The organism is Mesorhizobium sp. P2_E6 (assembly GCF_056403835.1).
Window position 1 is genome coordinate 279,760 of sequence record NZ_JBFUEQ010000006.1, and the last position, 57,671, is coordinate 337,430.

At 60.3% G+C, this 57,671-nt stretch carries 45 protein-coding genes and 1 pseudogene; 27 read left to right on the forward strand and 19 right to left on the reverse strand.

Going from position 1 to position 57,671, the window contains the following annotated elements; genetic code table 11:
- Window positions 1-154 precede the first annotated feature (154 nt).
- Both AC1D08_RS17320 and AC1D08_RS17325 read right to left on the reverse strand, forming a co-directional pair.
- Window positions 155-754: a hypothetical protein gene (locus AC1D08_RS17320; protein ID WP_457154953.1), complete on the reverse strand. Its 600-nt coding sequence runs from the start codon at window positions 752-754 to the stop codon at window positions 155-157.
- A gap of 750 nt (window positions 755-1,504) precedes the next feature.
- Window positions 1,505-2,191: a hypothetical protein gene (locus AC1D08_RS17325; protein WP_477228354.1), complete on the reverse strand. Its 687-nt coding sequence runs from the start codon at window positions 2,189-2,191 to the stop codon at window positions 1,505-1,507.
- Between the two features lie 72 nt (window positions 2,192-2,263).
- Here AC1D08_RS17325 and AC1D08_RS17330 point away from each other — a divergent pair, with 72 nt between their 5' ends.
- From AC1D08_RS17330 to AC1D08_RS17355, 6 genes are all read left to right on the forward strand, one after another.
- A complete protein-coding gene (locus AC1D08_RS17330; protein WP_477228355.1) occupies window positions 2,264-3,436 on the forward strand; it encodes an efflux RND transporter periplasmic adaptor subunit in 1,173 nt (390 codons plus the stop codon).
- Window positions 3,433-6,573 (forward strand): efflux RND transporter permease subunit, encoded by a 3,141-nt coding sequence (locus AC1D08_RS17335; protein ID WP_477423626.1) that lies wholly within the window; start codon window positions 3,433-3,435, stop codon window positions 6,571-6,573. Before AC1D08_RS17330 ends, AC1D08_RS17335 begins: the two co-directional genes overlap by 4 nt.
- 707 nt (window positions 6,574-7,280) lie before the next feature.
- A complete protein-coding gene (locus AC1D08_RS17340) occupies window positions 7,281-8,072 on the forward strand; it encodes a hypothetical protein (RefSeq protein WP_477228357.1) in 792 nt (263 codons plus the stop codon).
- Window positions 8,065-8,970, forward strand: coding sequence for a hypothetical protein (locus tag AC1D08_RS17345; RefSeq protein WP_477228358.1), 906 nt, complete (start codon window positions 8,065-8,067; stop codon window positions 8,968-8,970). The genes AC1D08_RS17340 and AC1D08_RS17345 overlap by 8 nt, the downstream gene beginning before the upstream one ends.
- A gap of 245 nt (window positions 8,971-9,215) precedes the next feature.
- On the forward strand, window positions 9,216-9,548 hold the full coding sequence (locus AC1D08_RS17350; RefSeq protein ID WP_457155176.1) for a hypothetical protein: 333 nt from the start codon (window positions 9,216-9,218) through the stop codon (window positions 9,546-9,548).
- 794 nt (window positions 9,549-10,342) lie between these two features.
- Complete coding sequence (locus AC1D08_RS17355) at window positions 10,343-11,401, forward strand: helix-turn-helix domain-containing protein (RefSeq protein WP_477228359.1); 1,059 nt, start codon at window positions 10,343-10,345, stop codon at window positions 11,399-11,401.
- Between the two features lie 302 nt (window positions 11,402-11,703).
- Here AC1D08_RS17355 and AC1D08_RS17360 read toward each other — a convergent pair whose 3' ends face one another.
- The gene (locus AC1D08_RS17360; RefSeq protein ID WP_477423628.1) at window positions 11,704-13,230 is read right to left on the reverse strand and encodes a DegQ family serine endoprotease; all 1,527 of its coding nucleotides are present in this window, start codon (window positions 13,228-13,230) and stop codon (window positions 11,704-11,706) included.
- Window positions 13,231-13,495: 265 nt separating this feature from the next.
- Window positions 13,496-13,792: a hypothetical protein gene (locus AC1D08_RS17365; RefSeq protein WP_457155554.1), complete on the reverse strand. Its 297-nt coding sequence runs from the start codon at window positions 13,790-13,792 to the stop codon at window positions 13,496-13,498.
- Between the two features lie 439 nt (window positions 13,793-14,231).
- Here AC1D08_RS17365 and AC1D08_RS17370 point away from each other — a divergent pair, with 439 nt between their 5' ends.
- The 7 genes from AC1D08_RS17370 to AC1D08_RS17400 all read left to right on the forward strand — a co-directional run bounded on the left by AC1D08_RS17370 (window position 14,232) and on the right by AC1D08_RS17400 (window position 22,864).
- A complete protein-coding gene (locus AC1D08_RS17370; protein WP_477423630.1) occupies window positions 14,232-16,298 on the forward strand; it encodes a PAS domain-containing sensor histidine kinase in 2,067 nt (688 codons plus the stop codon).
- Complete coding sequence (locus AC1D08_RS17375; RefSeq protein WP_477423632.1) at window positions 16,295-16,942, forward strand: response regulator transcription factor; 648 nt, start codon at window positions 16,295-16,297, stop codon at window positions 16,940-16,942. Before AC1D08_RS17370 ends, AC1D08_RS17375 begins: the two co-directional genes overlap by 4 nt.
- Window positions 16,939-17,328, forward strand: a complete 390-nt coding sequence (locus AC1D08_RS17380; RefSeq protein ID WP_477228363.1) for a response regulator — start codon at window positions 16,939-16,941, stop codon at window positions 17,326-17,328. The genes AC1D08_RS17375 and AC1D08_RS17380 overlap by 4 nt, the downstream gene beginning before the upstream one ends.
- Window positions 17,329-17,345: 17 nt before the next feature.
- Window positions 17,346-18,083: a response regulator transcription factor gene (locus AC1D08_RS17385; protein WP_477228364.1), complete on the forward strand. Its 738-nt coding sequence runs from the start codon at window positions 17,346-17,348 to the stop codon at window positions 18,081-18,083.
- Window positions 18,084-18,234: 151 nt separating this feature from the next.
- Window positions 18,235-18,600: a hypothetical protein gene (locus tag AC1D08_RS17390; protein ID WP_457154227.1), complete on the forward strand. Its 366-nt coding sequence runs from the start codon at window positions 18,235-18,237 to the stop codon at window positions 18,598-18,600.
- 225 nt (window positions 18,601-18,825) lie between these two features.
- Window positions 18,826-21,693, forward strand: coding sequence for an ATP-binding protein (locus AC1D08_RS17395; protein WP_457154226.1), 2,868 nt, complete (start codon window positions 18,826-18,828; stop codon window positions 21,691-21,693).
- A 388-nt stretch (window positions 21,694-22,081) separates the two neighbouring features.
- The gene (locus AC1D08_RS17400; protein ID WP_477228365.1) at window positions 22,082-22,864 is read left to right on the forward strand and encodes a sensor histidine kinase; all 783 of its coding nucleotides are present in this window, start codon (window positions 22,082-22,084) and stop codon (window positions 22,862-22,864) included.
- 167 nt (window positions 22,865-23,031) lie between these two features.
- On the opposite strand, the gene AC1D08_RS17405 is transcribed toward AC1D08_RS17400, so the two are convergent.
- From AC1D08_RS17405 to AC1D08_RS17435, 7 genes are all read right to left on the reverse strand, one after another.
- Entirely contained in the window at window positions 23,032-23,265 is a 234-nt protein-coding gene (locus AC1D08_RS17405; protein WP_457155661.1) for a hypothetical protein, read from the reverse strand.
- Window positions 23,266-23,531: 266 nt separating this feature from the next.
- The gene (locus AC1D08_RS17410) at window positions 23,532-24,764 is read right to left on the reverse strand and encodes an efflux RND transporter periplasmic adaptor subunit (RefSeq protein ID WP_477228367.1); all 1,233 of its coding nucleotides are present in this window, start codon (window positions 24,762-24,764) and stop codon (window positions 23,532-23,534) included.
- 14 nt (window positions 24,765-24,778) lie between these two features.
- Window positions 24,779-27,952 carry an efflux RND transporter permease subunit gene (locus AC1D08_RS17415; protein WP_457153529.1) on the reverse strand — a complete coding sequence of 1,058 codons (3,174 nt, stop codon included), beginning with the start codon at window positions 27,950-27,952 and terminating at the stop codon, window positions 24,779-24,781.
- A 346-nt stretch (window positions 27,953-28,298) separates the two neighbouring features.
- Window positions 28,299-29,027, reverse strand: a complete 729-nt coding sequence (locus AC1D08_RS17420; RefSeq protein ID WP_457153531.1) for an alpha/beta fold hydrolase — start codon at window positions 29,025-29,027, stop codon at window positions 28,299-28,301.
- A gap of 369 nt (window positions 29,028-29,396) precedes the next feature.
- The gene (locus AC1D08_RS17425; protein WP_457153528.1) at window positions 29,397-29,984 is read right to left on the reverse strand and encodes a hypothetical protein; all 588 of its coding nucleotides are present in this window, start codon (window positions 29,982-29,984) and stop codon (window positions 29,397-29,399) included.
- Window positions 29,977-32,274, reverse strand: coding sequence for an FdhF/YdeP family oxidoreductase (locus AC1D08_RS17430; protein WP_477423634.1), 2,298 nt, complete (start codon window positions 32,272-32,274; stop codon window positions 29,977-29,979). The genes AC1D08_RS17425 and AC1D08_RS17430 overlap by 8 nt, the downstream gene beginning before the upstream one ends.
- A gap of 99 nt (window positions 32,275-32,373) precedes the next feature.
- A complete protein-coding gene (locus AC1D08_RS17435) occupies window positions 32,374-33,450 on the reverse strand; it encodes a helix-turn-helix transcriptional regulator (RefSeq protein ID WP_457155137.1) in 1,077 nt (358 codons plus the stop codon).
- A gap of 419 nt (window positions 33,451-33,869) precedes the next feature.
- Here AC1D08_RS17435 and AC1D08_RS17440 point away from each other — a divergent pair, with 419 nt between their 5' ends.
- Window positions 33,870-34,259, forward strand: coding sequence for a response regulator transcription factor (locus tag AC1D08_RS17440; RefSeq protein ID WP_477299828.1), 390 nt, complete (start codon window positions 33,870-33,872; stop codon window positions 34,257-34,259).
- Between the two features lie 382 nt (window positions 34,260-34,641).
- Window positions 34,642-35,304: a response regulator transcription factor gene (locus AC1D08_RS17445; RefSeq protein ID WP_477228453.1), complete on the forward strand. Its 663-nt coding sequence runs from the start codon at window positions 34,642-34,644 to the stop codon at window positions 35,302-35,304.
- 171 nt (window positions 35,305-35,475) lie between these two features.
- Here the strand turns inward: AC1D08_RS17445 and AC1D08_RS17450 are convergent, their stop codons facing one another.
- The 3 genes from AC1D08_RS17450 to AC1D08_RS17460 all read right to left on the reverse strand — a co-directional run bounded on the left by AC1D08_RS17450 (window position 35,476) and on the right by AC1D08_RS17460 (window position 38,965).
- Window positions 35,476-36,075, reverse strand: coding sequence for a sigma-70 family RNA polymerase sigma factor (locus AC1D08_RS17450; protein ID WP_477300177.1), 600 nt, complete (start codon window positions 36,073-36,075; stop codon window positions 35,476-35,478).
- 312 nt (window positions 36,076-36,387) lie between these two features.
- Window positions 36,388-37,230: a formate/nitrite transporter family protein gene (locus AC1D08_RS17455; protein ID WP_477423636.1), complete on the reverse strand. Its 843-nt coding sequence runs from the start codon at window positions 37,228-37,230 to the stop codon at window positions 36,388-36,390.
- A gap of 304 nt (window positions 37,231-37,534) precedes the next feature.
- Window positions 37,535-38,965, reverse strand: coding sequence for a basic amino acid/polyamine antiporter (locus tag AC1D08_RS17460; RefSeq protein ID WP_477423638.1), 1,431 nt, complete (start codon window positions 38,963-38,965; stop codon window positions 37,535-37,537).
- A 292-nt stretch (window positions 38,966-39,257) separates the two neighbouring features.
- On the opposite strand from AC1D08_RS17460, the gene AC1D08_RS17465 reads away from it, so the two are divergent.
- From AC1D08_RS17465 to AC1D08_RS17490, 6 genes are read left to right on the forward strand one after another with little or no spacing between them, the layout of a single operon-like run.
- Window positions 39,258-40,691 (forward strand): basic amino acid/polyamine antiporter, encoded by a 1,434-nt coding sequence (locus tag AC1D08_RS17465; protein WP_477423640.1) that lies wholly within the window; start codon window positions 39,258-39,260, stop codon window positions 40,689-40,691.
- A 23-nt stretch (window positions 40,692-40,714) separates the two neighbouring features.
- Entirely contained in the window at window positions 40,715-41,953 is a 1,239-nt protein-coding gene (locus AC1D08_RS17470) for an arginine deiminase (RefSeq protein ID WP_477395862.1), read from the forward strand.
- A gap of 26 nt (window positions 41,954-41,979) precedes the next feature.
- Window positions 41,980-42,594: an HdeD family acid-resistance protein gene (locus AC1D08_RS17475; RefSeq protein WP_477423642.1), complete on the forward strand. Its 615-nt coding sequence runs from the start codon at window positions 41,980-41,982 to the stop codon at window positions 42,592-42,594.
- Entirely contained in the window at window positions 42,591-43,802 is a 1,212-nt protein-coding gene (locus tag AC1D08_RS17480) for an efflux RND transporter periplasmic adaptor subunit (RefSeq protein WP_477423644.1), read from the forward strand. The genes AC1D08_RS17475 and AC1D08_RS17480 overlap by 4 nt, the downstream gene beginning before the upstream one ends.
- On the forward strand, window positions 43,799-46,966 hold the full coding sequence (locus AC1D08_RS17485) for an efflux RND transporter permease subunit (protein ID WP_477423646.1): 3,168 nt from the start codon (window positions 43,799-43,801) through the stop codon (window positions 46,964-46,966). Before AC1D08_RS17480 ends, AC1D08_RS17485 begins: the two co-directional genes overlap by 4 nt.
- Window positions 46,963-47,511: an HdeD family acid-resistance protein gene (locus tag AC1D08_RS17490; protein WP_477423648.1), complete on the forward strand. Its 549-nt coding sequence runs from the start codon at window positions 46,963-46,965 to the stop codon at window positions 47,509-47,511. Before AC1D08_RS17485 ends, AC1D08_RS17490 begins: the two co-directional genes overlap by 4 nt.
- A 147-nt stretch (window positions 47,512-47,658) precedes the next feature.
- On the opposite strand, the gene AC1D08_RS17495 is transcribed toward AC1D08_RS17490, so the two are convergent.
- The 5 genes from AC1D08_RS17495 to AC1D08_RS17515 form a co-directional block, all read right to left on the reverse strand.
- Complete coding sequence (locus AC1D08_RS17495) at window positions 47,659-48,789, reverse strand: helix-turn-helix domain-containing protein (protein ID WP_477423650.1); 1,131 nt, start codon at window positions 48,787-48,789, stop codon at window positions 47,659-47,661.
- A gap of 290 nt (window positions 48,790-49,079) precedes the next feature.
- Window positions 49,080-50,120: an AI-2E family transporter gene (locus AC1D08_RS17500; RefSeq protein ID WP_477423700.1), complete on the reverse strand. Its 1,041-nt coding sequence runs from the start codon at window positions 50,118-50,120 to the stop codon at window positions 49,080-49,082.
- An 897-nt stretch (window positions 50,121-51,017) separates the two neighbouring features.
- Complete coding sequence (locus AC1D08_RS17505; protein WP_095089034.1) at window positions 51,018-51,515, reverse strand: DUF1269 domain-containing protein; 498 nt, start codon at window positions 51,513-51,515, stop codon at window positions 51,018-51,020.
- A 396-nt stretch (window positions 51,516-51,911) separates the two neighbouring features.
- Window positions 51,912-52,169 carry a YMGG-like glycine zipper-containing protein gene (locus AC1D08_RS17510; protein ID WP_095089560.1) on the reverse strand — a complete coding sequence of 86 codons (258 nt, stop codon included), beginning with the start codon at window positions 52,167-52,169 and terminating at the stop codon, window positions 51,912-51,914.
- A 99-nt stretch (window positions 52,170-52,268) separates the two neighbouring features.
- The gene (locus AC1D08_RS17515) at window positions 52,269-52,568 is read right to left on the reverse strand and encodes a hypothetical protein (protein WP_457154022.1); all 300 of its coding nucleotides are present in this window, start codon (window positions 52,566-52,568) and stop codon (window positions 52,269-52,271) included.
- 391 nt (window positions 52,569-52,959) lie between these two features.
- Here AC1D08_RS17515 and napE point away from each other — a divergent pair, with 391 nt between their 5' ends.
- From napE to AC1D08_RS17545, 6 genes and pseudogenes are all read left to right on the forward strand, one after another.
- Complete coding sequence (napE, locus tag AC1D08_RS17520) at window positions 52,960-53,157, forward strand: periplasmic nitrate reductase, NapE protein (protein ID WP_457154023.1); 198 nt, start codon at window positions 52,960-52,962, stop codon at window positions 53,155-53,157.
- Between the two features lie 9 nt (window positions 53,158-53,166).
- A complete protein-coding gene (gene napF / locus AC1D08_RS17525) occupies window positions 53,167-53,667 on the forward strand; it encodes a ferredoxin-type protein NapF (protein ID WP_457154024.1) in 501 nt (166 codons plus the stop codon).
- Window positions 53,660-53,926: a chaperone NapD gene (locus AC1D08_RS17530; protein ID WP_457154025.1), complete on the forward strand. Its 267-nt coding sequence runs from the start codon at window positions 53,660-53,662 to the stop codon at window positions 53,924-53,926. Before napF ends, AC1D08_RS17530 begins: the two co-directional genes overlap by 8 nt.
- Window positions 53,923-56,427 carry a periplasmic nitrate reductase subunit alpha gene (gene napA / locus AC1D08_RS17535; RefSeq protein WP_477423653.1) on the forward strand — a complete coding sequence of 835 codons (2,505 nt, stop codon included), beginning with the start codon at window positions 53,923-53,925 and terminating at the stop codon, window positions 56,425-56,427. Before AC1D08_RS17530 ends, napA begins: the two co-directional genes overlap by 4 nt.
- Window positions 56,397-56,888, forward strand: a complete 492-nt coding sequence (locus tag AC1D08_RS17540) for a nitrate reductase cytochrome c-type subunit (RefSeq protein WP_095089022.1) — start codon at window positions 56,397-56,399, stop codon at window positions 56,886-56,888. Before napA ends, AC1D08_RS17540 begins: the two co-directional genes overlap by 31 nt.
- Before the next feature lie 2 nt (window positions 56,889-56,890).
- Window positions 56,891-57,573 (forward strand): annotated as a pseudogene (locus AC1D08_RS17545) (NapC/NirT family cytochrome c).
- Window positions 57,574-57,671 lie beyond the last annotated feature (98 nt).

Consider the following 57,671-nt stretch of genomic DNA (forward strand, 5'->3'; position numbering starts at 1 on the left):
AATCAAACAAGCGTATCATGCTGAAGAGCATCTCCCGTATCTATATTAATATTGCTTTCAGCAACTAAGAAAGCTTCAACTACAGGAGCGTATTATGAAAAGATCAACATCATTCTTGGCGACGATCGTCATGGGCGCAATGCTGGCGGCTGGCTCAGCGACGGTCTCGATGGCGCACGGCGGTGGTGGCGGCCATGGCGGTGGCGGCGGCTTTGGCGGCGGCGGTCATGGTATGAGCATGGGCGGTGGCGGCCATGCCGAAGGCTTTGGCGGTGGCCACGGCGTAGGCTTTGCCAATGGCGGTCGTGTCGCAATCTTGGGCGGCGGCGGCCATGTCCGTGGTGTCCATGTCGGCGACGGTCATAGGTTCGGAAGGGACCGCGGTTTCGGCAGTGATTTCTATGACGACGGCTACTGCGGTTACCCGTACCCATACAATGAGTATCGCACCCTTTACCCATTTTGTCCGTGAACCACCACGGCCTCTTCGAATCCGGACTCCACAGTGCGAGTGGGGACCGGATTCGAACACTGAAGGTTTTGGCTCGCACGTCTGCAGAACTATGGCCTGACTGGAAATATTTTCAAAGAGTCCATGAATTCTCAATCCGAAGGAGTCTATCGTGAGAAAATCAGCAACAATATTGGCAAAGATTACTTTGGGCGTGATGCTGGCGACCGGCTCGGCGACGGTCTCCATGGCGCGCAGCGGCGGCGGAGATGGTCCTACCGTACACTTCAGCAGCGGTGCCATTGGCAACCGCCAGCACCACAAGGTCCTTTTTGGCGGTCGGGAAGCTGGCGACCGGGAATATGATAACCAGCTCTGGTTGAACGACGACACCGACACTGCTTACTGCTCGTTCGACGCTGTGAACCCGAGTTACTACGGATCCAATGGTATCTGGCACTCTTGCCTGTAACCCAATTCAGCCGGCCGCCCTGGAAAATCGGTCTCGAAATGCTCGGGCCGAGATTGGTTGTGATCGCATTGGCCGTCAGCTGGTTCCCAGCCTTGGGCGTCGAAGGCGGCCGATCCATTCAACTTAATCGATAGAATTCCGCCACCGCCACGCCGATGTCGGCGGTGGCCGCGTGAATATCCGGGCACCGTCGCGCGATATCGGAAGGAATGCTGGCAGGCTCCGGCACCACTTTAGTAGACCTTTCCAACCGCCAATCCATGGTCCGACCCCGCGCCCCGTCGCGGTTAACGCACGTTCATATTGAGCAGCCAGCGCATCGTCGGGTTGATGAAAGGGCGAGGCCCATTCCGACAAGGAGCGCGACCTTGTCCAAATCTCACAAATGCTCGGAGTCGGCGTGCGAATAGGGAAATCCAGCCGCCTTTAGAGAAGAGCGCTTCCCCTCCATCTGGCATCATCTCGATCTGACCGGGCGAAATCCGACCCAAACGACACGAGGAAGTGCTGCCTGCACATATGAAATCCTTGGCCTCAGGCAGTCAGGGCGGTGGGATTAGTACGATGTTCTCCGCCCCTACCTAGACACATGAAACGACGGTAGTTCCAATGCGAAATGAGTATGACGTTGCGATGCCAATCTTGCTGATTACCGTTGCGTTCGCTCTCTTGTTCAGCGGGCCGAGCTTGGCGCAAATCAGCACCACGCCCGCGACAGGACTGACATCGCCGCTTTCTGCAATTGGTTCGCCCCTCAATCCGGTTGCTATTCCCTTGGGCGCGGTCGAGCTCGATCCGGGTGGCTTGACGGGTAGCACCGTGGGCATCGGGGATAGTTCCAACAACTCCGGGTGTACCAATGTCTTGGCGCCAAGTGTTTTGGCATCAAGTTCCGAAGTTGCGGCAGCGACTTCCGCCCTTTCCACTTTCGACGGCGGAGGCATGAACGCAACCACATCCACGAGCGGGACGTCGTTTGTGAACCCGACGGTTTCAACAGCGTCGGGCACCTGCAACTCGACGGCGTCGAGCGCGTCGTCTTTCGGCACCACAGCGACACCATCGATGACCACCGGGACATCGTCCACGAGTCTTGGGGCCGCAGTTGGGATTCCGCTGGGGTCTTCGGAACTCAGCAATTTGGGAGTGAGTTCGCCAATTGGCATTCCAACACCCGCGTTGGCCGATCCGGTAACAAATCCACAGGTAGCGATTCCTATGCTCAATGTATCAGGCACATCATGTGGCAGCACGGGGCTGACGGGCATTAGCGGCACGCCGTCGACATCCGGCTGCTGAAAGAACTGATCCCTTAAGAGCCGCTGTCGTAGGAGCCCTCAATGCGCAAGCGACCCTTCATTGTTGCTGCGCTGCTGATCATGATCGGCGGCGTTGGGCTTGCAGCCAAACACGTCTACGACCATTCCGAACCTGCGGCGGTCTCCGTTCCTGCCTCGGCGGTTCCGGTCATTGCCGGAAAGGTAGCCAGTCACGATGTGCCGATCTACCTTCGCGGTGTAGGAACGGTGATCGCCTACAACAACGTGGTCGTGCACAGCCTGATCTCAGGACCGATTACGAAGATCACATTCACGCAAGGCCAGACCGTGAAAAAAGGCGATCTGCTGGCGCAGATCGACCCAGATCCCTATCAGGCACAAATCGATCAGATAACCGCCACTCGCGATCGCGACCAGGCGCTGCTCGTCAATGCGCAGGCAGACCTGGACCGTTACACGCCACTGCTGGCGAAGGGCTTTGCCACTTCCCAACTGGTAGCCACGCAGAAGGCCGAAGTGATCCAGCTCCAGGCGACAATCAAGGCAGACGAGGCTCTGCTACAGGCCGAGCAGATCAATCTGAGCTACACCCGTCTGACCTCGCCGATCGACGGTGTAACGGGTATCCGGCAGATCGACGAAGGCAATATCATTCACCCGACCGATACTTTTGGTCTGGTCGACGTTGCGCAGGTCCAGCCGATCTCGTTGATCTTTACGCTGCCCGAGGAAACGCTCCCGCAGATCCAGAAGCAGATGGCCAAGGGGCAGCTGACGGTCTTTGCGTACAGCCAGGACGACAAGACCAAGCTCGACGAAGGCAAACTTTTGCTTCTCGACAACCAGATTGTCCAGACGACGGGCACGATCCGCCTCCGAGCCACGTTTCCGAACGCTGGGAACCAACTCTGGCCGGGTGCCCTGGTGAATGTACGTTTGCTTCTTGATACCCGCACTGGGGGGCTGACGGTAGCCGGGTCGGCAGTGCAGCAAGGTCCAAACGGCTCCTATGTCTACGTGATCGCACCTGATGGAACCGCGCGGATACGGCCTGTCACTGTTGCCCAGTTGACCGAGGGACAAGCCCTTATCGATTCGGGTCTCGAGGCGAACGAAACGGTCGTGGTCGACGGGCAATACAAGCTCGTGGAGGGCGTCCCCGTTCAAGTGCTGCGGGGCAAAGCCGCTGATGAAGCCGCCCTGCAAAGCGCAGTGCAGCAGGCAATCCCGTGAATGTCTCGGCCCCTTTTATTCGCCGGCCGATCGCGACAGGCCTGCTGATGGCGGGTCTGCTGCTGTGTGGGCTGGCTACCTACCGGCTTCTGCCAGTCGCATCATTGCCGAACGTCAACTTTCCGACGATCCAGGTGTCAGCGCAGTTGCCCGGCGCCGATCCCGAAACCATGGCGTCGTCGGTAGCCACCCCGCTTGAGCAACAGATAAGCCAACTCCCCGGCGTGACCCAGCTGTCTTCGACCAGCGCGCTAGGCAGCACACAACTCACCGTTCAGTTCGACCTCAGCCGCAGCGTCGACAGCGCCGCGGTTGACGTGCTGTCGGCGATCAATGCCGCAAGCCCAGATCTGCCGCTGGGCATCCCCTATCCGCCGACCATCCGTAAGGTCAATCCGGCGGATACTCCGATCCTGGTGCTCGCGCTGACATCCGACACCCTTCCACTGACGATGGTCGATGCCTACGCGGAAAACATCCTGCTGCCGAAGATCTCGCAAATCTCCGGCGTGGGTCTTGTTGGCATTGGCGGCCAGCAGAAGCCGGCGATCCGTGTGCAGGTCAATCCGCAAGCGGCCGCGGCCCGCGGCATTGGCCTTGAAGATGTTCGCAACGTGCTCGGCGAGGCCAATGTCGATATTGCGAAGGGCACGCTCAATAGCCCGCGTCAAACCTTCACGCTCAACACAAACGACCAACTGCTCAAACCTGACGCCTACAATGATGTTATCGTCGCCTATCGCAATGGCTCCCCTGTACGCATCCGCGACATCGGCACCGCGATAGACGGGCCGGAGAACCACTTTGTCGCCGCCTGGTACGACAAGAAGCCCGCCATCTTGCTGGCTATCCGGCGTCTGCCCGGTGCCAATGTGATCGAGACGGTTGGCCGCATTCAGGCTCTGCTGCCCCAGCTGCAGGCGTCGATCCCGCCCGGCATCAAGGTATCGGTCGTTTCAGACCGCACCCAAACCATCCGTGCCTCGGTCGCGGACGTGCGGTTCACGTTGATGCTGACCGTCGCCCTGGTGGTGATGGTGATATTCCTGTTCCTGCGCAATTTCTGGGCAACGGTCATTCCCGCAATAACCGTGCCCCTCTCGCTCGTCGGTACTTTCGCCGTGCTCTATGTGCTTGGTTACAGCCTCGACAATCTGTCGCTCATGGCCTTGTCGATCGCGGTCGGGTTCGTCGTCGACGATGCAGTCGTCGTGATCGAGAACATCGTCCGTCACATCGAAGATGGCCTCACTCCGATGGAAGCTGCGCTCAAGGGCTCGAGCGAAATCGGCTTCACCATCATTTCGATTACGCTGTCGCTCATCGCAGTGTTCATTCCACTATTTCTGATGGGAGGCTATGTCGGCGAACTCTTCCAGGAATTCGCGGTAACGGTGAGCGTTTCACTGATCCTGTCGCTGGTGGTCTCGCTCACGCTGACGCCAATGATGTGCGCGCGTCTGCTCAAGAATGAGGCCAACGTCAGGCACGGGCGGCTCTATAATATTTGCGAAAGCGGCTTCGACGCGCTGCTTGGATTGTATGAACGGGGCCTAAGGATCGTCCTGCGGCACACTTTCGTGACGCTGCTCGTCATGCTCGGAACGATTGCTGTCACCGGCTATCTCTACGTCATCATCCCGAAGGGTTTCTTCCCGCAACAAGACACCGGCTTGATTATCGGCGTCACCGAGGCCGACCAGGATATTTCGTTCCCGGCCATGTCCGAGCGTCAGCAGGCGGTAACCGACATTGTGCTTAAGGATCCGGCGGTAGCTTCGGTCGGAGCCTCGATAGGAGCAACTGGCGGGAGCACGCTCAATCGCGGGACAATGTACATTGCCTTGAAGCCAAACAACCAACGTGACGTCAGCGCCGATCAGGTGATCAGCCGGCTGTCATCCCAACTCGCCAAGATTCAAGGCATAACGCTTTACATGCAAGCGGCACAGGACATCACTGTCGGCGGTCGGGTCTCGAAGACGCAGTATCAATATACTCTGACCGATGCCGATTCCAACGAGCTCAACCATTGGGCACCGATATTCCTCGACAAGCTTAGAGCCATGCCGGGAATCGTTGACGTGGCCACCGATCAGGAGAATGCAGGACCACTGCTCGATGTGACCGTCAATCGCGAAGTCGCGTCGAGTTTCGGAATCCTCCCGTCGACGATCGACAACACGCTCGACGATGCTTTCGGCCAGCGCATCGTCTCCACAATGTTCACACAGCTCAATCAGTATCACGTTGTTCTCGAGGTCAGCCCGGAATTCCAGTACGGTCCCGAGGCGCTCAAGGATATCTATCTGAATTCTTCGACAGGGCAGCAGGTGCCATTAAGCGCCCTGGTGACCAGCATGACGAAGGCTGCGCCGATCGTGATCAATCATCAAGGCATGTTTCCGGCGGTCACGATCTCCTTCAATCTAAAACCCGGGGCGGCGCTTGGAGATGCGGTCGCAGCTATCCAGCAGTTCGAACGCGATGCCGGAAAGCCTGCTTCGCTTGCAACCAGCCTCCAGGGCAACGCGCAAGCCTTTCAATCGGCGCTGTCAGGCACACCAATCCTGATCGGAGTGGCGCTGGTGGTGATCTACATCATCCTTGGGGTGCTCTATGAGAGCCTGATCCATCCGATCACCATTCTATCGACGCTGCCTTCAGCCGCTATCGGCGCCTTGTTCTTGCTCATGGCGGTCCATATGGATTTCAGCGTCATCGCCATGATCGGCGTTATCCTGCTGATTGGCATCGTCAAGAAGAACGGCATCATGCTTGTCGACTTTGCGCTCGAGGTCGAGAGGACCGAAGGTCTCAGCCCACAGGAGGCAATCTACCGCGCTTGCACCATACGTTTCAGGCCGATCCTGATGACCACCATGGCGGCGATGCTCGGCGGCGTGCCGATGATGCTGGGCACCGGCGCCGGATCGGAAATCCGCCAGCCGCTCGGCTACACGATCGTGGGTGGCTTGGCGCTGTCGCAGATTCTCACACTCTACACGACACCGGTGGTCTACTTGTATCTTGAGCGGCTCGGCAAATTCCTGGGTGGCTTGCGAGGCGCAAAAACACCGCCTGTGGAACCCGAGCAGGGCGACCTCTTCTCCGAAACGAGGCACCCAGCCGGCTAGGCGAGAGGTTCAGGTCCCGTTGTCAGGGGGTATGAAGCAGTAGACGCTGTTCCCAGCCGCGCAAATGTGGGCCGTTTCGTTCCATGAGTACGGGTGTTCAGGCACCCTTTTGGATGGCTCGATCGGCGTCCATACTCCGTTGAGTTTGCCCCACCACTTTCCCTCCTCGAACTTGGCAACCGTTGGCCGACAGTCGCCGCCGTTGCAGCATGAGCCACCCAGCGTGTTATGCATCCCCATGTAGATGCTGTGCCACTTCTCGTGCCCCTGGCCGTAATTGCCCTCGGGAGGGCCAATGGGGACGTGGGAACTGTGGTCCTGGGCCAGTGCGGGGCTGGCCACCAGCAGGAAAACCAGTAGGCGGAAGGCCATCGCTCAACATCCTCCAATTGGTGTTACGGGTTGTCTCTCCGAAACATTCCTGGGAGCAGAAGTAGTACTGGTGAGGTATTTTCACCGCACCTGCGCAGTTCAAACATTTCATTCTTTTGCTCCTTCGCGGTCGGGGAAGCATGCATAGATTTTGCCGTTGGCATGAATAATCCATTGGCATGGCTGCATAACCCAAATGGCAAAGAAGTTACTTTGGATTGTCTGTCGGGAGGCGTCCGACGGACACCGTTTCTCACGAGAACGACGAACACAGTTGGGGTCGCTGCGCGATCCGCGATTGGGCACGCTTGCCCCCGGCTTCGCCTGGAAACCAATTGAAGAAGCCAATCGGTGCAACGGGCGAAGTTCGAATTGGGGCGGCATTTGCAAAAGACATTTCTTTGCTTGGACGCAACATTCGGCGCTCAATCCGAGGATTTGAACGCATGGCATCCTGGAAATCGATGCGGCCTCACAAGTCCGCCGCTGGAGGCGGGCGCGCGCTGCTGGCGACCGGAACAGCCCTCACGGAGCAGGGCATCGCCATTGGCGGCTCGACGACGCACGTGAATCTCACGCCACCCTGGAAGGGGATTGCGGTTCGACCAGTTAGACCCGCAGCTCGCGAGGCGACGGCCTGGAAGCCGAGAGCAATGGGCACAGTCCAACTCGGATGCTTCTTCCCTCTGGGCCGCCGTTGGCATGCTTCGGTGCCTGGCCCCGCGATCTCTGCCGGCACCGACCCACTCGACTCGGCGATCATCGAAGCGTTGTCGTGGCGCGACCGTATCGGCAAGACGCACTGGTTCGAGTTCCTCGCCATGACGGGACCGCTGTGCCTTTTCGCCGTGCTCGCGGCCTCAACCGCGGACGTGGTCGCCAGATCGTTTCTGATTTTCTTCGCCATCTATTCAGACCTGGTGATCGCCTTGCTTTGGTTTGCGGAGAAAGACGATGCCCGGACTGAACCGACCCAGTCTCATCCACGCCCCAAGCGCATCGTTCCTTGCGTGAAGGGCCAAAGGGATGATCATCCCCAGTTCCTACAGCCAGTGGATGCAAGCGAAGCCCATAGTCGACGATGCGACCGGCGTCGGGCGCGTCAAGCAGGAGAGTGGGATGGCTAACCGGGCGTGGTACCTTGTGGTGCCCAGCTTCCTGGTGCCTCTCGTTGCATGTTCGGAAGCATCGGCGTCCTACGTTGGGGACCGTTTCTTCCCCTCAACGCTTGCGACCGTGGTTCCCACCCCGGCTGACTTCGTCAATTTTCCCCAATTGATGCAGTTGCCCGACACCGGCTCGCGCGAGATCGACTTTCCTTTCTCCTACAGCAAGCTCATCACCCCGGATTGGTCGGTGTCGTTCACCGCAAACTACCGCATGGTCGATCGGGGGAGCACGCGCTCGGGCTTCGACGATTTGGTGCTCGGCACCCAATATGAACTCTATTCCAGTGCCGAGGACGAGTTCGTGTTCTCGGCAGGCGGTACGCTGGCGCTGGGCGGCACCGGATCGTCCGACGTCGGTGCCAAGTCGTTCTCGACGCTGACACCGACCCTCTACGTCGGCAAGGGCTTCGGCGATCTGTCGGATTCGCTGGCATGGCTGCGTCCGGTCAACGTCACCGCGACCCTAGGAGTCGCACTGCCAACCGAATCCACCACGGTGACCGGCGCCACCACGGTCGACAACCCAGACATCTTGCAATGGGGCTTTGCCCTGGAATACAGCCTGCTGACCAATGTGCATTCCGCTGACAAGGGTAATGCTCATCGCTTCGCCGAGGGTTTGGTGCCGCTGGTGGAATTCGCGATGCAGACGCCGCTGAACGGGCCGTCGGCTGGACAGACCACCGGCACGATCAATCCTGGCGTCATCTGGGTGGGCGAGTACGCTCAACTCGGGGTGGAGGCGATCGTTCCGATCAATGCGAGTTCGGGCCGCGACATCGGCGTGCGTGCACAACTCCACTTCTATCTCGGCAACATTTTTTCGAACGGAATCGGAAAGCCGATCTTCGACTGATCGCGCGCCGCGCCGTGCATGGGTCTGTCCAGGCCCCGCGGCCAGGGACGAAGCCGCCACGCGAGGACCGCGGGCCAATCGGCGAAAGCTGGCGGCAGGAATAACTGCTGGCCTTATGCGCCAGATAATTTCTTATGTGTGGAATGATACTTGAAGATTAAGTAACTAAACAATTGCAGCCATGCCTAATGTGTTTTGTATAGCGGTTCATAGCGTATTTCGAAACCTATATAAGGATTGCGGGCATGAGCGATATCTCTATCGCCAATTCGAATTTTGCCGCGCTGTGCAACAGAACGACACAACAGGTGAATCGCATGGGTTCTCTTTCAATAGGGGCTGCAATCGCGGCAGTCCTTCTGTCAACCGCTTGGGCCGCTGCCGCAGCCTCGCCTCCAGGACGCATGCAGGCAAAGTTCGATCGTGTCGAACGAAAAACGAACGGCAACCACACTTCGTTGCCGAGGCACGGTGAAGTACCGACAACCGGATCGGCCAAGAAGCCGGCATCGCAGCTCGATAACGACGGGGACAAGTATCCCCCGACCGATCTTTTTTCAGGCATGAACCGGTTTTGATGGGAGGTGTTGCGCCCCTCACGACGCGGTGATTGCGGTTGAGGCTGACTTGACCGCCCCGTCGACTTGAGTTGGCCCCACCTGCGACAGACGAGCGTCAGTTGCGACGTCGGATCTTGTCTCCGAAACCGCGCGATGCATCGCGCCGCAAGCAAGTCGCATCGCCGAAGGTCCCGACGCCGGCAACGCTCCGGCGATCGACCGTGAATCGGTGCCTGCTCGGAAGGCAGGAGGGAAAAATGGGCCGATGACGACATGTCATCGGCCCAAGAACTCGAGCGGCGAGAAACGCTCCCGGGGGGAGGAGCGCCTTCACAATCGATCGGCGGGCGTGGGAGGGGCCCGGAGAACCAATCTGGCACGAGTTGGAGCGCTGCCACGATGGTGACGAAAACGGATCGAAACCACCGATCGCAACGCCCACCCACAACCTAGTGGCTTTTGCTGCCGGTGCTTCGTCGTTCTTGCCGGCTTTGCATCCAGCTTGCGGATTTCGCGCGGAACGTCAAAAAGCCCAGGCCAAGCAGGGGACCCCGCTCAAGGTCATCAAGACCTGACGCACAGCCGCGCCAAATCGACCAATCACCTGGGATCGGCCGCAATTGAAGAACCGGCCCATTGGTCCGCTCGGTACATGCACCATTACAATCGATCGCGACGTCCAATCACAAACCAAAGTATGAGCAGTTCAGACCAATACTCTAAGTCCACCTACGGATGTAGAATGGAGTAAATCATCACCGGCGCTCTACGCTGACATCAGATGGGATAACCCGAAGGATGTGCGCCAAGCCATGTTGATGAATCCTGCCTCCCGCGACATCGATTTACCCGCGATTGCTGCCTTCGCGGCCAATGCTCGGCGACCGGAGCAAACGGACCCATTCTTGTCGGCGGATTGGCGCGCTCCGTTCAACGGCGGAAAGGCACAGCGTACCAACTCCGTGGCGCATGCGCAGTTCGGGCGCCGGAGCGCCGATGGGGCCGATTGCCGTGTCGAGATATCTTCAGGCGACGCGGTGAGCAGTCGCACGGTGATTTCGGATGGGATAGTTGCCGAGGTGGTCCAAGCCGCCGGTCATGACAAATTCGAATTCCGGTTTCGCGCGCCCATGCACTTGCTGGTGGTCTACGAGCAGGGCACGCGCCGAGACGGTGACACCTTCGTCGAAGGTTTGCCCCGGTCGAAACTGCGGGATTTTGGTCGCCGGCTTACCTTGGTGCCCGCCGGTCGCGAATATCTCGAATGGCATGCGCCGCGGACGGCTGCGCGTCTCATGTTTGTCTATCTTGATCCTGCCAAGCTGCAAGTTCCGTCCAACGCTGGCATGACCGATGTGACGTTCGTTGCGAAGCTCTTCTTTGAGGACGCAACGCTTTTGGGCACCGCCCTCAAACTGATGAGGTCGCTCGAAAGTCCAAACCTGGAGAATTGGCGTTACCTGGAAGCACTGGGCATCGTCCTGGCTCATGAGTTGGTCCGTTTCCACGAGAGAACGCCGAGAGCCGAACCTCAGCTTCGAGGGGGACTTGCGGCTTGGCAGGAGCGGGTAGTAAAGGCCCATATCGAGGCCCATTTGGGCGAACCGGTACCGCTCGCCACTCTCGCGGAGCTTTCCCGGTTGAGCCCATGTTATTTTTGCCGCGCCTTCAAGCTTTCTTTTGGGATGCCTCCGCATCGGTATCATATCAACCGTCGAATCGAGCATGCCAAAGGTCTCCTTGCGACGCGGGCTCATTCGGTGACGGACATCGGATTGACTGTCGGATACAGCGAAACCAGCTCATTCACGGCCGCTTTTCGCAAGGCGACCGGCCTGACGCCGAGTGCTTACCAGCGGAGCCTTGGATAGGCCCTGGACGGCCCGGCTGGCTGGGACCCGGCCTGGCTGGGAATTGCGCAGTTCTTGAAATTCGACCCTGAAGTCGGCGCTCTTCGATCGAGACTTCGTCCTGGCTGTCACCTTCCCCGGCCTTGATCGGAGATGTGGGTTCTTGGCGCAATTGACGGGCGAGTTTTCTCCGCCCGATCCGCCACTTCCGTTTGATCGCTCTCGCCGAGCAACTCGGTGACCGCATTTCGTCCCCTCAGGAGACTGAAATCGTTTCGCGTCAATATGACGTACCATTCCGGCGGTTTTGGCATCCTCACATTTCAACCATTGCCGCATGGCACAGCGATGAACGTCTGCTGGTCGCCGCGCTTGACCAGCAGCAGCGCCGACTTCTTGCTGGATTTTGCTGCGACACTAATGGCTTGGCTGGTGTCCTTCGCCGTCTTCACCGGCACGCCATTGACCGAGATGATGATGTCGCCCAATTCGATGCCGGAGGTGGCTGCCGGCTGGTCCGGATCGACACCCTCGACCACGGCACCATAAACCTGTGAAGGCACATTCAAGGCCTGGCGAACGGTTCGATCGAGGTCACCAAGCGCTAGACCAAGTGTTGGAAAACTGGAATGCAGCGGCTGTGCAGAGTTGATTGTGGCCACCGGTTTGACGCTGGCGTCATTGCCGCCGATGACCACCGACAACGCAACTGTCTTCCCATTGCGCCAAACGGACAGTACTTCCCTTTTTCCCGGCACGAGATCCGCCACGGCTCGAGACAGGGTCTTGGGCTCGTTGATGGTTTGACCGGCAAATCCGGTGATGACGTCGCCGGTCTCGATGCCGGCATGAGCGGCGGGCGATCCGTCGCCGACATCCGCGACCAAAGCACCTTCAGGCGTCGGCAGGCCGAGGGCGTTGGCGAGGTCCGTTGTGACCGGCTGCATCTCGATGCCGAGCAGCCCATGTTCGATCGAACCGTTCTTCACCAGCTTGGCGACGATCTTTTCGGCCTCATTGGAAGGGATCGCAAATCCGACGCCGACACTGCCGCCATTGGGCGAGTAGATCGCGGTGTTGATACCGACGACAGTGCCGTTGGTGTCGACGAGAGGTCCACCCGAATTGCCGTGGTTGATCGGCGCGTCGATCTGAAGGAAATCGTCGTAGGGACCACTGTTGAGGTCGCGCCCGCGGGCGGAAACGATTCCCGCAGTGACTGTCGTTCCGATGCCGAACGGATTGCCAATCGCCAGAATCGGGTCGCCTGCCCTGAGTCTGTCGGAATCGCCCCAGGCAACAGTGGGAAGAGGCTTCCCAGCCCTTATTTTCAGGACCGCAAGGTCTGATTTTGCGTCGCGGCCGACAAGGGTTGCCGGCAGCTCGGTTCCATCGTCCAGCGTCACCATGATATCCGAAGCTCCGTCGATGACATGGTTGTTGGTGACGATGGTGCCGTCTGAACTGATGATGAAGCCGGAGCCGAGGGCCTCTGCCAGTTGCGTCGCTCCCTGCGGTGGTGCCTTGGGCGCCGGAATCCCTCGATTGCCGAAGAATCGAGGCAGCCGTTCATCGGACGACAGACCGCTGTCCGAGGGCTGGGCTTGGCCATCGGGCGCCGATGAAGTTTTCATGATCGACGTGATCGTCACCACTGCCGGTTTGTCGGCCGCAACGATCGGAGCATAGGAGGTGGCCGGAGCGCGATTGGCGGAGGCATCCGGGGAGGAGGCCATTTTCGTATCGGCCAAACTCGCGTTCAGAGCGACCCCAGCGACGAGCGGCGCTACGAGGACGGCGGAGAAAAGCAGCACGGCGCGGTGCCTGCGGAGGATGTTGAAAGTTGACATGGTCGCGACCCGTGCGAGGCTTTGGTCCTGGCGCCGTGGCGTGTTCCTCGTGCGGAACCGTCTATCCGGCGTACGGCCGATCGGATGCGCTAGCCTCGCTGATTAGCTTCCGATCAAGCCGATTTACTAGGCTGGTACTTGTTGCTTCCGGTTTGTGCCTTTGTCGGCAAGACTGCGAAGGCTACTAGCGGCGCGACGCAGTGTCTTTCGAGATCGACCACGTCGATTGTCGACATGTCACCTCGCGGGAGGCCCGCGTAAGGCTTCAGTCAACTCTGGCCACTTCAGCTGCCTGATCTGGAATCAAGAGCACCCGGTAGGTTGTCCCTTCGCATCGGAGCAGGTAGGCGGTCTGATTTGGTACGGACTCGGCCGCAATGCGCTTGGCAGAACTTGGATTTCTGCAAGGGAAGCCTTGGCTTCGCACCTGGTCGGCAACCACGCTTGCCACGGTGTCCTGGTCTTTGGCTGCAGCGGTCGCTACGGTGCCGGCGAGACAGATCGACAAGAAAACGCCGGCGCCAATGGATGAAATCTGCACCAGCGCTCGATTGCAGCCCATTTGTGTAGTCTCCTCTTCGTATTCCGCCGGCAACCGCTACCGCAGAAAATTGGTGGCTTCGATCTTGGAAGACGTCAGTCGTAGACGTTCACATCGTGACCGACTCCGACAGGTCGCCGCCAGCCCGACATTCATCTATGTGCCATTCTTGGGCCGCCTTCCATCGCGTTCGACAGCAGCATACCCGCTGGTTTGTGGACGGCTTTGTCTGCTTTGCGGCGGCTGGCCCTTCCTTGCGGTTATCACCCCTGGTGTTACGGCAGCGGCGGGCGACCGGCCGTCTATCACATCTTTCCATTATGCCTGGGTGGCATGCTGTTCTGATATAGTGTGGTAGAAGTCCGATATCTCGGGGGACCGATCGTGTCGTCTTCTGGCAGGGCGAGGTCCTGATGCCGATTTACGCGGCAGCAGTAGCTGCGTCCGGAGGTGTCCAAAAATGAAAGCAAAGCCGCCGCTGCGGAAGTATGGCTCGACAATAGCCATTTCCGGCGCCGGCTTGTCGGTATTCTGGCTGTCCAGCGAATTGGTTGAGACCGCCGGAGCCAATATTTACGTGAGTTTGACCCTCCTCGCCGCGACTGCGATCTTGACCGGCTTTCTCATTCAAGGGCCGCAAGGGCAGGGTGCGTCGGATCGCACTGGGTATGACGCGCATGAGTTCTTGGAGAGCATTCCCGGACCGGCATGGATCGTCGACCCGGAAGGCCGGTTAACCGAGGTGAGCACGAGCCTTCGGGCCTATCTCGGCACCGTCGACACCAGCAATCTCCCTTGCCGGCAGGTTATTCATCCGAAGGACTTCGACCGAACTGCAGGCCTCATGTCGCAATGCCTGGAGAATGGCCAGGAATTCCATGGCGCATGCCGGCTTCGTCGCCACGATGGGACTTATCGCTGGTTCCGTGTCGCGGCTCGGCCCCGGTTCGATCGGAACGGCAAGTTCATCGGGTGGTATGGTGTCCTGCTCGATATCGATGACTTGAAGAAAGTGGAACAGGCTTTGGAGGCCAGAGAGTTCCAGCTCCAGCGGCTGATCGACACCCTTCCGACACTGGTCTGGTCCGCCCGCCCAGACGGTTCCACCGAATTCCTGAGCCGGAGATGGCACGAATACACGGCGCTGTCTCAGGAGCAGGCAGCCGGCTGGGGTTGGACTGCCGCCATACACTCGGACGATCGAGACCGGCTTGTCGAATACTGGCGATCTCTCCTGGCAGCTGGTGCGGCGGGCGAGATCGAGGCCCGGCTACGCCGCTTCGATGGCCAGTACCGCTGGTTCCTTTTCCAAGGCGAACCAGTGCGCGATGGCTCCGGCACTGTGGTCCAGTGGTTCGGGAGCAACACCGACATCGACGATCGCAAGCGGACCGAGGAGGCATTGCGAGCCAGACAGTATGAACTCCAGCAACTTATCGACACCATACCGACACTCGTCTGGTCCGTCACTCCCGAGGGCGAACCAGCCTACATCAACAAGCAGTTGGAAACCTACTACGGCCGCAAGATCGACCCCACTCAGCCCAAGGAGGGTTCCAGGCTGGATGGGGCACTTGGCCGCCTTATGCATCCCGATGACTTGGAGGCTGTGAAGAGGAACCTGATGCACTCATTGAAGACCGGGGAGCCTTTCGCCATGCGGTACCGCAACCGCCGGGGCGACAGCGTCTATCGCTGGGTTGACAATCGCGCCCTGCCACTTCGGGACGACGATGGCCGCATCGTGAAATGGTACGGCGTCATCATCGACATCGATGACGAGATGAGAGCACATGACGCCGTTCGTGCGACCCAGGAAAAGCTTTCGCGCGCTTCGCAGCTTGCGAGCCTCGCCGAGCTGTCGGCCTCGATCGCGCATGAGGTCAATCAGCCCTTGGCGGCTGTCATCACCGACAGTCATGCCTGCCAACGCTGGCTGTCGGCGGATCCTCCAAACCTGCAGCGGGCACGCATTACCGCGGAGCGAATCGTTCGCGATTCCATGGCCGCGGCCGAGGTCGTCAGCCGAATACGAGCACTCTTCACACAGACCGCCTCGTCCAGAACTTCAATCAATCTCAACGAGGTGATCGGCGAGGTGCGTCAGCTTTTGTTCGACGAAATAGTCTCGCAGGACATCTTCGTTGGGACGGATCTCGATCCGGCGCTGCCGTTGGTGCTCGCCGACCGCGTGCAGATGCAGCAGGTGCTGGTCAATCTGGTCCGCAACGGGATCGAGGCAATGAAGTCGACAACCGACGTGTCGAAATCACTGAAGTTTGGATCACGTCGCTATGGGGAGAACGCGATCCTGGTCGACGTCCGCGACAACGGCGACGGAATTGCCGAACCAGAACGAATTTTCGAACCGTTCTTCACCACGAAGGCGGAGGGGATGGGCATGGGCCTGGCAATCTGTCGCTCGATACTGGAATCACACGACGGCCGGCTTTGGGCAGAGAGCATCGAGCCAAGGGGAACGGTGTTCTCGTTTACGCTGCCGATCCAATCGGGCGATGCGGCATGACCCAGGACGACTGTATCATTTTCATCGTTGATGACGACAAGCGCATATGCGCGGCGCTGTGCGACCTTCTGGCGGCAAGAGGCCTGGCTTCCGTTGCCTTCAACTCGATTGCCGAATATCTAGCTTTTCCTCGGCCGGACCTGCCCGGTTGCCTGATCCTCGATGTCGAACTGCCGGACATCAACGGGCTGGAATTCCAGAAACAGACCGGCCACGAGCAACATCCGCCTATCGTCTTCATCACCGGACACGGCGACATTCCATCTTCTGTACGCGCCATCCAGCGCGGCGCCGTGGACTTCCTCACCAAACCGTTCAGCGAAACCGAGTTGATGAAGTCCATCCACACGGCGATCGATCGGGATTGCGGCGTCCGCCTGGAGCGGGCCGAGCTTGTGGCGCTACAGCGCCGCCTTTCCTCCTTGACCTCCCGCGAACGCCAGGTTCTGCCGCTGGTCGTCAGCGGTCTGCTCAACAAGCAGGCGGCTGCCGAACTTGGGATCAGTGAGGTGACGCTGCAAATCCACCGCGGCAAGATCATGCACAAGATGCAGGCAGCATCGCTGGCCGATCTCGTGAGGATCGCCCAAAGGCTGCAAGTACCAGTAACTCATTCTCGGCGCGCAGGAATATCTTCGAAATGAAAACTGTACGGAAATCAACGATCGCGGTTGTCGATGACGACGTTCGGGTCCTCGAGTCGATCGAGGATCTCCTGGAGTCGGCGGGGCACTCGGTGCGTCTGTTCTCATCCCCTCAGTCTTTCCTCGAACGCGACGAGTTGCGCAGGATAGATTGCCTGATTGCCGATATCGGCATGCCAGTTGTCGACGGCTTCGAGCTTCGCCGGCGTGCGCGAATTGTGCGCCCCGACTTGCCCGTCATTTTCATAACGGCGCGCCATGAAGCCGCAGACCAAAGGCGCGCGGCTGCTGAAGGTCATCATGGGTTCTTTCGAAAGCCCTTCGATGCTTCAGCATTGCTTGCGGCGGTCGCCCTGGCCGTTTTGGCCTCATCGCAAGGGGAGTAATGATGACAAGTGATCTAATGACCAGAGATTATGAACGCCTGCTGCTGGAACCGACGCAGTCATATGCCCGTCCGGTGGCTGCCCCCATCTATGCTGGGACTACCCAAAATGCATTCGTCTTCATCGTCGAAGACGATGTTGCGATGCGCGAAGGGCTGGTCGACTTGTTGGAATCCGTCGGTTTGCAGAGCCAGGCCTTCTCGTCTCCGACCGAGCTGTTGAACATGGAACTGCCCGACCTTGCGAGCTGCTTCGTGCTGGACATTCGTATGCCCGGCATCAGCGGTCTCGACTTTCAGGCTCGCCTTGTCGCAGCCGGCGTCCGTATACCAATCATATTCATGACCGGCCACGCCGACGTGCCGATGGCGGTGAGAGCCATGAAGGCTGGTGCAGTCGACTTTCTGACGAAGCCGTTTCGCGAACAGGAAATGCTGGATGCCGTCACAAGGGCCATCGAGCTGGACGGCATGCGCCTCGATAGCAATCGGCGGGCGATCGAGACGTTCACCCGATTTCAGACGCTGAGCGAGCGCGAACGCGAGGTGATGGATCTGGTGACAGCAGGATTGATGAACAAGCAGGTTGCTGGAAGGATTGGCGTGGTAGAATCCACGGTTAAGATTTATCGTGCTCAAGTCATGAGAAGGATGGGCGCGCAATCCCTGGCCGATTTGGTCAGAATGGCCGAGTTGCTGCGCTCGGCACCTGCTCGCACAACTAGCCTCAGGGCTATTTTGGATAGACCTAAGTAGTGGTCCAACCCGCCGAACGAATACGAAACTGTACCAAGCCAGAATGGAGGCTCGGACACGCTTCCTTTATCCTTGCGCTTCTCTCCGCGGCAGCGCGCAGAAAGACATTCTGCCCGATCGCAATAGAGGGGGGCTGGGAGCGGTATCATCGGTGTCGATGTTGCAGGACATTCTCGACTGGAGCGTGGCCGAAGGAGATTTGCCCTTCGTTTTCGGCTTGGTGGGCGACCGAAACGGCGTTCGCTGCTCCGGCTCAGCCAGTGAAGCGTCTCCGCTGGGCAGGGCCACGGAGGACGCGCTTTTCCGTATTTTCTCGATATCGACATCGATTTTCGCGACCGCTGCCATGATCCTTGTCGATCGCGGCAAGCTCAATGCCTATACTTCCGCCGAAGACATCGTCAGAAAGTGGACCTGCCAGCGACAGGATCGGTCCAATGCAGACGTGCCGGAGCAAGATCCCTTGCCGCCGGTCGCGCCTTTCAGCCTCGAATGGAGTCCATCAACAAGGAACTAGGCACAATGACATTGCACATGCTGCCGCCGAGAGAATTGCGGTTTCTTCGCTTCGCGCAGAGCACGGCACCAAGATGCGCTGGCGCCTCCGTTTCGCCACGTCTTTCGGACACGGCCCAATATGATCCCGGAGCGCCGGTCCCGGCGAGTTAAAGGTCGCAAAAAGATGCAAAGAAGATCGCCCGGATCTTCGAGCATGAGGCTGGCAGCGCCCAGGACGACTGTCATGGCAAGTGGCGGTGAATTAGGGATCGGCGAAATCCTGTCTTTCGGCTCGTACCGCTTGATCGGGGCTGAGCGATTGCTGGTCAAGGATGGCACACCGGTCGCTATTGGCGGCCGCGCGCTTGACGTTCTGATTGCGTTGACCGACCGAGCGGGGGAGATCGTGAGCGGGCGAGAACTGATCGATCTCGTTTGGCCGGGCGTCTTCGTCGAGGAAGCCAATCTTCGTGTGCACATCGCCGCCATTCGCAGAGTGCTGGCAGACGGCAAAGACGGGTCTCGATACATCGTCAATGTTCCCGGCCGGGGCTACACTTTCGTTGCACCGGTTCGGCGCTCAAACGCGGACGGCACCGACCTGATTGTCGCTCCTGCCGGTCCCGTGCTGCCTCCGAGTCTCCCGGCGCCCTTGCAACTGCTGGTCGGACGGGACGAGACCGTCGCCACCCTTTCCTCGCTGCTGTTGTCGCGACGCTTCGTCAGTGTGGTCGGGCCAGGCGGAATAGGAAAGACGACCGTCGCCGTCGCGGTCGGCCACGCGCTGCGTCGGGAATTAGGCGACGATGCGGTTTGCTTCGTTGATCTCGGTTCGCTCACCGCTCCAGCAGACGTTCCCGCTGCCGTCGCGTCGGCACTCGGCTGCTTTGTCCAGGGGCCCGACCCCGAGCTGTACATAAGCGCCTTCCTGGCCGATAAGCGGACCCTTGTCGTTCTTGACAATTGCGAACATGTGATCGAGACGGCTGCGCCGCTGTGCGAACGGCTCTTTCGCGCAGTGCCGTCGCTGCACTTGTTGACGACCAGTCGCGAGTCGTTGCGCGTTGAGGGCGAGTATGTGCATTTGCTGATGCATCTCGACAGTCCGCCTAACGACACGCCATCTGCCGTTCAGGCGCTGGCTTCGCCCGCCGTCCAGCTTTTCATGGAGCGGGCGGGATCGAGCGGGCACCGTGCCGAGCTCAGCGACACCGAAGCTCCAATCGTTGCGAATATCTGCCGCCGGCTTGATGGAATTGCTCTGGCGATCGAGCTGGTTGCCAGTCGTGTGGGCACCAACGGTATTCAAGGAACCGCCGATCTCCTGGACAGCGGCGCCGGGCTGTTCCTGCAGGGCCGGCGATGCGCGTCGCCCCGGCATCAGACGCTGCAGGCCATGCTCGACTGGAGCTTCAGGCTCCTGTCAGCGGATGAGCAGAGAACCCTCTGCAGGCTGTCCGTATTCGTTGGCCAATTCACGCTGGCGGCGGCGCATGCAGTCGCCGGGGGCGATGGCGAGACGCAAATGGTCACCAACACGATCGCCAGCCTGATCGACAAGTCTCTCATGGGGGTATTGTCGACAAGCGGGCCTGCTTACTACAGGCTCCTGGACACAACACGCGCCTATGCCGCGGCCAAGCTCGCGGAAGGCGGGGAGGCGGATGCGGCCGAAAGACGTCACGCTTGCCACTTCGTCGACTTGCTGGAGCATGGCTTGGCCAAAGGGTCGGCTTTTGATGCCCACAACGTAGCCGCCTACGCTCCGCACATTGGCAACGTCCGCAAAGCGCTCGCGTGGAGTTTTTCAAGCTCGGGCGACCGTTCCATCGCCATTAAGCTGGCTGCGCATGGGGCTGCGTTATTCCTGGGGCTTTCACTGCTGGATGAGTGTCAACAATGGTGCCGGCGAGCACTGGGCTCGCTGCACGAGACGGATCACGGGATGCAACTGGAACTGGAGCTCCAGGGAGCTCTGGCGATGTCAGCCATGTACGCCCGCGGCAACAGCTTGGAAGTCAGGGCCGGCATCGAGCGCGGCCTGGACCTCTCCGAGACTTTGCGGGATGGAGGACGTCAACTCCAGTTGCTTTCTGGACTCTACATTTTTCTCACGCGCCAGGGCGACTTCAGCGGCGCCTTGGCGGCGGCCAAACGAAGCGACACCGTTGCCAAGGCGAGCGGCGGCCCGACCGAAAACGCAATGACCGAATGGATCTTGGGTGGATCGTATCATCTAACCGGCAATCAGGCGGCTGCGCTGCGTCACTGCAAACAAGGCATGAGGCTTGCGTCAGATTTCAAGCTGGGGAGGGTGAGCTTCTTTGGCCACGACCACCGTGCATCAGGGCTCGCAACGCTCGCCAGGTCTTTGTGGCTGTGCGGCTTCGCGGATCAGGGTTGCAAAATTGCACGTCAGGGGATCAAGACTGCGCAAGGCTACGATCACCCGGTCTCATCTTGCATTGCTCTCATCTATCTCATCCCTGTTCTCCACTGGAGTGGCGATCTTAAAGCAGCGGAAGAGCATACCGAAATCGTAATCGAGCAGGCTATCAAATACTCCCTTGCCCCCTATCACGCCGTTGGCCTCGCGCTGAAAGGTGAATTCATGGTCGCGCGCGGCGATGCGGCATCGGGCGTCGAAATCCTGCGGGCAGGACTGAAAGCGATGGATGCCAATCGGTACCGCATCGTGACGTTGCCGGCATCGCGTGCCTTGGCCGAGGGCCTGGCCCTTTCCGGTCGGCCGGAGGAAGCGCTGGCCACCATAGACGAGGCTGTGGCGCATGCGGAGCAAGTCGGAGAGATACTCTGGTTGCCCGACCTGCTGCGAGCCCGAGGCGAAATCCTGCTGGCGCGGCCGAGACCGGACCTTCCTGCAGCAGAGGGTTCGCTGCTCCGCTCGATCGATCGTGCCCGCAAGCAATCCGCCCTGGGCTGGGAGTTGAGAGCTGCAATTCCTCTGGCACGCGTGTGGCGGGAACACGGCCGGAGCGGGGACGCCCGCTCCATGCTCGACCACATCTACCAACGGTTCAAAGAGGGATTTGGAACCCAAGATCTGGTTGCCGCGCGCCGACTTCTCGACGAACTGAGCTCGACCAACTGAGTTCTGCAAACCAGTCGCGGTCCGCCTTCAACCCCCGTGGCTCTTTCGTGCTCGCGCCAGGCGCCTGGAGCGATGCCCCACGCATGTACCTATTCACAGCCTGTCTTGGGCGCGAATATTTACAGCTATTTGCAACGCTGAACTCGCCTCACAGCTCATAGAGCGGATAGTTCCATGGCATGGAGTACCAGGCAATCGGCACGCTGGAGGGAGTCAGAATTGGGACATTCGCGTGGCTTCCTCACACCGAACGCTCCGGAACATTTCCTCCCCGGCAGCGGAATAGTCTTGGCGCGCGCGTTTGCAAGGTCAGGCGGATCGATCGCCCGCAGCCCTAGGTACCGCCCACGACCAAATCGAACCCTCTTGGCGCAGGAGTCCGCAGCTTATGTTTAGCACCCAATCGACAACGATAGGCGAGCGCGCGGTGTGCATTGCGCATGAAGTGAATCAGCCACTTACAGCAATACTGACAAACGCGGAAACCGCCTTGCGGTGGTTGACGAGAGACCCAGCGAACCTCGATGAGGTGAAACGGGCCATTGAACGGATCATCGGCAACAGCCTTCGCGCCGCCGATGTCGTCAGAGGCGTTCGGGATCTTGCTCGAAAATCCCCGCCCATACCGAACAACCTCGACATCAACGACTTGATCAGAGGTCTCCTCAATCTCGTGAGCCTCGATCTGCGCCATCATCGCATCGCGGTCGAGGTGGACCTCGCTGAGAACCTGGAGCCCATCAGGGGCGATCGCTGTCAACTGGAGCGGGTCGTCGCCAACCTCGTCGCGAACGGCATCGAGGCGATGAGCATGGTGCAGGACCGGCAGCGAAAGCTGCGCATCGTCACCCAACTCGACAAGAATGGCGATGTGCTGGTTGCAGTCGGGGACTCGGGCACAGGGCTCGATCCAGCACTTATCGATCGCATCTTCGATCCCCTGTTTACGACCAAGCGCGAGGGCATGGGATTGGGGCTGTGGATATGCCGCTCTATCGTCGCAGCCCACGGCGGTCGGCTCTGGGCCACACCCGATGTTCCGCATGGCAGCATTTTCCAATTCGTCATCCCAAAGACAGTTGAGCCAAACTCAGTCGGATCGAGTCGATGCCGGCGGACGATGCGAACGAACCGCCAGGTCGAAGGGCTTTATCGCGGCGCTCCATTTTGATGATCTCGTTCGGCGGCGTGGGAAGTCGGAAAACATGCCTGTCTTGAGCAACATGGCCTGCCTTGATCGACAGGCGGCGCGCCTGTGACATGTTCATGAGGCTTCACGCTGCAGACCCGCGCCGCTCCTGAGAGACGGCGGGGCTGCGGCGAGACGGTGGAACCTTCTCATTCACCCTTGAGCTGGTGGAGGAAGTTCTTGCCTTCAGCCGGATGGGCCTTGAACGAATTGATGCCGTCAAACCACCCATTCTGGGAGAAGTCGCTGTAATTGCTGCTGTGATCGCCACGGTCGCGACCGCCATCGCGGTCTCCCCCGTGCGACGAGGCGGCAAAGGCGCCGGTGAGCGGAACGGTGACGATCATCGCGGCAAGCACCGCCTTCAGAGGGATAGAACGCATGATTAGATATCCTTTTCGATGAGGATGGCGGCGATTTGTTCACCGCGCATTCCGAGCCACAGGCACTCGGGAACTTTCGGGTTGCGAAGTTGATCTCGCCGCTTCCGTTCTCGTCCTGCATTACTTAACTAGCAATTGGTGGAAGTAATATGTAGTATATCAAAGTATCATCGATGTATGACATAGTATGGATCGCCAACTGGCGATGCGTATACGGCACCAAGGGGGAAATGGGCTTCATTGCACCCCGGGCGTCCGGACCTGAACTAAGATGGTCCGACGGCTGCCGGGCTGATCTGCACCTTGCTGCCCTCGGCAAGTTCGACCGGCGGATTCAGGATCACAAGGTCGCCCTGTTTGACGCCGTCACGGACCTCGACCTCCGTTCCGAGATCGCGCGCCACCGATATTTTCCGGATATGCGCAATGCCGTTCTCGACCACGGCAACCTGCAAACCATCCGCGTTGAAGATGATCGCATCTGCGGACACGGAAAAGCTGGGTGTCTTGCGCGGGATCTGGAGCTCGACAGTACAATAGGTGCCGGGCGTGAGAACACCGTCAGGGTTCGGAATGTCGATTTCGGTCAGCAAGGTCCGTGTGCCCGGTGCCAGCGCATCGGCAATCCGCGTCACCGTGCCGGGGAAGGTACGGCCGGGGATTTCGGGGACCTGGAGCACGGCCTTGACCCCCGGGGTCAGTCCAAAGGCCTGGTCCTGGGGGACGTAGACCTGGGCACGGATCACATCCCCCTGCATGATGGCGAACAGGAAAGTGCTGTTGGTCGTGTCGGCCTGCACTAGGCTGCCGATGTCGACGTTGCGTTGAGTGATGACGCCGTCGAACGGGGCGACCACCTGCTGGTAGGCCTGTTGCTGGTCGAGAACGCGCAACTGGTCCTGCTGCGCATTCACGTTGGCCTGCGCAACGCCGACAGCCGCCTCCTGTGCCTTGAGGGTTTGGACGTCGATCGTACCCTGTTCCTTGGTGATCCAGCCCTGGTCCACCAGGGGTTTGTCTCGTTGCCACGTCACCTTGGCGAGATCGAGATTGGCTTGTGCTTGTTGCAGCGCCGCCTTGAACTGTCCCAAGGTTGCCTGGGCCTGCAAAATCTGGTCATCGAGTTCCGGCACGGCAATCTTGGCTAGCAACTGTCCCTTCTTGACCTTGTCCCCGATATCGGCCTCGCGCGTCTCGATATAGCCGCTGGCTCGCGCGAAGATGTCCGCGACGTCGAAGGCAGTTGTGGTGGCGGGCAGACTGACTTTCACGATGTCGTCGCTCGGCCTTACCGCCGCAACTCGCACCAGCGGAATGAAGTCACGCGCCTGTTTGGCCGAAGCCGCGAGTTCCTGGTTGCGCGAATAGTACCCTTGGGCGCCATAGGCCAGTCCCGTCATCAGCAGAGCGAGCGCGCCCAATGCAAGCAGCCGGCCTCCGCCTCGGCGCGGCGGCCGCTTCATTGCATCATCCATCACCGTGTCGTCGTCCTGATCCAAACGGTGCCTCGGTTTCATGCGATTTCCTCTTCGAAGACGCCGTGAGCCGTCTTGCCGTCCTGTCCGCTACGCAGCATCGCGAACAGGTACGGCACGACGAGGAGCGTCGTGGGCGTTGCAAACAAAAGTCCCCCGATGACCGCGCGCGCCAGTGCGGCATTCTGCTCTTCTCCCGCTCCGCCGATCGCCATGGGAACCATGCCGACGATCATCGCGGCCGCGGTCATAAGCACAGGTCTGATCCGGGTGTGGCCGGCGTCGATCGCGGCGTCGAACGCGGACTTGCCTGCCAACTGCTGGTCCCGGGCGAAGGTCACGAGCAGGATGGAATTGGCCGAAGCAACCCCGACCGCCATGATCGCACCCATCAGTGAGGGCACGTTGAGCGTCGTGCCCGTGATGAACAACATCGTCACGATGCCGCAAAAGGTCGCCGGCAAGGCAAGGATGACGACGAAGGGGTCGCCGAAGTTCTGATAGTTCACGACCATCAGCAGATAGACGAACACGGCGGCGAACAGGATGCCGATGCCGAGATCCCAGAAGGCATCGTTCATGCTCTGGATCTGCCCTATAACCTGGATGGTGTTTCCGGGCGAAAGCTGCTTCTGCAGGTCGGCGACGATCGTGCTGATCTGGCTGGAGACACCTCCCAGATCGCGACCCTGGACGCTTGCATAGACTTCGTAGACTGGCTGGACGTTCGCCTGGTTGGCGTTTGTCGGGAGACTGTCGCGCTTGAACGTCGCGACGTTGCTGAGTTGCCCGGGAACCTGTGCGCCGGCGGTGTTGATGGTTGAGGACACAGGCGTGTTGCCGAGATCGTTCAATGACGCGATCTTGTTTTCCGGTGTCTGAACGGCGAGGTAGTAGGGAATGCCCGTGGTCGGGTCGGTCCAGAAGTTAGGCGACACCTGCTCGGAGGAACTCAGGCTCACATTGATGTTGTTGGCGATCGTGCTGGCATTGAGGCCGAGCTGCGCCGCCCGCGTGCGATCGATGTCGGCATAGAACGCCGGCGCGTCGACTTCCTGCTGCAGGTGTGCGTCGACCACGCCGGGAATGGCGGCGATGCGGCGCCGCAACTCCGATGCAACCCGCAGATTGGTGACGCGGTCATAGCCGACCGTACGGACATCGATCTGCGCCGGCAGTCCAAAATTGAGGATCTGCGTGACGATGTCGGCCGACTGGAAGTAGAACAGAACGTCTGGAAAGGCGCTTGGCAGCGCCGTGCGCAGCTTGCGCACATAGTCGGCAGTCGGCGCGTGGCCGTCTTTCAATGCGACCTGGATCACACCGTCATTCACGCCGATGGTCGATCCATCCGTGAACGCCAAATTGTAGGAACGCGCCGGCAGGCCGATGTTGTCGACGACAAGCTGGAGGTCGCGATCAGGAACGATCTCGCGGATCTTGTCCTCGACAGCCTGGAAGATCTTTTCCGTCTCCTCGATCCGGGTTCCCGCGGGAGCCCGAACATGGAGTTGGATCTGGCCGCCGTCGATCGCGGGAAAGAAATCGCGACCGACGAGCATCGTCAGCACAGCGCCCAATGCGAGCACCAGGGCTGCAATGAGGGGAACGATGAACCGGCGCCTGAGGAGTACGGCCAGCAACTCGGCATAGTGCAGGCGCATGGCCTCGAAACCACGTTCGAACCTGGCGTGAAACCTGCCGAACCAGCCCGTCGAGGCGCCATGGCGTTCGCTTTTGAGCAGCAATCCGATGGTGATCGGAGTGAGCGTCCTCGAAAGTCCATAGGATGCGAGCATCGCGAACACGACGGCAAGACCGAGCGGCGTGAACAGATATTTTGCCGGACCTTCCAGAAAGACCACCGATGTGAACACGCAGCTTATGGCCAGCGTCGACACCAGGGTCGGCACGGCGATACCGGCGGCTCCATGCAGCGTCGCCTGCGGCAGCGTCTGTCTTTCCTCGGTGAGCAGGCGATGGGTGTTCTCGAGCGTCACCGTCGAATCGTCGACGAGGATGCCAATCGCGAGCGCCAGGCCTCCCAGCGTCATCGTATTGAGCGTTTCGCCCAGGAAATACAGCGCCACGACCGACGACAGGATCGCCAGCGGGATCGAGATCATGACGACCAGCGTCGATCGCCACGATCCGAGAAACAGCAGGATCATCAGAGCGGTGAGTGCGGCCGCGATCACGCCCTCCCGCAGCACGCCGGCGATCGATTGCTTGACGAACACCGACTGGTCGAAGAGCTCTCTGATTTCCATGCCGGGAGGCGCCGCGGCGCGTGCCGTCTTCAAGGCATCCCGAACGGCATTGACCACCTCCAGCGTCGAGGCATTGCCGTTCTTGATGATGCTGAGCAGAACCGAATGCCGGCCGTTCTCGCGAACGATGTTCTGCTGGACGAGCCATCCGTCATGGACTTGGCCGACATCCTTGACGAACACCGTAGCGCCATTCACGACCTTGATCGGAATATCGTTGAGCTCATCGATGGTTGCTGGCGTGGCGTTGGTGCGCACGACATACTGTGTGTTGCCGATCTTGGCCGTGCCCGACGGCAAAGTCAGGTTCTGGGCGTTGACCGCGTTGACGACGTCGAGCGGTGTCAGACCCTTGGCCAGGAGCTTCGACGGGTCGAGGTCGACCATGATCTGGCGATATTTTCCGCCCGCCGGAGTCGGCAGTGTGACGCCCGGGATCGGGGCCAGCTGCTGGCGGATCCGATAGATGCCGTAGTCGTAGAGCTGCTGTTCGTTGAGTGTGTCCGAGCTCAGGCTGATCTGCAGGACCGGCACGCTGGAGGCATTGAACTGCACCACGAGCGGTGCCTGGATACCCGGCGGCAGGAGGGCACGAATGGCGTTTGTGGCCGAAACGATCTGCGCGATCGCGAGATCGAGATTCACATCCTGTTGAAAATAGATCTTCTGGACCGACAGCCCCCCTAAGGTCTGCGCCTCGATGTTCTTGATGCCATTGACGTTGGAGCTGATCGCATACTGGCTGTACGTGGTGACACGCTGTTCCATCTCCGGCGTGCTGAGGCCGCCATAGCTCCAGATTACAGTCACCACCGGAATGTTGATTTCCGGAAAGACGTCCAACCGCATCTCGCGACTTGCGACGCCGCCGAGAAAGAGAATCAAGGCAGCCAGCACATAGAACGTGTGCGGAAATCGCAACGCGAACCGAACGATACCCATGCCTCAGCCGATGACCTTCCTGGCAACGTTAGTCGGAACGGCTCGAGCGATGAACGTCGCCGTATTGCCGGATTTTCTTTCAGTGTCTCCGAAATGACTTTGCGCCCATTGCCTCGAATGTCCGGTCCTTGCGCCCAAAAGGCGTCGGCGCCGAGCGTTGCCCGGTGACGTCGCCAAGCTCATCGCCGGGCGCCCGATGGCAGGCTGGTTTGGGCAACATCAGTGCAGTGGGCGAGACCATTGCGACCAGCATGTGGATGCTGCGCGCGGCGGGCGGGCCGTCGCCGGGACAGCCCGCCCAGGCCGTCAGGCCCGTCCGCATAGCTTCGCCGGGGCAAATCCAATGTCATCGGCCCGCCGCAGCCAGAATGAGGTCGGCGACCTCCTTGGGATGGGAAACCAGCGACAGGTGGCCCGCATCGATCTCCACCGTCGTCGCGTGCATGCGTTTGGCGAGGAACCGTTCGAGATCAGGGTTGATCGTCTTGTCCTGCTTCGACACCGCGTAGAACGATGGCTTGGAATGCCATGCAGCCTCTGTGGTTCGTCCGCCGAAGATGGTCGCAGCGGTGGGCTCCTGGACCGCATACAGGATCTTGGCTTGCCTGGGCGCGACACCGTTTGCGAAGTATTTCAGGAATGACTCTTCGGACAATCTGGTGAAGCCATCATTCACCTGGATGCCGGCTCGAACGGGTCCTGCGGGAAAGGTTGCGGAAAGAGCGACGAAGTCCTCACCGGCATCCGGTGCTCGTGCAGCCACATAGACCAGCGATGTAACCTTGGGATCAGTCCCCGCTTCGCTGATGACGGTGCCGGCCCAGGAATGCGCTACGAGCACGGTTGGCCCATCCTGCAGCGCCAGCGCCCGTCGCGTCTCCGCGACCGAGTCTGCCAGCGACGTCAGCGGATTCTGCACCGCGGTTACTCTGAGGCCGGCTGCCTGAAGGAGCGGGATCACCTCGGCCCAGCTCGATCCGTCGGCCCACGCTCCGTGCACGAGCACGACGTTGCGCGCCACGGTATGTGCGGGCTTGGGCGTGGGATTGTCGGCTGCCACGGCGACTCCCGACAGGCCAAGAGTGAGGGCAATTGCGATGGCATTGACGATCTCGCGCACGGGTCTCTTCCTTCCCTTTTTTCAAACAATCGAATGCGCCGATGACCAAGATGAGGGCCAGCGATGCGGTAGCAAATCCTGCGGGCCGGCTCCGTGGCCAAGGCGTTTGCGGAGGCAGCTCGTTGCGACAATCCCGATTTCGCGGTTCGGCGTCTTTCGGAAACGCCCCTGCCTTTCTCGTCGCGCACGAACGGGCAGGTCCGATGGCGATGTGATGGGCGCGCCCGCCGTCGGCAACGACCGAAGGTCACCAAAAAAGGGCGGCGGATCGCTGATGCGACCCACCGCCAGTTCAGGCGCCCGCGGGAGGAGGGGACGGGCGCCTCAGGAGTTCGGCAGAATGGCGCGTGCGCGGAGTGCGTGGGAGCTTCGCCTCCAACGCAACGCTTCGCCACGTGGAAGAGGCTGGGCGGCAAACATTGAGTGAGGGGCAAAGAGCAGGGCCACGAGAAGTCGCGTGGCAGAAAGCGAGTCGCCGGCCGTCGGCAGCGCCAGCATCGCACACTGCCAGATCCGTCCATCGAGCGCCCAGGTCGCCTGTCTTGCTTGCGGCAACTGCTCCGCAGCTGCCCGCACACACAGCCGGCGCAGCTGTCCGCGGCTGGGTTGGGGGAGCGCAGACAGCCTGTGACCACCACGGTCCCCGCCACAAAGCGCGTCCAGCGCCGCGCCCCATCTCGCAAACATGAAGTCTGCTCCCCGCTCAAGCACGATTGCTTCGGCAAGATAGGGTTCCAGAACCCCAAACTGCGCCAGTTCGACACTGCCGCTCGCGCCTTCGGTGGCGCGACCGAACCCGTCCGACCACTTGCCGGCGACCCAGCGCGACGCCGCCCGAAGATCGCCGCGGTCTAGCCGCCAGGGATAGGATCGGCATTGGTCATGAAGGCGCGCGAGTTCGACCTCACCCATGATCAACCGCCTCGGTACACGAGCGCGAAATGCGAATCGGAATTGCTTTGAAGGAGGGCGTGAAACTCATCGGATCGTGCGCATAGAGCGGCACGAGGGGGTTTGCCTCGGGATAGTAGGCCGCACAGCTGCCATTCGGGAAGGCATACGGGACGATCCGAAAATTGGACAGGCGGCGTTCAACGCCGTCGGTGGACAGAGTGATCAAGTCGACGCGGTCGTCGGCCTGGAGGCCACGCCTTTCCATCTCCTGTTCGTTGAGGAAGATCACGTCGCGCTGACCGAAGACACCGCGATAGCGGTCGGACATCGAATATATCGTGGTGTTGTACTGATCATGGCTGCGCACCGTCGTCAGCCATAGAGCGTCTAGACTGTCCAGGGGCGGATCCTCGCCGAGGCCGTCGAAGACGAGGAAATTCGCCTTGCCGGAAACTGTCGCCCAGATGCGTTCGCGCGCGTTCGATGTCAGATGGAAGCCGCCCGGGATGCGAATGCGGGCATTGAAACCCTGGAAGATCGGGAACACGTCTTCGATCGCGTCGCGGATAAGGTCGTAGTCGGCGGTGAAGCTTTCCCAGTCGACGACGGAACCTGCACCCAGCGTCGCCCGTGCAATGCCGGCGACGATTGCAGGTTCGCTCATCAGGTGCTCCGACGCCGGAACATTGCGGCCCGCCGACGCGTGCACCATCGACATCGAATCCTCGACCGTGATCGACTGCGGCCCCGTTGCCTGGACGTCTATTTCGGTGCGCCCGAGGCAAGGCAGGATCAGCGCGTCGCGCCCGTGTACCAGATGGCTGCGATTGAGCTTGGTTGACACTTGGACCGTCAGGTCGAGCTTGCGCAAGGCAGCGCGGGTCACCTCCCAGTCCGGGATGGCTGACACGAAGTTGCCGCCGACGGCGAAGAACACTTTCACCTTGCCGTCTTTCATGGCCTCCAGCGCGGTCACGACGTTGTGGCCATGTTCGGACGGTGGCTTGAAGCCGAAGCGGTGCTCAAGCCGATCGAGAAATTCCTTTGTCGGCGTTTCGGTGATGCCGACCGTGCGATCGCCCTGGACGTTGGAATGACCGCGTACCGGGCAAAGTCCGGCGCCCTCGCGGCCGATATGACCGCGCAGCAGCGCGAGATTGGCCAGCTGCTGCACGTTTTGTGCTCCCCGACGGTGCTGCGTGATGCCCATGCCATAGACAATGATCGCTCGTTCGACCTTCATATAGGCGCGAGCGGCGTATTCGATGTCCTCGCGAGCGAGCCCTGACTGAGACACGATGTCGTCCCATCGCGTCGCCCGCAGGTCGGCGGCGAGAGCCTCGATACCCGTCGTATGGCCCTTGATGAAATCCCAGTCGAGGATCGCCGGCAATTCGCCCGCCCGCGCCGCATCGTCTGCTTCCATGAGAACTTTCATGAGCCCCTTGACGACCGCGACGTCGCCGCCGACACGCACCTGATAGAGCTTGGCGCTGATCGGTGTCGACGTAAGCGTTGCCATTTCGACCGGGCTTTGGGGCGACTGGAAGCGCTCCAGGGCGCGCTCGCGGAACGGATTGAAGGACATGATGGTTGCGCCGCGCCGCGAGGCGTTGCGCAGGCTCGTCATCATGCGAGGGCTGTTGGTGCCCGGATTTTGTCCGAAGATGAAGATGCAGTCCGTCTTGTCAAAATCGGAAAGCAGGCAGGTACCCTTGCCGACGCCGAGCGAGTGCGGCAGGCCGACGCTGGTAGCCTCGTGGCACATGTTCGAGCAATCGGGGAAATTGTTGGTGCCGAACTCTCGCACGAAGAGCTGGTAGAGGAACGCTGCCTCGTTCGAGGTGCGGCCGGATGTGTAGAACTCGGCCATGTTGGGATCCGGCAATCCGTTGAGGTGGCGGGCAATGGTTGCAAAGGCCTCGTCCCAACCGACCCGCACGTAATGGTCGGATGCGCCGTCGTAGGCCATCGGATGGGTCAGGCGTCCGACCATCTCGAGATCGAAATCGCTCCAGCTTGAAAGCTCGGCAACGGTATGGGCGGCGAAAAACTCCGGCGTGCAGCGTTTCGCCGTGGCTTCCCAGGCAACCGCCTTGCCCCCGTTCTCGCAAAACTCAAAGGATGAAGTGTGCTTGGGGTCCGGCCAGGCGCAGCCGGGGCAATCAAATCCCTCCGGCTGGTTCATGCGCCCCAGAGTGGCCGCCCCCTTGATCGGGATTCCCTGCTCGACAAGGTGTTCGCCTAGCGACTTGAGCGCTCCCCATCCGCCGGCCGGGGCATTGTAAGGACGAATGTCATTGGCCATTAGAGACGCCTCTACGAAGAGCTGAAGAATCCTGTGTGGGCAAGAAGCCTTCCGGCAAGCAACATCTTTCCATCGCAGTGCCGCCGCCAGCGCTGTCGGCTATGTTGCACCGGCAGCGCTGCGGGGCGGCAACTCTCCCGGAGCTGCCAGCTGAATGGGCCGCGTGTCCGACCCACGTGGGGGGTGGCGCCAACGGGCGAGATCGCTGTCGAAAGGGCGGTCTGCGACATCCCTGCGATTGCCGCAACGCCAGCGATAGGGTGTCTCGCCAACGAAACGTCCGAAGACCGTGGTGAAATGGGCTTGGTTCTGAAAGCCGACGCTCAGCGCCACGTCGACCAGGGTCATCTCGGTCTCGATGAGCATCTGCTTGGCACGGTCAATCCGCCGCCGCAGCAGGAATTCATGCGGGCGAATGCCGGTGGCCGCCCGGAACTGTGCGGCGAAATACATTCGGCTGAGCCCCGCCACTGCTGCCATGTCCGCGAGCGTAATCGTCTCATCGAGATGTGAATCGACGTATTCGACGACGCGCTTCCATCGCCATTTGGACAGGGCGGCCGTAGAGCGTGCCGCCGGCTCATCCGGGTCTGGCTGCGGATCTGAGCGCAGCGTGAGCAAGCGGGTTACGATGGCAAGGCGGACTGCATCGGCATAGAGGTTGCCAAATCCATCATGGCTGTCTTCTGCCGCCTCGAGCGCCCTGGAAAGACGCTGGACGACCGGATCAGAGGAGTGCCGTTCTGGGACCAGTTCGGCCAGGCCTAGGTCCCGAGGCGCGTGGAAAGCATTCAGACCGTCGATCGCGCTTTGGCCTGCTTGGGCAAATTGCGCCATGGCCCCACAGGGCGCCGCCGTAGGATCAGGGTCTGCCGCTGCATTTGCATGCATCGTTAGACCGCCGCGACGGGGTTGCGGCATCGCTGCAGCGGACACCGAGAGAACCACATTCATATGAGTGAGGGGGATCGAAATCATGCGGCAGTCTGGCGCCACCGGGTAGGCGCCGTTGCCTGCGTCGAATGGGTCGAACAATGACGAGCCGACTTCAGGCGTTCGAGGCGGGCCGGCGACATGCATCGCTCGGACCATGCCGTCGCGTCGAGGAAGGACGGGCAGATCCTCTGCCGGTTGCCGATCGTAATATTCGGATGCAGACAATGAGTGGAACTGCATTGGGCCCGTGCTCCTCTAGCCTCAGAATTTTCTTCTGCTTGCTGGTCAAGGTACACGGGTGGGAAATCTGCTCCATTGAATGGCCGTCTGAATGAATCATATCATCAGCTATGCTGCGTATACGATGGTATCTACTGTTGGCGGCGGCGCCTTGGGCGCGTCTGGCGATGTCGGCAACCTTGTGCAGGGAGGTCGCCGGTGCCGTGCGACAATGATCCCACCGTGCGGTTGAACGTTGACGCCGCTGTGTAGCCGTACGGTTCTCCGACCGGTCGCCAGGTCGCGGCATCGCTGCCTGCGAACCTCAGGCTAGTCAAACCTCTGTATGATTTCGGTCTTGGCTCTACGTTCGTATGCTGGCGCCGAGATGAGATCGCGCCGGGCGACGCCGGGCGACACAGTCTCCGGGGGACACCGATGTGTCGAAAATTCCGATGGTTGCCATAGTTGACGACGACGAGGCGGTCCGCACGTCCACCGCGAATCTGATACGTTCCTGCGGCTTTGCCGCGAACCTGTTTGCTTCTGGCGAGGAACTCTTGCGTTCGCCACGGCTCGCCGACGCCTGCTGTGTCATTACCGATGTGCAGATGCCGGAAATGAACGGGTTGGAACTGCAGACGTTGCTCCTGGCACGTGGCCACACCGTTCCGGTGATTCTTATCACGGCCTATCCTGACGAACGGACCCGGCAAAATGCCCTCGCTGCAGGGGCGGCAGGCTTCTTCTACAAGCCTTTTGACGCCGCCGCCATGATCCGGTGCATCGAAGATGCGCTGAACTGGCCACGCGAAATCAAGCCGGAATGACGTCTTCGTGGTGAGCCGAGCGCTGCCACCGCCATTGCTTTCGGAACGAAGTCGCGTGCGTTCCAAATCGGAATTTTGCGTTCGTTCCGGGAAGATTGCCGCCAGCCTGTGCGGTTGAATTCCAGGCAGGTTTCGGCGATCGCCTGCCTAGCCCCGCTGCACAAGAGGGCGCGACTGCAGAAACATCAGCGCACATGCGCCGATGGGTGGATTGGTGATATTGATGGTGTAGCGCGCGGAAGCCATCCCAGCCCCCTCGGCATTACCGACAGTCGCGACCACGTCTCGCCTAGTGGCGGGGCTCGTTGCCAAATTAATATGCTAAGATGGCGTTGTGCCATTCCTGGGCCGTGCGGAGCAGGAATCGTGAGAGCGGATTGCTATCGTGACAGCAGGTTCCAATCCAGGCCAAACCGCGTCGACCGCTTTTGCGCCGACAGTCTATGTCATCGATGATGACGACGCTGTGCGCGATGCCCTGAGTGGGCTGTTCAGATCCGTGGGGCTGCATGTCGAACTGTTCGCCTCCGCCAGCCAATTCCTGCAGGGCAAGCTGCCGGAAACGCCAAGCTGCCTCGTGCTCGATATCCGGTTGCCCGGCGTGAGCGGCCTCGATTTCCAGGCTCACCTTGCAAAGTCGAACATTCAAATGCCCGTCGTCTTCATGACTGGACACGGGGATGTCCCGATGTCGGTGCGCGCGATGAAAGCCGGAGCGATCGATTTTCTGACCAAACCGTTCCGGGACCAGGACATGCTTGATGCGGTCTTCGGCGCGCTCGAAAACGACCGCATAAGGTGGGAATCCGACCAGGAAGCGGCGACGATATCAGCCCTGTACGAAACTTTGACCTCTCGTGAAAAGGAAGTCATGTTCTTCGTGACCAAGGGCCTGATGAACAAGCAGATCGCGGGCGAGATGGGCCTTAGCGAAATTACAGTCAAGATCCATCGCGGGCATCTCATGCGGAAGATGGCGGTGCGGACCTTGCCCGACCTGGTACGGATTGCAGAACGGTTGGGCCTTCGAAGCGCAAATCAATAGCTATGGCAAAGTCGTCATCCGGTATCGCGCGAAAATCTATCGATTCCGCCCGCTCGCTCCAGCGGTTCTCGACCCTCCGCCGTTCGGCGGATATGACCCCGTGACGCAGCGCCGGTGTGGACGGCAGGGGCCTTGGTTCATCATTGAAAACGGTGACGGTTCATTCTTTGCTCACCCTGGTTGGCCTGGCTGCGAGACACCTTCGAGGATCGATCGCAGCTCCTCTCTGCCCCTGGCGATCCGCGACGTCAGTGTCCCCACGGGAATGCCCAGCGCCTTCCTGGCATCGGCATAGGAGAGGCCTTCGACCGCGACTAGCACGAGTGCTGCGCGTCGTTCGGGATTGATCTGCTGAAGCGCCGAGAATACGTCCACGAATACGAGCCTGTCGGCCTGTGGCGACGTCGCGATCGCATCTATCGTTTCTGAGATCGTGATCACTGCCTGGGCATGGCGTTTGGCGCGCCGCAACTGGTCGACGAACAGATTGTGCATGATCGTGAGCAGCCAGCGGCGTGGCGTATCGCCGGCCGTCCAGTTCGCCATCCTCGACAGCGCCCGTTCGAGGCTGTCCTGCACAAGGTCGTCGGCGGCATCGCGGTCCCGCAACAGCGCGCGCGCATAACCACGCAGCCGTGGGATCTCCGCGACGATCGCTCGCCTGCGTTCGTCAGTGATCTCGGCCGCCGCGCCGCTTTCTGAAGAAGAAGCGTCAGCCGAACGAAAACTCGGCTGCGGCGAAACATCAGGCGGAAGGTCGAGTTGCGTCATGTTCGTGGTCATCAGGCGATGCGCAATGGCGGCGATTGCAATTTGTGATCCGGACTGAACTCGGTCGGCCGCGAACCTGACGGCCACAGCCATCCTCTGGTTCGGGACTGCACATCTGGTCTGTCAGGCATGTGCCGGCGCCTTTCCTGGCTCTAGCTGTGTCCAATCGAAGCTGTTCGGCTGGGGGCTGTCGGCGCCACCATGGCGGACCCGACTGAGGCCTTCTTTTCGAAACGACTACATTCTTTCGCGAAGCAATTGTGGGCGACCCAATGCTGAGGAAGAAGATGTGTTCGCCGGAATGCTGGCCCATCACTCGGCCGGGCCGAGTGACATCCTCGCCGCAGGGGCAGGCACGTCTTCTGCACCACCCTTCAGGTAGGTCCAATAGAGAGGAAGTCCGGTGAAGAGGAAACCGCCAGCAATGTTGCCCAAGGTCACGGGTATCTGGTTCCAGTACCACCAGTCTGCGAAGCTGATCTTGGCCCCGAGCATCATCCCCATGGGAATGACGAACATGTTGACGACGCAGTGCTCGAATCCGAGCGCGAAGAAGGCGAATATGGGCAACCAGCATCCGACGATCCTGCCGAGGGTGGACTTCGAACTCATCCCCATGACGACGCCGAGGCAGACCATCCAGTTGCAGAGCATGGCCTTGACGAAGGCGGTCACCAGTCCGTCGTATCCATACGGCTCATAGGCGATCGTCTTCGCTTCGGCGAGCGCACGCAGATGATCTCCGAGCGCACTCGCCCCAACATTGCCGACATCGGTCAGGACGACATAGAACAGCCCGGCAAAGATGAGCGAACCGAGCATGTTGCCGACGAAAACCCAGAACCAATTGGCCAACATCCGGCCGACTGTCGTACGGTGAGCGATGACGGCCAGGGGTACCAGGCCAAAATTCCCGGTCACGAGCTCGAGGCCAAGGATGATGATGATGGCAAATCCCACCGGGAAGGTGAGAGCGCCGACGAGCGCGACATTTGTCTGAAGCGCACCCTCCAGGGCCATGCTCGTCGCGAAGGCAAGCAGCGCCCCGGAAAGCATGCCGCGGATCAAAAGATCAGGAACGCTGTGAGCGGCCTTAGCGGCGCCGAGATCCACCATTGCCCGCACGATTTCGCGCGGCGAGAGGCTGTCGTTCATGATCGCTATCCTTCTGCGCCGAGCAGGCTGGTTCCGCATTTCAGAGCCGCAAGGAGCGGCAACTGCGGTCTGGCTGAAGGGATCGCAACTGTCGTCGTGGCCAGAAAGCGCGTTGCGATACCCATGACGTCTCCCATGCGTTGCCAACCAGGACCGATTGGCACGCTGATTGTCACTTCAGGGATGAATAGCCGACAGCACTTCGCGGCGACATTCTACGGAGGGTAACCGGATTACGCACTTGATTTAGGCCAGACATTCCTTGGTATGTCTTGTCGGCCAAGGAACTGAAGCGATCGCTCAGCTAGATAATGATGTCGCCGCTGGCAATTCCGTAAATGCCAACGAGGCAACCAAGTGCCGCAGCCGCCAACACTATCCATTCTACACCGACCAACACTTGCTTGTTCTGTTCCCGTCTGACCTGAACATAGAGCAGCGTACCGGGTGCGTAGAGAATAGATGACAGCAACAGAAATTTCAGGCCACCTGCGTAGATCATGAACGCAACATACAATGTGGCAATGCCAGCCACGATCAAGTCGCGGGATCGCTGTGCGGGTTGGGTTCCATAAGTCTCTCGGCGTAAGGCGAGAAGGAAGCCGTATCCAGCCACGAGCAGGTAAGGAATTAACACCATGGCACTGCTCAGCTTCACCATGAGCGCGAACGCATCTTGCGAGAAAAGCGTGCTTATGACGAAGACTTGAATGACGATATTGGTCAGCCACAGCGCGGCGGCCGGGACTTTGTTGGCATTTTCACGCGCAAAAATCCTTGGCATGTCGCCGCTCTTTGCGGCCGCGAACAGCACCTCGACACAGATCAACGACCAGGCGAGATAAGCGCCTAGCACAGAAACAATCAGCCCTACGCTGACGAAAACCGCGCCCCAAGTACCGACAACGGCCTCGAGAACGGAAGCCATGGATGGCTGCCTCATTCCCGCGATTTCCGCCTGTGTAAGTACGGCATACGGCAGAAGCGTCACCAGCACCAGCAGGAACAAAACGGCGACGAAACCGACGATCGTCGCCCTGCCGACATCGGAGCGTTCCTTGGCATAGCGAGAATAGACGCTTGCTCCCTCAATCCCAATGAACACAAAGATTGTGACCAGCATGGTCGCTCGGATTTGCTCAAAGAGACCGCTTCGTGATGCCAGCTCTCCGCCCCATAGGTTGCTGACGAAGATGTTCGCCTTGAACGTTCCGGCCAGAATGAAAATGAAGGTAAGGATGGGAATGATTTTTGCGACCGTAACAACGGTGTTGATGACGGCAGCTTCCTTGATCCCGCGCAGGATCGTGAAGTGGAACAGCCAGAGTGCGATCGACGAGACCACCACTGCAGGGACCGTGTCACCATTGCCAAAAACCGGGAAGAACGCGCCGAGTGTCGACTTGATCAGAACCCAATATGAGACGTCGGCAATGCAGGCAACCAACCAATAGCCAAACGCAGAAAGGAAACCAGCGTAGTCACCGAAGCCGGCTTTTGCGTAGGCAAAGATGCCGGCATCGAGTTCTGGCTTGCGCTCCGCGAGCGCCTGAAAGACGCGGGCCAACGTATACATCCCGGTCCCGGCGATACACCAGGCGATGATTGCGCCGACTGGTCCGGTTGCGTTGCCGAAGGTACGAGGCAGCGAAAATATGCCGGCGCCGATCATCGATCCGACCACCATCGCCGTTAGCGCCGCGAGCGAAAGCTTCTGCGAGGTCTGGGATGCCATGGCCGCGTCTCGAGCCGGTCGTCAATTGTACAAGCGAAATCCGTCCGAATTGCTAAACCGGTCCAGGTCGCTCACCCGATGCTGCATCGGAGAAAGTCACAAGTCCAGCCGATGTAACTCCACTGCGGCGGTGTATTGCGTCGAGGCTTCGAAATAGAGACGCGATGCACAGGAATGAGACTCTCAGCTAATTTCACGACCACGCCAAAAGCATAGGGTTCGGTTTGTACTGAAATTCCAGCCCGCTCGTTGGCTCACGCACAGATGATTTCCGATCACTCGGGAGAGGCACGTGGCAAGTAAGTCCGAGCAGAAGCTGTCCTTGTTCGCCCTGATCGCAATGGTTGTCGGATCGATGATCGGGGCCGGTATCTTCAATCTGCCCGGCAGGTTCGCCACCGCGACGGGCCCGTTCGGCGCCATCATCGCCTGGATGATAGCCGGAACCGGCATGTACATGCTGGCCCGGGTGTTCCAGGCGCTGGCCGAGAAGAAACCGGATATCGATTCCGGCGTCTTCGCCTATGCCAAGGCCGGCTTCGGCGACTATATGGGCTTCCTCTCGGCGTTCGGCTATTGGCTCGGAAGCTGCCTCGGAAACGTCTTCTACTGGGTGCTGATCGGATCGACGCTCGGGCGCTTTTTCCCGGAGATTTTCGGGGATGGCAGCACCGCGACCGCGATCATCGTCTCGCTGGTTGGCATCTGGGCCTTCCATTTCATGATCCTGCGCGGCGTCGAGCAGGCCACCTTCATCAATAGCGTCGTGACGGTCGCCAAGATCGTACCGATCATCGTGGCGATCCTCGCCATGGCATTCGCGTTCAACTACACGCAATTCTCCGAGAATTTTCTCGGCGGCGTGGGCATGCCGGAAAAGACCCTGCTGGCGCAGGTGCGCGACACCATGCTGATCACCGTTTTCGTCTTCCTCGGCATCGAGGGGGCTAGCGTGTATTCGCGCTTCGCTCAGAAGCGTTCTGATGTCGGCACCGCGACCATCCTGGGTTTCGTCGGCGTCACCGGCCTGATGGTGGCCATCACCCTTCTGCCCTACGCCACGGCTACGCGTGCGGCCATCGCCGGAGTCCAGCAGCCCTCGCTCGCCGGCGCGCTCGAACTGGTCGTGGGACATTGGGGCGCGGTGTTCATTTCCATCGGCGTGCTGGTGTCAGTGCTCGGCGCCTATCTCGCCTGGTCGCTGATCTGCGCCGAGGTGCTGTTCGCCGCGGCGAAGTCGCAGGACATGCCCAAGCTTTTCGCGGCGCAGAACGGCAACCGGGTTCCCGCCAACGCGCTTTGGCTGACCAATATCGTCGTCTCGCTATTCGTCATCTCAACCTATTGGTCGCGTGACGCCTTCAACTTCATGCTCGACATGACAAGCGTGACGGCGCTGCTGCCCTACCTGTTGGTCGCGGGCTATGGCGTGCTGATCGCCCGCCGCGGCGAGGGGTACGAGACCTCGCCTGGTCAGCGCGGGCGCGACCAGTTATTCGCCTGGATCGCCGTCGTCTACACGCTTGTCATGTTTCTGGCCGCCGGCTTGAAATACGTCCTGCTGGTGGCGGTGCTCTTCGTGCCGGGAACCGTCCTGTACCTCTGGGCGCGGCGCGAACAGAACGCGCGGATCTTCACATCGGTCGAACTCATCATCTTCGCCGCCACACTGGTCGCTGGACTCGCCGGTTTCGTCGGCCTGTTGACCGGCGCCATTACACCTTGACGAGAAAGGCACAAGTCATGGCGATGGAAACGAAATTCGGGGTGCATTCCGAAGTCGGGCAGCTTCGCAAGGTCATGGTCTGCGCGCCCGGCCGCGCCCATCAGCGCCTGACGCCCACCAACTGCGACGAACTGCTGTTCGATGACGTGCTGTGGGTCGACAACGCCAAGCGCGACCATTTCGACTTCATGACCAAGATGCGCGATCGCGGCGTCGAGGTGGTGGAGATGCATAACCTCCTCGCCGAAACTGTCGCCGTCCCCGAGGCGAAGAAATGGATCCTCGACAATCAGGTGGTGCCGAATCAGATCGGCCTCGGCCTCGTCGACGAGGTGCGCTCCTATTTGGAGGGGCTCTCCAACCGCGATCTGGCGGAGACGCTGATCGGCGGCCTCTCGACCCATGAATTCCCCGAATCCATCGGCGGCGAACAGCTCGAGCTGATCCGCGACGCGGCCGGGGTGAACGAGTATCTACTGCCGCCGCTGCCGAACACGCTCTACACCCGCGACACCACCTGCTGGATCTATGGCGGCGTCACGCAGAACCCGCTCTATTGGCCGGCGCGGCATGAGGAAACCATCCTCACCACCTCGATCTACAAGTTCCATCCCGACTTCGCCGGCAAGGTCAACGTGTGGTGGGGCGACCCGACCAAGGATTGGGGCCTCGCCACGCTCGAGGGCGGCGACGTCATGCCGATCGGCAAGGGCAATGTGCTGATCGGCATGAGCGAGCGCACCTCGCGTCAGGCCATCAGCCAGCTCGCTGCAACGCTGTTCGAGAAGGGCGCGGCCGAGCGCGTCATCGTCGCTGCGATGCCGAAGCTGCGCGCGGCGATGCATCTCGACACGGTGTTCACCTTTGCCGACCGCGACTGCGTGCTGCTCTACCCAGATATCGTCAATGGCATCGAGGCGTTCTCCTACCGGCCGGACGGCAAGGGCGGCGTCGAGCTGCACAAGGACAAAGGCACCTTCGTCGAGACGGTGCGCGACTCGCTCGGCCTCAAGAAGATGCGTGTTGTTGAGACCGGCGGAAATGCCTACGTCCGCGAGCGCACCCAATGGGATAGTGGCGCAAATCTGGTCTGTGCATCGCCGGGCGTCGTGTACGCCTATGACCGCAACACCTATACAAACACGCTGCTGCGAAAGGAGGGCATCGAGGTCATTACCATCATCGGCGCGGAACTAGGCCGCGGTCGTGGCGGTGGCCACTGCATGACCTGTCCGATAATCCGTGATCCGGTGGATTACTGACAAGAGAGCGTTCCCGGAGATCAAAGATGGGCGCCGCTCGTGCAGCAATTCTGGTTAGGCAATCGACGATGAGCGGCGCATCCACGAGCGGAACCGATCACCAGCATCAAGCGGACTCCCTGCGTTCCAAATGGGGTTGGTTTTTGGTGCTGGGCATTGGCCTTGCGTCGGCTGGAGTGCTGGCCGTCGCGCTGCCGGTGGTTTCCACATTCGCGGCAAGCGTTGTCCTTGGAATCGTCCTTTCGCTCGCGGGCATTGTGAAGATGGTTCAATCCCTGCGAGTCAAGGAGTGGAGCGGATTCATCTGGCAAGAGCTCACGGGCGCGGTCGAGCTGGTCGGCGGCATCCTTATATACTTCAATCCCTTCAAGGGCGCTCTGGCGATCACGCTTCTGATCGCCTTGGTATTTCTGGTGCAGGGCATCCTGCAAGTCGCCCTCGCGTTCCGGGTGCGCGATCAAGATGGTTGGCAGTGGTTCGGAGTATCGGGCCTGGTCGCCCTTGCCGCTAGTGCGACGCTCGCATTGAAGTTGCCCTATACCAGCATTTACACACCAGGTACTGTCGCTGGCATTTCCCTCCTTGTCGCCGGTGGCGCCTACATTGCCATTGCCCTGACGATGCGCAGAGCCCGGTCATGAAGGCGCCGTGCGAAGCATCCGAGCGACATCGTCCGGTCGCGAGGCGGCGATGGATCAGCCGCGCTTTTTGGGCATGCTTGGTGGCTGCTGGCTTGGGGGGCGCCGGACCACCTTTCATCAGTTCGATTTCATTCGCCCAGCAACCTGGCGGAACGCAGGCGCCGCCGCCCGCTGTCGTCGTCGAGAAGATCGAGGTTCAGCGGGTCAGCACTCCCGTGCAGTTTACCGGTCGCGTGGAAGCGATAGAGGCAGTCGACATCCGGGCGCGTGTCACCGGCTTTCTGCACTCCGTCGATTTCAAGGGTGGACAAGCGGTAAAGGCTGGGGAAACGCTGTTCGAGATCGAGCCGGATCAACTCAATGCCCTGGTTGCGTCGGCACGGGCGCAGGTGGCGCGTGCCGAGGCAACACGAATATCGGCCGAACGGAGCCTGGCGCGCAACCAGGATCTGTTCGCCCGAAGAACGATCTCACAGGCCGCTCTAGACGAGGTCCAGGCGGCATTCGATGTCGCTGCCGCGGACGTGCAGGTTGCCCAGGCGTCCCTGACTACCGCCGAACTCAACCTGTCCTATGCTCGTATCACTGCCCCGATCTCCGGCAACATCGGCCGCGCGACGTTCACGACCGGCAATCTGGTCGGATCGGATTCCGGTGCGCTGGCACGCATAGTCGGCCTGGACACCGTCCGCGTGGCTTTCGCTGTGACCGAAGGGTTGCTTGTGACGATCCGGCAGCAGGAGGCGACGAGCGGCAGTAACGTCGATCCGAGCACATTGAAACTTTCGCTTCGTCTTGCGAACGGGACGGACTACGACACGCCCGGTCGAATCGAATTTATCGAGAACGAGATCGACCCGCAGACTGGGACGGTCGCGGCCCGCGCAGTTTTCCCCAATCCTCGCCATATCCTTCTGCCGGGACAGTTCGTCACCCTCTACGTGCGGGAGAAAGACGCGCCCCGCTTGCCGATAGTACCTCAGGCAGCGGTGCTGCAGGATCGCGAGGGGCGCTTCGTCTATCTGCTCGGCAAGAGCAACACCGTCTCGCAACGGCGCATCGACACGGGCGCACGGGTCGACAATGGCTGGGCGGTCACCATTGGCCTCAGCGGCGGCGAGCAGGTCGTCGTCCAGGGAATCCAGCGTCTTGTCGAAGGCATGACGGTTCAGCCGAGCCAAGGCCAGCCCATTGGCGATGGCCAATGATCTCCGATCTCTTCATCACGCGGACCCGGCTGGCGATTGTCTTGTCGATCGTCATTTCGATTGCAGGCGCGATCGCCATTTTTTCGCTGCCGGTGCAGCAATATCCAGAGATCACGCCGCCCACCGTCAGCGTCTCGGCGATCTATCCCGGCGCGAGCGCGGAAGTAATAGCCGATGTCGTCGGCGGGCCTCTGGAGACGGCCATCAATGGCGTCCCCAACATGATGTACATGTCGTCGACAAGTTCGAATGCCGGGCAATATTCGCTGTCCGTGACGTTTGAAGTCGGCACGGATCCAGACATTGCGCAGGTCAATGTGCAGAACAGGGCGCAATTGGCGATTTCTCAATTGCCGGCCGCGGTCACCCAGCAAGGCGTGTCGGTGCGGTCGAGATCGCCCGATTTCGTACTCGGCATCGCCTTCTATTCTCCGGACAGCAAGCTCGACGTGCTGCAGATCACCAATTTCACCTCGACAACGATCGCCGATGCGCTCTCGCGTGTCACCGGAGTCGGCGAGGCTTCCGTCGTCGGCGCGTCCGAATACTCGATGCGCATATGGATGGATCCGGCACGCATGGATGCGCTCGGCATAACGGCCGATGACGTGGCCACAGCCATTCAGCGGCAGAACATCCAGGCCTCGCTTGGCCAGGCCGGGGCTCCACCGGCGCGGGAAGGCACCGAGCTGCAATATACGCTCGTGGCCCGCGGCCGCCTCATGAGCACGGATGAATTCGGGGCCATCGTCGTGCGCACCGGCGAGGCCGGAGCGATCGTACGGTTGCACGACATCGCCCGCATCGAACTCGGCGCGCGCAATTATTCATCGAGCGCGAGCTTCGCCGGGCATGACACGGCGATGCTTCAGATAAACCAGGCGCCGGGAGCCAACGCGATCCAGACCGCCAACGCTGTGCTCGCCGAGCTAAAGCGTCTTGCACCCACGTTTCCGCCCGGCCTCCAGTACCAGGTCGTCTACGACGCGACACGGTTTGTCCGTACGAGCCTCTCGCTCATCGTGCGGATCCTCGGCGAGGCTTTCCTGATCGTGCTCGTCGTCACCTATCTGTTCTTGCAGGACTGGCGAGCCACCCTGGTCTCGGCGCTGGCCATGCCCGTCGCAATGCTGGGCGCCATCGCCATCCTGCTGGCGTTCGGATATTCGATAAACTCGATCTCGCTGCTAGCCCTGGTGCTGGCGATCGGACTGGTCGCCGACGATGCCATCCTTGTCGTCGAGAACGTCAAGCATGTCATGGAGGACGACCCCGCGGTCGAAACGGCGGCGGCCGCCCGCAAGGCGATGGGGCAGATCACGGGTCCGATCATTTCCACCACGCTCGTCCTCCTCGCCGTGGTGATCCCGACAGCTTTCCTGTCCGGCATAAGCGGGCAGCTTTACCGTCAGTTCGCGGTCACCTTGTCGGCGGCGCTGGTCATCTCGTCCGTTGTCGGCCTCACGCTCAGCCCGGCACTCAGCGCGATCCTGCTGAGGCGCGGACAGAGCGGATACCGGCGCGGTCCACTTGGCTGGTTCGCGCGCTTCATGAACGCGACGCGTGTCGGCTATGGTCGGCTGGTCGGTTTCCTGGTGCGCCTGTGGATCATACCTCTCGCCGCGCTTGCCGCCTGCTTCCTGGGTGCCTTCCTGCTGTTCAGCGGTCTTCCCGCTACCTTCCTCCCGGACGAGGACCAGGGCGCCCTGTTTGTCGATATCCAGCTTCCGAATGCCGCCTCGCTCGATCGCACGAGAGCGATTGTCGGCGAGGTTCAACGGACTCTGTCGGCAACGAAAGGCGTCGAAAACGTCATTTCGGTCGCAGGCTTCAGCATCGTGCAGGGGACACAATCTCCCAACGGAGCGATGGTGGTTGCGGCGCTGGATCCTTGGGATCAGCGCAACACGCCGGATCTGCGGCTGGACGCCATCCTCGCAAGATTGCGTGCGCAATTCTCAACCATTCCGGGCGCCAATGTTGCAGTCTTTTCGCCACCGGCCATTTCCGGCATCGGGGCGGTCGGTGGGCTCGATCTGCGCCTCCAGGCTTTGCAGGGCCAGCCGCCGGAGGAGATCGCGGCGGTGGTCCGTGCATTCGTTTCGGAGATCAACCAGGCGCCGGAGATCGGCGGTGTGGCGACTACCTTCAGCGCCGATGTGCCGCAGATTTATGTCGATGTCGACCGGACCCGCGCCGAAGCGCTTGGAGTGAGCGTGTCCGACATCTATTCGACGATCGGCGCCAGCTTCGGGTCTCGTTACGTGAACGATTTCACGCTGCAGGGGCGAGTTTTCCAAGTCAACCTGCAGGCTGACGCCGAGCATCGCGGGGACGCCGAGGATATCCTCAATCTCCATGTTCGCAGCCGGACGGGTGCGATGGTGCCGCTCAGGGCGGTGGTGTCGACCAGCACTGTGCTCGCGCCCTTCGTCATCTCCCGCTACAACCTCTCGGTAGCGGCACAGATCAACGGCCAAGTCGCGCCAGGCGGCAGTTCCGGGGCAGCGATGGATGCCATCGAACGCGTCGCGGCCCAGGCGTTGCCGGCCGGCTATGGCTACGAGTGGTCCGGCCTGTCGTTCCAGGAACGGCGCAGCGCCGGACAGGAGACCATGATCTTCGGACTGGCCTTCCTGTTCGCCTATCTGTTCTTGGTAGCGCAGTACGAAAGCTGGATGCTTCCAATCGCCGTAATTCTGTCCCTTGGAGCCGCCTTGTTCGGCGCCACTGGGGCGCTCATGCTTTTCGGACTGCAAAACAGTCTTTATGTGCAGATCGCCATCGTGCTGCTCATCGGGCTGGCGTCGAAGAACGCCATCCTGATCGTCGAATTCGCCAAGGAACGCCGCGAGGAGGGGCAACCGATCGACGAAGCGGCAAGACTTGGCGCCGAGCAACGTTTCCGTGCTGTGATGATGACGGCTCTGTCTTTCATTCTGGGCATTATTCCACTGGCGGTGTCCACCGGCGCAGGAGCCGGCGCGCGCCAGGCGGTGGGTGTCACAATCTTTGGCGGCATGCTGGCCGCAACGACGATCGGCCTTTTCATCATCCCGGCCCTATTCGCGGCGATCCAGCATATTGCGGAGTGGGCCACTGTCCGGCCGAAGGCAGGGATCGACACCAATGAGGGAGTCCAGCAATCGGGGAGGAAGCCATGACTGCCTATGAGAATGGAACCGCATCGACTTTGCCACCCACATCGGTTCGACTTCTCCTTGGCCTCGTGCTCATTGTCGGGGGCATATTCGTCTTGGGTGACGTGGCGCTGGCTACCGTGATCAGCGCCATTGTCATTGGTGTTACGGCCATTGTCGTGGGTGCGTTCGAGATGATGCACGCCTTCTGGATGAAGGGATGGGGCGGCTTCATATGGCAATTCCTCCTCGGCATCCTGTATATCGTTTTTGGTGCCATGGTGGTGAGGCAGCCTGTGTCAGGCGCCCTTGTCCTGACCTACATCCTCGGACTGCTGCTTGTGGCCTCGGGCATTGTGCGCCTCTTTGTCGGCGTCAGGCACTGGAGCGACGTCGGCTGGGCGATGGTTCTGTCCGGAGCATTAGGTTTTCTGGCCGGACTTGTTGTCCTGACTGGATGGCCCACGACCGGCCTTTGGGTGCTTGGATTCTTGCTGGGTATCGACCTTATTTCGCATGGCATTGCCTGGCTGACAAACGGCTGGGTATCTGCGGCCAAGACAGCGTGAATTCTCGACGCGGCCGGGCTCGCGGATTTGATCGCTGGGCGGTGCTGCGTTGCGGGCCGCGGATCGGCCCGTCAATGCAGATGGTGCTCGCATTGTTCGATGGGGTTGGATCGGGTTACCCGATTTGAGCGATATCGACCACGCCGGTCATTGCGCCTGGAGCCGAAGAAGCAAACGGCTCAGACGCTCGGACGGGGCAGCGGTCTGCACCTCGTTCATATGCCAGTTCGATGGTCCGTTTTTGACACCAGCTCTCACTTCGCTCGGGCAGTATCCGAACTCGCGTCTAAAAGCCCGGCTGAATTCAGCGCCATCACCGAAGCCGTGTTCGTCAGCAATGTCGAGAATTCGACGCCGGTCATTCGGATCAGCGAGCGCTGCATGGGCCGCCAGGAGCCGCCGATGCTGGATGTAGTGCACGATCCCTCCGGAAGCCTCGAACAGTCGGTAGAGACGTGAACGCGATATCCCGAGTCCGCGTGTCAGACGCTCGGTGCCGAGATCCGGTTCAAACAGATGAAGTTGCACGAATCGACGGGCGCGCTCGAGCAAGGTGGCGGAAATCGGATCATGGGCTTGGGCGAGATGGTCAGAGCATGGCGCGATGCAACCCTGTAGCATCGCCCTGGTCGCCCCGAGCAAGCCAGGAAGATCGCCAACATTAATCGTAGGAAGCCTCTGGGCGAGGCTGGCCAGATAGTCGGCAAGCAGCGTCCCCATGCCTCCATCAAGCACGGTGAACTCGGCCATGTCGAGACCCCACCCCATGTCGCGGCAGAAGTCGCGGGGTACGAAGAGCAACAGCATTTCGCTGTCTGTAACGCTTCCCTCGAAGACCCGGCCAAGCGAATGCACCTGCACCGATCCGGCCTCTCCGTCAAAAGACCTGGATGGAGTGGTCGTCTGCGATCTGCCGTCCCGGATAAGGGTCACCAACCAGTGATCGATGGGGTCCCGGCGAATGCGACCCGCCAGGCTGGTAAAATCCAAGCCATTGGTGCTGATCTGAGCCAGGGCAAGATCGCCTAGGTCCCAGAGAAGTTGTGTGCCGGCGAAACCCGCCGCAGTATCGCTCGGCTCGACAAAGTCGAGCATAGTCGCGAAGTTCTGGCGCCATGCCGCAAACTGGTCCCTCGGAGGCAGCTCCCGAGTCGAGAATTCAAAGCAGGGAACCGGAACGCGTTCCGGACGCGGGTCATTCTTGGGAGCGACCGCTGCTGCTTGAGGCAACGGCTCGGCGAAGTCGACAGAAAGCGCCCTCGCTGCGTTAGCGGTCACAATCGGACCTCCTAACGGGCGCAAGCCCTGACCGGGCCAGATTTCCCGCTCAGGGTCTTCAACAACCAGTCCACAACGTCAGCACGCCGAAAGCAAAGATACATTAGAGACGCGTCACATGCACCCGTCTTCGCGCAGCCGGCGACTGTTAGTAAGAGCACTCTCATCAGAGATATCTTTCAAAGACAAGAATATCTCCCCGCAAGTGCCAATTTAAGCCGATTTTTCCGGTTGTACAAGGTAGTTGGATTTCGACGCCCCCGCCTGGCCGTGAAGCGTAGTTAATACAGCTAAGAAGCACCAGATATTTCGACAGGACCTCCGGACAGCAGCGCAGCAATCCAGCGTGTCGAGTGATGGTGCATGCAATATGTGACTACAACAATCAGAATTGGGACGCCGATGAAAGCCCCGGGCAGACCCCATAAAAAGCTCCAGAAAAAGATAGCAAACATCACGGCAAAAGGCGAGATCGCCAGCGATGCGCCGGTCAGGAATGGCTCCAGATAACTGCCGATAACGAACTGAATAGCGTTAAGGCCGAGGAACACAATCAGGGCCAGCTGCCACGACCCGGACTGCGCGACGGCGAACAAGGTCGGAAAGATCGTAGCCACCAGCGGTCCAACGAACGGAATATAGTTCAGCGCAAAAGCGATCGCCGCCCAAGCGCTTGCGAGTTCGAGCCCGGCAGCCAAGGCAAACCCCCACACGACCAAGCCCGTCAGCACGCATGCAATGCTGCGGACCACCATGAAACGGCGAACCTTGGCGCCAATTTCGCGGCCGATTTGCAAGAGCATCTCGCCTTGAGGTTGAGCAGAACTCAGGCGAAGACGACGCTGGAAATCGTCGGCTTCGAGCAGGCCAAGCATGACAAAGATGAAGGTCAATATGGCAAAGCCGGCCATGCTGTTCAGCCGATTGAGAAGGCCTTGTGTCAAGCCGATCAGCCAGGTCAGATTGAAATGCTCTTCAAGCGGACCAACGATTGCGATGCCATGGCTCTCCAGCCAGTCCGCCCAGTGCGTGTATATCTCCTGAAGCCGGCCGGTATTGTAGAACAGCCATTGCGACAGTTCGCCGAGTCCCCAGACGACGGCGGATCCAACGATTACGATCACTGCAAGCGTGAGCAACAGTGTGATCAGCATCGCCGCCAGCTTCGCAATCCGCCTTTGCAAAGCCATTTGAACGGGCAAGACCAGCGCGAGAACGAACAATGAGAATGCAACTGGCATAAAGATTGATTTGGCGAAATACAACAATGCGAGGACGAGGATGCCGGTTGCAACAGGATGAACCGCCCCGCGACCGCTCGTTTCTGTCATTTCTGGCTTGTCGTCTGTCGAGCGCAACGGTCGCAATCTCCGGAACGGAAGTGGCCACAGCCGAGAAGAAGCCAAGCTCAAATTCCGGCCGGAAGCCTCAACGGCAGCGGCCGGCATGAACTGGCCGAAAACCATCCGCACGGGCCAGGCAAGCGTTGGAGAAGGTGCGCAGGCGCCCACTCCGGCTCGCACAAACCGGAGCAAACTCTCGAGTACAGGCTATCGGCTGGGGCGGCCGCGACATGCGACACTGGCCATTGCTCACCACCTGGAATCCTTGGGCGCGAGCCATGCACGCGTTGCCAAATGTCTGCAACCTTTCACCTCGTCGACCGCAAACAGGTGCATGCTGGAAGGTGCAGGCCTGGGGTCGCGGGGGAACAGGACGAGGATGATCGACGGCGACAGTGCATGCCGACAACAATGCAGCGACAAGCAAGCACGTGCTCGGGCGGGCAAACAGGCGTTGCACCTGCTTCATCTCACTTCTCTTTCGGACCGCCCTCGACGCCTGGCTCCGCCTACGGCAAATGCAATGCACGCGGTAAGGACGAGGCCGCCTAACAATCCTGCGATGCCAACCCCGACAAGGATTGCCGGGGTAAGGACGCCAACGCCTTGCGCCGTGGCGTCCACCGCGCCTTCCACCTTTCCGACAATACGGGCGACGCCTGGCAGCTGTCCGGCCAGCCAGGTCAGAACCAGTCCGCCGATCGCGCCCGTCAAGGCATCGGCTTTTGCGCCCAGACGAAGACCCGTCCATCGCCCCAGAGCGAGGCCGGCCGCTGCACCACAGATGACCTCTATTGCGAGTACGACAGCAGTCTCGAATGCGCCCATCGTTCTGTCCACGTTGCTAGGCGATCGGCTCACGCGATTCCTGAGCGGCGTTGAACCTTATGCGGCTTTGGACGCCTGACTAAGCGCCTCACGAAGGATCTGCTCCTTCGTCTCGTCCAGCGATGTCTTGAGTACGACGCCACCAAATCCCTTGATTGCGCTCAGCACCTTGTCGGCGGTCATTCCGTGGACGAGCACGAACAGTGCGGCATTTCCCGGCTGCAAGGTGGCCGACAGATCCTTCATGAAAGCATCGTTTATTCCGACGTCGGTCAGTGCGCCGCCAAGCGCGCCGGAAGCGGCGCCAATCGCCACACCGATGACTGGATTGAGGAAAATGACACCGATGAGCAGCCCCCAGAAGCTACCGGACACAGCACCAGTGACGGTGGTGTTCATGATCTGGTTGAGCTTTACGTTGCCAGCTTCCGTCTTGGTCGCGATCACGGCGTCGCCGATGTTGATGAGATATTCCTTCTGCAATGCAAACAGGCGCTGGCGCACCTCTTCAGCCTTGGCTTCGGAGGGGTAGACTATGACGACAAGGTCGGACATGGGGCCTCCACTGCGAAAATCGATGGGATCGAGATGCGCTCACAAGATTGCGGGATGCCATTTTAGGTCTCTACCAAAGCGAAGAAATTAGCCGGGAATCCCACGCCTTTGCGGTCCGTCCCTTTTTGACCGCAGCCTAAGACGTCAGAACGGCTTCGACTGGCGCCGGATCGCCGCAGGCAGTTACTTCATCTCAATGGTACGCAGCCGTCATCCGGAGGTCTGCATGAAGCGGCATTGTCTGATCGGGCTTCCGCGAAGGGGGAGAGCGCATTGGGAATTCGAACAGGGAACAGAGCACCGCCGAGTGACATCAGAAGATGGAAGTGGGGCACAACGGGTCATGCGTCGTTCGCGCCCCGCGAGCGTTACGGCGGAGCAAGATACGAAACACGATCATCGGCATGGCGCCTCGAAGATTCGGCCGTGCCGATCCCGGTATCGACAATATCCGCGACGGTCGGCCGCCGCTCCGATCAAGGTACCCGCGACGGCCCCGATTGCACCGCCAACGACCGCATTTCGCACGTCGTTACCGCCAGCTGCTGTTCCGAGCGCGGCGCCGCCAACGCCCCCGATCACAGCGCCTTTTTCCGCGTTGGTGCAGCCTGTCAAACCTGAGGCGACTGCAAGCGCAAGAGCCAATTTCCTCATAATGGTCTCCTCGTAGCTGCCTGGCAATCTTCAGCGATGGCGCACCCGGATGGGGCGGAAAGCGTAGTGCGTTAGGGCCATCGTCTTCATTCGCAGCTGTCAGCCTTTCATGAGTGCCCCAACGAACCCGGCCAACACAATCAGGACAAGACCTCCCAGCAGCCCTGCTATTGCGGCTCCGATCAACATGGTCGGCGTCAGGCCATCGGCGTGGTGGCCGATGAGGGGCCCAACACCTGGTATCCGGGCGGAGGGCCATACAAAAAGCAGACCGCCAATGCCGCCGATTATGCCGTCGGCTGTCCTACCAAGGCTGAAACTTGGCACCCGGCGGCCGAGCGCAATTCCGCTTGCAGCGCCGCAGACGAACTCTATGACCATGGTTGCGACGGCCGGCATGGCTACGCGTCCAGGAATTTAGAGAGCTCCACCATAGAACCCCACAATGCCGATTCTAGCGGACGAGCGACGCCTTGAGGCCGCGCCGCCATATTTTCCGATCTCCATCAGGATTTTCGCAGTCATGACGAGGACAATGGTCGAGTTGCTGCACACCTTATCCGAGCGGGCGCGCGAAGAAATTAGCTGAGAATCCCGTGGTTGAGCTCTACGTCCCCTTATGAGGTGGCAACAGCTCACTGCCCCTTCGGCGACGCTCGAAGGGCCGAGCTAAAGAGCCTTCGTCGACCCGCACAGCGATCTGAAATGTGTTGGTCCGGCGCTGGTATCAGGCTATCTTATCGGCGTGTATGCAGGGTACGAGTTTTGCACTCATGGATGGATAGGTTCCGTGAACAACGACTCTCTCGAAGCTACAAGTGCGACCGATTTTCGCCAGAAACGGCGATCCGAGTTGCTGACTTTCTTCGTCCTAGCTTTTGGCATTTGGCCGATTGCAGCCGTTGGCGCGGTCGGCGGATACGGTTTCCTCATCTGGATGTGGCAGATTGTCTTCGGCCCGCCGGGACCTCCCCACGGCTTGCATTGAGGGTCGGCGATGGACCAAGCCCGCAATCTTAGCCGCCGCAATTTTCTGCAAGGCCGCACCGTTCCGGCCTTGGGCATCCGGCCTCCAGGCATGTCGAACCATGGTCTTGATACATGCACGGGCTGCGCAGCCTGCGTCGAAGCTTGCCCGACAGGCATTATTTCTCTCGTTCACGCCTTTCCGGCTCTCGATTTCACCGTCGGAGAATGCACCCTTTGCGGTGAATGCGCGAAGGCCTGCCCGGAGCCCGTGTTCAGCACAGACACGCCGCGAAGATTCGCGCATGCGGTCGCCATATCTGCGTCCTGCTTTGCGAAGTCCGGCATCGCCTGCCAGTCCTGCCTCGACGCCTGTCCCGAGCAGGCGATACACTTCCGGCCACGCATTGGCGGTCCCTTTCTTCCAGAACTGAACGAGGACGCCTGCAGCGGATGCGGGGCGTGCATCGGCGTTTGTCCCGCCAGCGCGATCGGCGTGAGTGAACGCGCCAAGGACGACATCCATGCCTGAGGATCGGCGCTACCATCACATATCGAGCGCTGTCGTCTCGGTGCTGCCGACGAGGGGGGATGATGTCGCGGCGCAGCTGTCAGCGATGCGCGATGTCGAGGTCTATGCACATGAAGGCGGCAAGATCGTCGTCGTCATCGAGGGCACGAGCACAGGGGCGATGGGCGACTATCTCACCCAAATCGCGCTGCTCGACGGGGTTATTGCTGCGAACATGGTGTTCGAGCATATCGAGGCTGAGGAGGGCACCGGGCAATGACGTTCGAATTGACGCGGCGCGACATCCTGAAAGCCCATGCAGCGGGAATAGCCGCGGCGACCGCAGGGATTGCGCTCCCTGTGTCCGCCCAGCCCGTGCCCGGCGGCGTGAGCGCGCTTGAAATCAAATGGTCCAAGGCCCCCTGCCGCTTCTGCGGCACCGGATGCGGAGTCATGGTCGGCGTCAAGGAGGGCCAGGTCGTCGCGACCCACGGCGATATGCAGGCCGAAGTTAAGCGCGGCCTGAACTGCGTCAAAGGGTATTTCCTGTCCAAGATCATGTATGGCGCCGATCGGCTGACCACGCCGCTTTTGCGCAAACGCAACGGCGTGTTCGACAAGGAAGGCGAGTTCGAGCCGGTCTCCTGGGACGAGGCTTTCGACGTGATGGCCGAAAAGTGCAAGCAGGTGCTGAAGGATAAAGGGCCGACGGCAATCGGCATGTTCGGCTCCGGCCAGTGGACGATCCATGAAGGTTATGCCGCGACCAAGTTGATGCGGGCCGGCTTCCGCTCCAACAATCTCGATCCCAATGCCCGTCACTGCATGGCGTCCGCCGCCTATGCTTTCATGCGGACATTTGGCATGGACGAGCCGATGGGTTGCTACGACGATTTCGAGGCCGCCGATGCGTTCGTGCTGTGGGGTTCGAACATGGCCGAAATGCACCCGATCCTGTGGACGCGACTGGCGGACCGGCGGCTCGGCCATCCGCATGTGAAGGTCGCGGTGCTGTCGACCTTCACGCATCGCAGCATGGATCTGGCCGACGTGCCGATCATATTCAAGCCGGGTACGGATCTTGTCATCCTCAACTACATCGCGAACCACATCATCACGACGGGTCGCGTCAATGAGGCATTCGTGCGCGACCACACAACCTTCATGAAGGGCGCAACCGATATTGGCTATGGTCTCAGGCCTGAACATCCGCTGGAGATAGCCGCGACCGGCGCGGCCAACGCCGGCAAGATGGAGCCCATCGACTTCGATGAATTCAAGGCGTTCGTGTCGGACTACACGCTCGAAAAGACCGTTGAACTGACCGGCGTGGAGAGGGAATTCCTCGAGGAGCTTGCAGAACTCTATGCAGACCCCAGTCGCAAGGTCATGTCGCTCTGGACCATGGGATTCAACCAGCATGTCCGTGGCGTGTGGGCCAACCAGATGGTCTACAATATTCATCTGCTGACCGGAAAAATCTCCGAGCCCGGCAACAGCCCGTTTTCGCTGACCGGGCAACCCTCGGCCTGCGGCACAGCGCGTGAGGTCGGAACATTCGCGCATCGCCTGCCGGCAGACATGGTGGTGACCAACCCCGAGCACCGCGCGCATGCGGAGGAAATCTGGAAATTGCCGCATGGCCTGCTGCCGGAAAAGCCAGGCTATCACGCGGTCGAGCAGGACCGGATGCTGAAGGACGGCAAGCTGAATTTCTATTGGGTGCAGGTCAACAATAACGTCCAGGCGGCGCCGAATGACAGTCAGGAGACCTATCCTGGCTACCGCAATCCCGACAATTTCATTGTCGTGTCCGATGCCTATCCGACGGTGACGGCGATGAGCGCCGATTTGATCCTGCCGGCAGCCATGTGGGTCGAGAAGGAAGGTGCCTACGGCAACGCCGAACGCCGAACGCACGTCTGGCACCAATTGGTGCAGGCCAAGGGCGAGGCGCGCTCCGATCTCTGGCAGTTGGTCGAATTTTCCAAGCGCTTTACGACCGACGATGTTTGGCCCGCGGAAATCCTCGACAGTAGCCCAGAGTACCGGGGCAAGACGCTTTTTGACGTGCTCTTCCGAAACGGCAATGTCGACAAATTTCCGGTCAGCGAGGTCGACCCGGACTACGATAACAACGAAGCCAGGGATTTCGGGTTCTATCTGCAGAAGGGGTTGTTCGAGGAGTACGCCACATTTGGGCGCGGACACGGACACGATCTGGCGCCCTATGACCGCTACCACGAAGAAAGGGGCCTGCGCTGGCCCGTGGTAGATGGCAAGGAGACTAAATGGCGTTACCGCGAGGGCTACGATCCTTACGTCAAGCCGGGCGAGGGCGTGCGATTCTATGGCAAGCCCGACGGGAAGGCCGTCATCCTTGCGGTGCCCTACGAGCCGCCGGCGGAATCGCCGGATAAGGAATACGATCTCTGGCTGGTCACCGGACGTGTTCTGGAACACTGGCATTCTGGGTCGATGACCATGCGTGTTCCGGAACTCTACAGGGCGTTTCCCGGGGCGTGCTGCTTCATGAACGCCGACGATGCGCGCAAGCGTGGCCTGAACCAGGGCGCCGAGATCAGGATCATCTCGCGCCGGGGAGAGATCAGGTCGCGGCTAGAAACGCGCGGCCGCAACCGGATGCCCAAGGGCGTGATCTTCGTACCGTGGTTCGACGCCAGCCAGTTGATCAACAAGGTCACGCTCGACGCCACCGATCCCATCTCCAAACAGACGGATTTCAAGAAATGCGCGGTCAAGATCGTTTCGGCCTCTTGATAAAGCGGCGCAAACTGGCGATGGGCATCGCCGTTGCCATCCTTCTCACAGGGACCGCGGCGATCGCCCAGATGGCCTCGAAACTGACAGGGGCGACTCCGCCTATGGAGTCAGTTCCCGCTCAACCTCTACCGAAATGGATCGTCGACGATATTCGCAAGATGCGCGCCTATCCTGACCAACCCCCGGTGATCCCGCATTCGATCGAGGGTTATCAATTGTCGGTCAACACCAACCGCTGTCTCTCGTGCCACAAGCGCGAGTTCACCGAAGGTTCTGGCGCACCGATGATCAGCGTCACCCACTACATGACGCGCGAAGGTCAGATGATCGCCGATGTCTCGCCGCGACGCTACTTCTGCACGGCCTGCCATGTGCCACAGGCCAACGTTCAGCCTCTTGTCCAAAACCTCTTCAAGGACATGAGCGAGTTGGGTGTCAAACCCGCTGGGAGCGAGTAGGCATGCAGCGGATAAAAAAAATTGCGCTGTGGGCAGGGCGCATCCTCACCGCCCCAGCCGCAACCCTCAGTCTCGCATTCCTGACGCTCGGCGGTTTCGTTGGCGGCGTCATGTTCTGGGGCGCTTTCAATACTGCGCTTGAGTTGACCAACACCGAGCAATTCTGCATTTCGTGCCACGAGATGGAGGACAACGTCTATCAGGAACTGACGCGGACGGTCCACTTCTCCAACCGTTCTGGAGTCCGCGCTTCTTGCCCGGACTGCCATGTGCCGCACAAATGGACCGCGCGCAAGATGCAAGCTTCGAAAGAAGTCTGGGGCAAGATCTTCGGCACCATCAACACGAGACGCAAGTTTCTCGACATGCGCCTCTATCTTGCCGAACATGAGTGGGCGCGGCTGAAGGCCAATGACAGCCTCGAATGTCGTAACTGCCATTCGTCGGTCGCCATGGACCTGTCAAAGCAGACCGTGCGGGCCGCCGAAATCCATACACGCTACCTGCTTTCCGGCGAGGCGACATGCATCGACTGTCATAAGGGCATCGCGCATGAGTTGCCGAATATGGAGGCGTCGATCCGGGCTGGAAGGTGCGGCCGGAACTCCAGGGCGAGAAGCTTCCAAAGTCCTCCGCCATCGACGAACTCGAGCGTTTGATGGCGACTTATCATCCCGGGCGCTAGTCTAAAGGACGGCGGTTTCGCATGATCGCCCATCACCAACAAAGCGAGAAACCGTTCAAAACGCCGTATGGGTAGGATCATCAACCCCGGTATCGCTT

Bases quoted from the DNA above. Each gene is read 5' to 3' on its own strand.
- AC1D08_RS17320 (WP_457154953.1), bottom strand. From the start codon at position 754: ATGGCACCGCTGCTGAAGTGTACGGTAGGACCATCTCCGCCGCCGCTG.
- AC1D08_RS17325 (WP_477228354.1), bottom strand. From the start codon at position 2,191: ATGCCCGTCAGCCCCGTGCTGCCACATGATGTGCCTGATACATTGAGC.
- AC1D08_RS17330 (WP_477228355.1), top strand. From the start codon at position 2,264: ATGCGCAAGCGACCCTTCATTGTTGCTGCGCTGCTGATCATGATCGGC.
- AC1D08_RS17345 (WP_477228358.1), top strand. From the start codon at position 8,065: ATGGCTAACCGGGCGTGGTACCTTGTGGTGCCCAGCTTCCTGGTGCCT.
- AC1D08_RS17350 (WP_457155176.1), top strand. From the start codon at position 9,216: ATGAGCGATATCTCTATCGCCAATTCGAATTTTGCCGCGCTGTGCAAC.
- AC1D08_RS17355 (WP_477228359.1), top strand. From the start codon at position 10,343: ATGTTGATGAATCCTGCCTCCCGCGACATCGATTTACCCGCGATTGCT.
- AC1D08_RS17360 (WP_477423628.1), bottom strand. From the start codon at position 13,230: ATGTCAACTTTCAACATCCTCCGCAGGCACCGCGCCGTGCTGCTTTTC.
- AC1D08_RS17365 (WP_457155554.1), bottom strand. From the start codon at position 13,792: ATGGGCTGCAATCGAGCGCTGGTGCAGATTTCATCCATTGGCGCCGGC.
- AC1D08_RS17370 (WP_477423630.1), top strand. From the start codon at position 14,232: ATGAAAGCAAAGCCGCCGCTGCGGAAGTATGGCTCGACAATAGCCATT.
- AC1D08_RS17375 (WP_477423632.1), top strand. From the start codon at position 16,295: ATGACCCAGGACGACTGTATCATTTTCATCGTTGATGACGACAAGCGC.
- AC1D08_RS17380 (WP_477228363.1), top strand. From the start codon at position 16,939: ATGAAAACTGTACGGAAATCAACGATCGCGGTTGTCGATGACGACGTT.
- AC1D08_RS17385 (WP_477228364.1), top strand. From the start codon at position 17,346: ATGACCAGAGATTATGAACGCCTGCTGCTGGAACCGACGCAGTCATAT.
- AC1D08_RS17395 (WP_457154226.1), top strand. From the start codon at position 18,826: ATGGCAAGTGGCGGTGAATTAGGGATCGGCGAAATCCTGTCTTTCGGC.
- AC1D08_RS17400 (WP_477228365.1), top strand. From the start codon at position 22,082: ATGTTTAGCACCCAATCGACAACGATAGGCGAGCGCGCGGTGTGCATT.
- AC1D08_RS17405 (WP_457155661.1), bottom strand. From the start codon at position 23,265: ATGCGTTCTATCCCTCTGAAGGCGGTGCTTGCCGCGATGATCGTCACC.
- AC1D08_RS17415 (WP_457153529.1), bottom strand. From the start codon at position 27,952: ATGGGTATCGTTCGGTTCGCGTTGCGATTTCCGCACACGTTCTATGTG.
- AC1D08_RS17425 (WP_457153528.1), bottom strand. From the start codon at position 29,984: ATGGGTGAGGTCGAACTCGCGCGCCTTCATGACCAATGCCGATCCTAT.
- AC1D08_RS17430 (WP_477423634.1), bottom strand. From the start codon at position 32,274: ATGGCCAATGACATTCGTCCTTACAATGCCCCGGCCGGCGGATGGGGA.
- AC1D08_RS17435 (WP_457155137.1), bottom strand. From the start codon at position 33,450: ATGCAGTTCCACTCATTGTCTGCATCCGAATATTACGATCGGCAACCG.
- AC1D08_RS17450 (WP_477300177.1), bottom strand. From the start codon at position 36,075: ATGACGCAACTCGACCTTCCGCCTGATGTTTCGCCGCAGCCGAGTTTT.
- AC1D08_RS17455 (WP_477423636.1), bottom strand. From the start codon at position 37,230: ATGAACGACAGCCTCTCGCCGCGCGAAATCGTGCGGGCAATGGTGGAT.
- AC1D08_RS17460 (WP_477423638.1), bottom strand. From the start codon at position 38,965: ATGGCATCCCAGACCTCGCAGAAGCTTTCGCTCGCGGCGCTAACGGCG.
- AC1D08_RS17470 (WP_477395862.1), top strand. From the start codon at position 40,715: ATGGAAACGAAATTCGGGGTGCATTCCGAAGTCGGGCAGCTTCGCAAG.
- AC1D08_RS17475 (WP_477423642.1), top strand. From the start codon at position 41,980: ATGGGCGCCGCTCGTGCAGCAATTCTGGTTAGGCAATCGACGATGAGC.
- AC1D08_RS17480 (WP_477423644.1), top strand. From the start codon at position 42,591: ATGAAGGCGCCGTGCGAAGCATCCGAGCGACATCGTCCGGTCGCGAGG.
- AC1D08_RS17485 (WP_477423646.1), top strand. From the start codon at position 43,799: ATGATCTCCGATCTCTTCATCACGCGGACCCGGCTGGCGATTGTCTTG.
- AC1D08_RS17490 (WP_477423648.1), top strand. From the start codon at position 46,963: ATGACTGCCTATGAGAATGGAACCGCATCGACTTTGCCACCCACATCG.
- AC1D08_RS17500 (WP_477423700.1), bottom strand. From the start codon at position 50,120: ATGACAGAAACGAGCGGTCGCGGGGCGGTTCATCCTGTTGCAACCGGC.
- AC1D08_RS17505 (WP_095089034.1), bottom strand. From the start codon at position 51,515: ATGTCCGACCTTGTCGTCATAGTCTACCCCTCCGAAGCCAAGGCTGAA.
- AC1D08_RS17510 (WP_095089560.1), bottom strand. From the start codon at position 52,169: ATGAGGAAATTGGCTCTTGCGCTTGCAGTCGCCTCAGGTTTGACAGGC.
- AC1D08_RS17515 (WP_457154022.1), bottom strand. From the start codon at position 52,568: ATGCCGGCCGTCGCAACCATGGTCATAGAGTTCGTCTGCGGCGCTGCA.
- napF (WP_457154024.1), top strand. From the start codon at position 53,167: ATGGACCAAGCCCGCAATCTTAGCCGCCGCAATTTTCTGCAAGGCCGC.
- AC1D08_RS17530 (WP_457154025.1), top strand. From the start codon at position 53,660: ATGCCTGAGGATCGGCGCTACCATCACATATCGAGCGCTGTCGTCTCG.
- napA (WP_477423653.1), top strand. From the start codon at position 53,923: ATGACGTTCGAATTGACGCGGCGCGACATCCTGAAAGCCCATGCAGCG.
- AC1D08_RS17540 (WP_095089022.1), top strand. From the start codon at position 56,397: ATGCGCGGTCAAGATCGTTTCGGCCTCTTGATAAAGCGGCGCAAACTG.